The sequence below is a fragment of the Chromatiales bacterium genome (genome assembly GCA_014762505.1).
GTDB lineage: Bacteria > Pseudomonadota > Gammaproteobacteria > SpSt-1174 > SpSt-1174 > SpSt-1174.
The window spans coordinates 1-55,574 of record JABURS010000038.1 but is presented as its reverse complement, the minus strand read 5'-3'; the positions used below and the strand labels follow the sequence as shown (position 1 = coordinate 55,574).

The 55,574-nt window shown below is 65.6% G+C and carries 57 protein-coding genes, 2 tRNA genes and 1 pseudogene (1 of these 60 running past the window's edge); 16 read left to right on the top strand and 44 right to left on the bottom strand.

The features are described 5' to 3' along the window. The 3 genes from HUJ28_09065 to HUJ28_09055 form a co-directional block, all read right to left on the bottom strand. Positions 1 to 1,201 carry the 5' portion of a sigma-54-dependent Fis family transcriptional regulator gene (locus HUJ28_09065; GenBank protein MBD3619610.1) on the bottom strand. It extends 119 nt beyond the left edge of the window, so the window shows 1,201 of its 1,320 coding nt (coding positions 1–1,201); its start codon is at positions 1,199 to 1,201; its stop codon lies beyond the left edge, outside the window. A 4-nt stretch (positions 1,202 to 1,205) separates the two neighbouring features. After that, positions 1,206 to 2,393, bottom strand: a complete 1,188-nt coding sequence (locus HUJ28_09060) for a PAS domain-containing protein (GenBank protein MBD3619609.1) — start codon at positions 2,391 to 2,393, stop codon at positions 1,206 to 1,208. 169 nt (positions 2,394 to 2,562) lie between these two features. Beyond that, the gene (locus tag HUJ28_09055; GenBank protein MBD3619608.1) at positions 2,563 to 3,972 is read right to left on the bottom strand and encodes a sigma-54-dependent Fis family transcriptional regulator; all 1,410 of its coding nucleotides are present in this window, start codon (positions 3,970 to 3,972) and stop codon (positions 2,563 to 2,565) included. A 754-nt stretch (positions 3,973 to 4,726) separates the two neighbouring features. Between HUJ28_09055 and HUJ28_09050 the strand changes: the two genes are divergently transcribed. After that, on the top strand, positions 4,727 to 4,960 hold the full coding sequence (locus HUJ28_09050) for a type II toxin-antitoxin system ParD family antitoxin (protein MBD3619607.1): 234 nt from the start codon (positions 4,727 to 4,729) through the stop codon (positions 4,958 to 4,960). Positions 4,961 to 4,973: 13 nt separating this feature from the next. Further along, positions 4,974 to 5,305, top strand: a pseudogene (locus tag HUJ28_09045) (type II toxin-antitoxin system RelE/ParE family toxin). 236 nt (positions 5,306 to 5,541) lie between these two features. Here the strand turns inward: HUJ28_09045 and HUJ28_09040 are convergent. The 19 genes from HUJ28_09040 to HUJ28_08950 form a co-directional block, all read right to left on the bottom strand. After that, complete coding sequence (locus tag HUJ28_09040) at positions 5,542 to 6,084, bottom strand: PilZ domain-containing protein (protein MBD3619606.1); 543 nt, start codon at positions 6,082 to 6,084, stop codon at positions 5,542 to 5,544. Positions 6,085 to 6,261: 177 nt separating this feature from the next. Continuing rightward, the gene (locus tag HUJ28_09035; GenBank protein ID MBD3619605.1) at positions 6,262 to 6,573 is read right to left on the bottom strand and encodes a flagellar protein FliT; all 312 of its coding nucleotides are present in this window, start codon (positions 6,571 to 6,573) and stop codon (positions 6,262 to 6,264) included. Positions 6,574 to 6,587: 14 nt separating this feature from the next. After that, positions 6,588 to 6,998 carry a flagellar export chaperone FliS gene (gene fliS, locus HUJ28_09030; GenBank protein ID MBD3619604.1) on the bottom strand — a complete coding sequence of 137 codons (411 nt, stop codon included), beginning with the start codon at positions 6,996 to 6,998 and terminating at the stop codon, positions 6,588 to 6,590. 60 nt (positions 6,999 to 7,058) lie between these two features. Beyond that, positions 7,059 to 8,402 carry a flagellar filament capping protein FliD gene (gene fliD / locus HUJ28_09025; protein ID MBD3619603.1) on the bottom strand — a complete coding sequence of 448 codons (1,344 nt, stop codon included), beginning with the start codon at positions 8,400 to 8,402 and terminating at the stop codon, positions 7,059 to 7,061. 68 nt (positions 8,403 to 8,470) lie between these two features. Beyond that, positions 8,471 to 8,860: a flagellar protein FlaG gene (locus HUJ28_09020; GenBank protein ID MBD3619602.1), complete on the bottom strand. Its 390-nt coding sequence runs from the start codon at positions 8,858 to 8,860 to the stop codon at positions 8,471 to 8,473. A gap of 111 nt (positions 8,861 to 8,971) precedes the next feature. Next, positions 8,972 to 10,330, bottom strand: coding sequence for a flagellin (locus HUJ28_09015; protein MBD3619601.1), 1,359 nt, complete (start codon positions 10,328 to 10,330; stop codon positions 8,972 to 8,974). A 1,179-nt stretch (positions 10,331 to 11,509) separates the two neighbouring features. Next, on the bottom strand, positions 11,510 to 12,721 hold the full coding sequence (gene flgL / locus HUJ28_09010) for a flagellar hook-associated protein FlgL (GenBank protein ID MBD3619600.1): 1,212 nt from the start codon (positions 12,719 to 12,721) through the stop codon (positions 11,510 to 11,512). Between the two features lie 2 nt (positions 12,722 to 12,723). Continuing rightward, the gene (gene flgK, locus HUJ28_09005; protein MBD3619599.1) at positions 12,724 to 14,625 is read right to left on the bottom strand and encodes a flagellar hook-associated protein FlgK; all 1,902 of its coding nucleotides are present in this window, start codon (positions 14,623 to 14,625) and stop codon (positions 12,724 to 12,726) included. 67 nt (positions 14,626 to 14,692) lie between these two features. Next, positions 14,693 to 15,700, bottom strand: a complete 1,008-nt coding sequence (flgJ, locus tag HUJ28_09000; GenBank protein MBD3619598.1) for a flagellar assembly peptidoglycan hydrolase FlgJ — start codon at positions 15,698 to 15,700, stop codon at positions 14,693 to 14,695. Then, a complete protein-coding gene (locus HUJ28_08995; GenBank protein ID MBD3619597.1) occupies positions 15,700 to 16,806 on the bottom strand; it encodes a flagellar basal body P-ring protein FlgI in 1,107 nt (368 codons plus the stop codon). The genes flgJ and HUJ28_08995 overlap by 1 nt, the downstream gene beginning before the upstream one ends. A gap of 13 nt (positions 16,807 to 16,819) precedes the next feature. Further along, positions 16,820 to 17,494: a flagellar basal body L-ring protein FlgH gene (gene flgH / locus HUJ28_08990; GenBank protein ID MBD3619596.1), complete on the bottom strand. Its 675-nt coding sequence runs from the start codon at positions 17,492 to 17,494 to the stop codon at positions 16,820 to 16,822. Between the two features lie 35 nt (positions 17,495 to 17,529). Continuing rightward, positions 17,530 to 18,315 carry a flagellar basal-body rod protein FlgG gene (gene flgG / locus HUJ28_08985; protein MBD3619595.1) on the bottom strand — a complete coding sequence of 262 codons (786 nt, stop codon included), beginning with the start codon at positions 18,313 to 18,315 and terminating at the stop codon, positions 17,530 to 17,532. Between the two features lie 23 nt (positions 18,316 to 18,338). Then, positions 18,339 to 19,079 carry a flagellar basal-body rod protein FlgF gene (gene flgF, locus HUJ28_08980; GenBank protein MBD3619594.1) on the bottom strand — a complete coding sequence of 247 codons (741 nt, stop codon included), beginning with the start codon at positions 19,077 to 19,079 and terminating at the stop codon, positions 18,339 to 18,341. An 18-nt stretch (positions 19,080 to 19,097) separates the two neighbouring features. Beyond that, the gene (gene flgE / locus HUJ28_08975) at positions 19,098 to 20,351 is read right to left on the bottom strand and encodes a flagellar hook protein FlgE (protein MBD3619593.1); all 1,254 of its coding nucleotides are present in this window, start codon (positions 20,349 to 20,351) and stop codon (positions 19,098 to 19,100) included. 17 nt (positions 20,352 to 20,368) lie between these two features. Further along, positions 20,369 to 21,040, bottom strand: coding sequence for a flagellar hook assembly protein FlgD (locus HUJ28_08970; protein MBD3619592.1), 672 nt, complete (start codon positions 21,038 to 21,040; stop codon positions 20,369 to 20,371). Positions 21,041 to 21,049: 9 nt separating this feature from the next. Beyond that, positions 21,050 to 21,466, bottom strand: a complete 417-nt coding sequence (gene flgC / locus HUJ28_08965) for a flagellar basal body rod protein FlgC (GenBank protein MBD3619591.1) — start codon at positions 21,464 to 21,466, stop codon at positions 21,050 to 21,052. 3 nt (positions 21,467 to 21,469) lie between these two features. Next, a complete protein-coding gene (gene flgB / locus HUJ28_08960) occupies positions 21,470 to 21,865 on the bottom strand; it encodes a flagellar basal body rod protein FlgB (protein ID MBD3619590.1) in 396 nt (131 codons plus the stop codon). A 276-nt stretch (positions 21,866 to 22,141) separates the two neighbouring features. Next, on the bottom strand, positions 22,142 to 22,993 hold the full coding sequence (locus tag HUJ28_08955) for a protein-glutamate O-methyltransferase CheR (protein ID MBD3619589.1): 852 nt from the start codon (positions 22,991 to 22,993) through the stop codon (positions 22,142 to 22,144). 72 nt (positions 22,994 to 23,065) lie between these two features. Then, positions 23,066 to 23,998 (bottom strand): chemotaxis protein CheV, encoded by a 933-nt coding sequence (locus tag HUJ28_08950; GenBank protein MBD3619588.1) that lies wholly within the window; start codon positions 23,996 to 23,998, stop codon positions 23,066 to 23,068. A 165-nt stretch (positions 23,999 to 24,163) separates the two neighbouring features. On the opposite strand from HUJ28_08950, the gene flgA reads away from it, so the two are divergent. The 5 genes from flgA (at position 24,164) to HUJ28_08925 (ending at position 28,134) form a co-directional block, all read left to right on the top strand. Next, positions 24,164 to 25,000, top strand: a complete 837-nt coding sequence (gene flgA / locus HUJ28_08945) for a flagellar basal body P-ring formation protein FlgA (protein ID MBD3619587.1) — start codon at positions 24,164 to 24,166, stop codon at positions 24,998 to 25,000. Between the two features lie 112 nt (positions 25,001 to 25,112). Continuing rightward, a complete protein-coding gene (gene flgM / locus HUJ28_08940; protein ID MBD3619586.1) occupies positions 25,113 to 25,424 on the top strand; it encodes a flagellar biosynthesis anti-sigma factor FlgM in 312 nt (103 codons plus the stop codon). Positions 25,425 to 25,434: 10 nt separating this feature from the next. Then, on the top strand, positions 25,435 to 25,929 hold the full coding sequence (locus HUJ28_08935; protein MBD3619585.1) for a flagellar protein FlgN: 495 nt from the start codon (positions 25,435 to 25,437) through the stop codon (positions 25,927 to 25,929). Positions 25,930 to 26,015: 86 nt separating this feature from the next. After that, positions 26,016 to 26,762, top strand: a complete 747-nt coding sequence (locus HUJ28_08930; GenBank protein MBD3619584.1) for a flagellar brake protein — start codon at positions 26,016 to 26,018, stop codon at positions 26,760 to 26,762. Positions 26,763 to 26,901: 139 nt separating this feature from the next. Further along, positions 26,902 to 28,134: an HDOD domain-containing protein gene (locus tag HUJ28_08925; protein MBD3619583.1), complete on the top strand. Its 1,233-nt coding sequence runs from the start codon at positions 26,902 to 26,904 to the stop codon at positions 28,132 to 28,134. A 235-nt stretch (positions 28,135 to 28,369) separates the two neighbouring features. Here HUJ28_08925 and HUJ28_08920 read toward each other — a convergent pair whose 3' ends face one another. Beyond that, positions 28,370 to 28,642 carry a hypothetical protein gene (locus tag HUJ28_08920; GenBank protein ID MBD3619582.1) on the bottom strand — a complete coding sequence of 91 codons (273 nt, stop codon included), beginning with the start codon at positions 28,640 to 28,642 and terminating at the stop codon, positions 28,370 to 28,372. Between the two features lie 143 nt (positions 28,643 to 28,785). On the opposite strand from HUJ28_08920, the gene gltA reads away from it, so the two are divergent. Continuing rightward, a complete protein-coding gene (gene gltA / locus HUJ28_08915) occupies positions 28,786 to 30,087 on the top strand; it encodes a citrate (Si)-synthase (protein MBD3619581.1) in 1,302 nt (433 codons plus the stop codon). A 53-nt stretch (positions 30,088 to 30,140) separates the two neighbouring features. Here gltA and HUJ28_08910 read toward each other — a convergent pair whose 3' ends face one another. Genes HUJ28_08910 through HUJ28_08900 form a run of 3 tightly spaced genes read right to left on the bottom strand, consistent with a single transcriptional unit; the run spans position 30,141 to position 33,201 of the window. Then, positions 30,141 to 30,686: a mismatch-specific DNA-glycosylase gene (locus tag HUJ28_08910; GenBank protein MBD3619580.1), complete on the bottom strand. Its 546-nt coding sequence runs from the start codon at positions 30,684 to 30,686 to the stop codon at positions 30,141 to 30,143. Continuing rightward, the gene (locus HUJ28_08905; GenBank protein ID MBD3619579.1) at positions 30,683 to 31,771 is read right to left on the bottom strand and encodes a PA0069 family radical SAM protein; all 1,089 of its coding nucleotides are present in this window, start codon (positions 31,769 to 31,771) and stop codon (positions 30,683 to 30,685) included. Before HUJ28_08905 ends, HUJ28_08910 begins: the two co-directional genes overlap by 4 nt. Next, positions 31,771 to 33,201, bottom strand: coding sequence for an HDOD domain-containing protein (locus HUJ28_08900; GenBank protein MBD3619578.1), 1,431 nt, complete (start codon positions 33,199 to 33,201; stop codon positions 31,771 to 31,773). Before HUJ28_08900 ends, HUJ28_08905 begins: the two co-directional genes overlap by 1 nt. 221 nt (positions 33,202 to 33,422) lie before the next feature. On the opposite strand from HUJ28_08900, the gene motA reads away from it, so the two are divergent. Together motA and motB are read left to right on the top strand one after the other, a co-directional pair. Next, on the top strand, positions 33,423 to 34,280 hold the full coding sequence (gene motA / locus HUJ28_08895) for a flagellar motor stator protein MotA (protein ID MBD3619577.1): 858 nt from the start codon (positions 33,423 to 33,425) through the stop codon (positions 34,278 to 34,280). 19 nt (positions 34,281 to 34,299) lie between these two features. Then, on the top strand, positions 34,300 to 35,157 hold the full coding sequence (gene motB, locus HUJ28_08890) for a flagellar motor protein MotB (GenBank protein ID MBD3619576.1): 858 nt from the start codon (positions 34,300 to 34,302) through the stop codon (positions 35,155 to 35,157). A gap of 312 nt (positions 35,158 to 35,469) precedes the next feature. On the opposite strand, the gene HUJ28_08885 is transcribed toward motB, so the two are convergent. Next, entirely contained in the window at positions 35,470 to 36,555 is a 1,086-nt protein-coding gene (locus HUJ28_08885; protein MBD3619575.1) for an FHA domain-containing protein, read from the bottom strand. A 26-nt stretch (positions 36,556 to 36,581) separates the two neighbouring features. Beyond that, positions 36,582 to 36,878 (bottom strand): hypothetical protein, encoded by a 297-nt coding sequence (locus HUJ28_08880; protein MBD3619574.1) that lies wholly within the window; start codon positions 36,876 to 36,878, stop codon positions 36,582 to 36,584. A 230-nt stretch (positions 36,879 to 37,108) separates the two neighbouring features. Here HUJ28_08880 and HUJ28_08875 point away from each other — a divergent pair, with 230 nt between their 5' ends. From HUJ28_08875 to HUJ28_08865, 3 genes are all read left to right on the top strand, one after another. Then, positions 37,109 to 37,795, top strand: coding sequence for a response regulator transcription factor (locus tag HUJ28_08875; protein ID MBD3619573.1), 687 nt, complete (start codon positions 37,109 to 37,111; stop codon positions 37,793 to 37,795). 123 nt (positions 37,796 to 37,918) lie between these two features. Then, on the top strand, positions 37,919 to 38,308 hold the full coding sequence (locus tag HUJ28_08870) for a response regulator (protein MBD3619572.1): 390 nt from the start codon (positions 37,919 to 37,921) through the stop codon (positions 38,306 to 38,308). Beyond that, entirely contained in the window at positions 38,301 to 38,633 is a 333-nt protein-coding gene (locus HUJ28_08865) for an Hpt domain-containing protein (protein ID MBD3619571.1), read from the top strand. Before HUJ28_08870 ends, HUJ28_08865 begins: the two co-directional genes overlap by 8 nt. A gap of 162 nt (positions 38,634 to 38,795) precedes the next feature. Here the strand turns inward: HUJ28_08865 and HUJ28_08860 are convergent, their stop codons facing one another. The 3 genes from HUJ28_08860 to HUJ28_08850 all read right to left on the bottom strand — a co-directional run bounded on the left by HUJ28_08860 (position 38,796) and on the right by HUJ28_08850 (position 41,971). Then, the gene (locus HUJ28_08860) at positions 38,796 to 39,482 is read right to left on the bottom strand and encodes an OmpA family protein (protein MBD3619570.1); all 687 of its coding nucleotides are present in this window, start codon (positions 39,480 to 39,482) and stop codon (positions 38,796 to 38,798) included. Positions 39,483 to 39,575: 93 nt separating this feature from the next. Beyond that, positions 39,576 to 40,496 (bottom strand): alpha-E domain-containing protein, encoded by a 921-nt coding sequence (locus HUJ28_08855; protein ID MBD3619569.1) that lies wholly within the window; start codon positions 40,494 to 40,496, stop codon positions 39,576 to 39,578. 2 nt (positions 40,497 to 40,498) lie between these two features. Next, the gene (locus HUJ28_08850; GenBank protein MBD3619568.1) at positions 40,499 to 41,971 is read right to left on the bottom strand and encodes a circularly permuted type 2 ATP-grasp protein; all 1,473 of its coding nucleotides are present in this window, start codon (positions 41,969 to 41,971) and stop codon (positions 40,499 to 40,501) included. Positions 41,972 to 42,081: 110 nt separating this feature from the next. Between HUJ28_08850 and HUJ28_08845 the strand changes: the two genes are divergently transcribed. Further along, positions 42,082 to 42,822 carry a proteasome-type protease gene (locus HUJ28_08845; GenBank protein ID MBD3619567.1) on the top strand — a complete coding sequence of 247 codons (741 nt, stop codon included), beginning with the start codon at positions 42,082 to 42,084 and terminating at the stop codon, positions 42,820 to 42,822. A 263-nt stretch (positions 42,823 to 43,085) separates the two neighbouring features. Here HUJ28_08845 and HUJ28_08840 read toward each other — a convergent pair whose 3' ends face one another. From HUJ28_08840 to HUJ28_08780, 13 genes are all read right to left on the bottom strand, one after another. Next, the gene (locus tag HUJ28_08840) at positions 43,086 to 44,159 is read right to left on the bottom strand and encodes a putative zinc-binding peptidase (protein ID MBD3619566.1); all 1,074 of its coding nucleotides are present in this window, start codon (positions 44,157 to 44,159) and stop codon (positions 43,086 to 43,088) included. Between the two features lie 84 nt (positions 44,160 to 44,243). After that, a complete protein-coding gene (locus tag HUJ28_08835; protein ID MBD3619565.1) occupies positions 44,244 to 44,606 on the bottom strand; it encodes a DMT family protein in 363 nt (120 codons plus the stop codon). A 141-nt stretch (positions 44,607 to 44,747) separates the two neighbouring features. After that, positions 44,748 to 45,305 carry a TMEM165/GDT1 family protein gene (locus tag HUJ28_08830; GenBank protein ID MBD3619564.1) on the bottom strand — a complete coding sequence of 186 codons (558 nt, stop codon included), beginning with the start codon at positions 45,303 to 45,305 and terminating at the stop codon, positions 44,748 to 44,750. A 687-nt stretch (positions 45,306 to 45,992) separates the two neighbouring features. Next, positions 45,993 to 46,069: transfer RNA gene (locus tag HUJ28_08825), tRNA-Arg, on the bottom strand. A gap of 555 nt (positions 46,070 to 46,624) precedes the next feature. Next, positions 46,625 to 46,714, bottom strand: a tRNA-Ser gene (locus HUJ28_08820). 143 nt (positions 46,715 to 46,857) lie between these two features. Beyond that, complete coding sequence (gene csrA, locus HUJ28_08815; GenBank protein MBD3619563.1) at positions 46,858 to 47,055, bottom strand: carbon storage regulator CsrA; 198 nt, start codon at positions 47,053 to 47,055, stop codon at positions 46,858 to 46,860. Positions 47,056 to 47,339: 284 nt separating this feature from the next. After that, positions 47,340 to 48,575, bottom strand: a complete 1,236-nt coding sequence (locus HUJ28_08810) for an aspartate kinase (GenBank protein MBD3619562.1) — start codon at positions 48,573 to 48,575, stop codon at positions 47,340 to 47,342. A 123-nt stretch (positions 48,576 to 48,698) separates the two neighbouring features. Then, positions 48,699 to 51,320, bottom strand: coding sequence for an alanine--tRNA ligase (gene alaS, locus HUJ28_08805; GenBank protein ID MBD3619561.1), 2,622 nt, complete (start codon positions 51,318 to 51,320; stop codon positions 48,699 to 48,701). 69 nt (positions 51,321 to 51,389) lie between these two features. Beyond that, positions 51,390 to 51,845 (bottom strand): regulatory protein RecX, encoded by a 456-nt coding sequence (locus HUJ28_08800; protein ID MBD3619560.1) that lies wholly within the window; start codon positions 51,843 to 51,845, stop codon positions 51,390 to 51,392. Further along, entirely contained in the window at positions 51,829 to 52,866 is a 1,038-nt protein-coding gene (gene recA, locus HUJ28_08795) for a recombinase RecA (protein ID MBD3619559.1), read from the bottom strand. Before recA ends, HUJ28_08800 begins: the two co-directional genes overlap by 17 nt. Positions 52,867 to 52,979: 113 nt before the next feature. Beyond that, the gene (gene thpR, locus HUJ28_08790) at positions 52,980 to 53,522 is read right to left on the bottom strand and encodes an RNA 2',3'-cyclic phosphodiesterase (protein ID MBD3619558.1); all 543 of its coding nucleotides are present in this window, start codon (positions 53,520 to 53,522) and stop codon (positions 52,980 to 52,982) included. Continuing rightward, positions 53,506 to 53,985, bottom strand: a complete 480-nt coding sequence (locus tag HUJ28_08785; GenBank protein MBD3619557.1) for a nicotinamide-nucleotide amidohydrolase family protein — start codon at positions 53,983 to 53,985, stop codon at positions 53,506 to 53,508. Before HUJ28_08785 ends, thpR begins: the two co-directional genes overlap by 17 nt. Positions 53,986 to 54,008: 23 nt before the next feature. After that, positions 54,009 to 54,326, bottom strand: a complete 318-nt coding sequence (locus HUJ28_08780) for a PilZ domain-containing protein (protein MBD3619556.1) — start codon at positions 54,324 to 54,326, stop codon at positions 54,009 to 54,011. Between the two features lie 142 nt (positions 54,327 to 54,468). On the opposite strand from HUJ28_08780, the gene HUJ28_08775 reads away from it, so the two are divergent. Both HUJ28_08775 and pcm read left to right on the top strand, forming a co-directional pair. Next, entirely contained in the window at positions 54,469 to 55,077 is a 609-nt protein-coding gene (locus tag HUJ28_08775; protein ID MBD3619555.1) for a phosphoribosyltransferase, read from the top strand. Then, a partial coding sequence (gene pcm / locus HUJ28_08770; GenBank protein MBD3619554.1) for a protein-L-isoaspartate O-methyltransferase occupies positions 55,059 to 55,574 on the top strand: 516 nt, incomplete at its 3' end. The genes HUJ28_08775 and pcm, both read left to right, overlap by 19 nt.

Here is a 55,574-nt window from a genome sequence, read left to right as displayed (position 1 = left end):
CCTCGATGATCACCTGGCTCTCGCGGTTCTTCAGGCTGGAATCCAGCGAGGACTCGATGCGCGGCGCCTGGTCGTGACTGGCCCCGGCCACCGGCACGTAGCGGATGTCGGCCGCCTCGATCTGCGGGCCGGCCGCGAGGATCACGGCACGCTGGATCACGTTGTCGAGCTCGCGCACGTTGCCCGGCCAGCGGTGCTCCAGCAGGCGCTGTTCGGCACCGGCCGAGAGCGTGAAGCGCTGGCCGTGACGGCCGACGAAGGCGCGCGCCAGCGGCAGCACGTCGGCCAGGCGCTCGCGCAGCGGCGGTAGCTGCAGCGGGAAGACCGTGAGGCGATAGAACAGGTCCTCGCGGAAGCGGCCGGCGGCCACCTCCTCCTGCAGGTTGCGGTTGGAGGTGGCGATCACGCGCACGTCCAGCGGCACCGGCTGGCGGCCGCCCAGGCGCTCCACCTCCCGCTCCTGCAGCACCCGCAGCAGCTTGGCCTGCAGACCGAGGTCCATCTCGGAGATCTCGTCCAGCAGCAGGGTGCCGCCATTGGCCTGCTCGAACTTGCCGCGGCGCGCCTCGTGGGCGCCGGTATAGGCCCCCTTCTCGTGGCCGAAGAGCATGGCCTCGAGCATGTTCTCGGGAATGGCCGCGCAGTTGATGGCCACGAAGGGACCGCCGGCACGCGCCGAGTGGTCGTGGATGTACTGGGCGAAGACCTCCTTGCCGGTACCGGACTCGCCCGTGATCATCACCGTCGCCTCCGAGGCGGCCACGCGTTCGGCCAGGGCCACGAGCTCCAGGCTGCGCGGGTCTTCCGCCACCAGGCGGGGCGCACTGGCCGCCGCGGCCGCCGGCAGGTAGCGCTCCGCCATCTCCACCAGCACGCGGCCCTCGAAGGGCTTCACCAGGTAGTCGGTCGCCCCGTCGCGGATGGCCTGCACCGCCTTCTCGATGGTGCCGTAGGCCGTCATCAGCACCACCGGCAGGTCGGGGCGCAGGTGGCGCACCCGCCGCAGCAGCTCGAAGCCGTCCATCGCCCCCAGCTGCACGTCGCTGAACAGCATGCCCACCGACGCCTCGCGCAGCGCCGCCAGGGCCGCCTCGGCATCGCCCACGGCCGTGACCGGGTAACCGGCCAGCGTCAGGGTGTCGGAGAGCGCCTCTCTCAGGGCGTCATCGTCTTCCACGATCAGGATTGTGGATCGCGACATGGAATCACCTCGTTGCGGATTGTTGTTGTCTGGCCGAGGGCTGGGTGCCGCTCGGCAGGAGGGTGTGGCGCCGGGCCAGCGGCAGGCGCAGGCCCACGCAGGCCCCGCCCCGTGCCCGGTTCTCGGCAAAGGCCACGCCGCCGTGGCCCTCGGCCACCGCACGCACCACGGCCAGGCCCAGGCCCGTGCCGTCGCGGCGGGTGGAGTAAAACGGTTCGAAGATGCGCTCGGCATCGGCCAGCCCCGGCCCCTCGTCCAGGGCAGCGAGGCACAGGGTCTCGCCCTCCGCCCTCGCCTCGAAGACCAGCCCCGCCCGCTCGCCGGCCACCTGCAGGGCGTTCATGCCGAGGTTGGTGAGCGCGCCGATCAGCGCCTCGCGGTTGACCTCGAGGGGGGTATCCAGGGCATCGCCGGCCAGCACCGGACTGAGGCCGGCCGGCAGCAGCGGGGCCAGGTTGGCCAGCGCGGCCTCGATGAGCTCGCGCGCCGTGGCCGGGGCCAGGTCCTGTGCATCCCCGCGGGCGAACAGCAGCATGTCGTTCACCAGGCGGTCGAGGTGACGCAGTCGTCCGGACAGGCGCTCGCCCAGGTGCTGGCGTCGTGCGGTGTCCAGCGGCGCAGCGAGCTGTTCGGCATAGAGCAGCGAGGCCGCCAGCGGTGTGCGCACCTGGTGGGCCAGGCCCGCCACCATCTCGCCCATGGCGGCGAGCCGCTGCTTGCGGTCGAGTTCGGTCTGGATGCGGCGGGAATCGGTGACGTCCGAGAGCAGCACCACGCGCTCGTCGGCGTCGCCCAGAAGGCTCAGGGAGAGGTTGAGGCGGCGGCCGTCGGCCAGTACCCGGTCGCCCCCCATCGCCGTGGCGACGAAGGCGCGGCGCTGCACCGCCGCCCAGGATTCGTCAAGCAGGGGTTCGCCCAGCAGGGCCACGGCGCCCGGATTGGCATCGATGATGCGATCCGCGGCATCCAGCACCAGCACACCGCCCGGCAGCGCGGCCATCAGGCGTTCCAGACGCCGGGCCAGGGCTTCGCGGGCCTGCAGCTCCAGCAGCCGCTCGCTGCGTGCGTCGGCCAGGGCCTCGCTCAGCTCGGCCACGCGCCGCTCCAGCGCCGCGTAGCTGGACGCGAGCTGGCTCGAAAGCGAGTTGAAGGCCGCGAAGGCCTCGGCGAGTTGTGCGTGATCCGGTTGCAACAGTATCTGCCTCGTCGGGTTTTTGTCGTCCCCGGCGGCCGGTCTTGGCCTGCCGGGGGCAGGTTCTTGCCCCTGGGGATACTGGAGCAAGAACCGTGCCCAACTTTCAAATACTGTTAAAACAAGGGGTTAGCTATTTGGACAGGGGTGACGGGCAGTCAAATTTCCGTCAGTTGGCCTCGGCCATCTCGTCCGGGCGGGAGATGTCGTACTTGCGCATCTTCTCCACCAGGGTGGTGCGACGCATGCCCAGGAGTTTGGCGGCGCGCGCCACCACGCCATCGGCCTCGTCCAGGGCCTGGCGGATCAGTCCCATCTCCAGCTCGCCGAGGTGTTCCTTGAGGTCGATGCCGCCGGGCGGCAGGCGCGCACCGCTCATGGCCGGCATGGCCGAGGGGCGGGCCGCCGGCGCCGGCACCTCCTCGCCCACCGCCTTGAGCAGGCGGGCCGGCAGGTCGGCCACATCCACCTGGCCGTGGGGATGCAGGATCGCCAGGCGCTCCAGCAGGTTGGCCAGCTCACGCACGTTGCCGGGCCAGGGATAGCGGGCCAGCGTGCCGATCGCCCCATGGGTGAGGTGCACGTCACCGCGGCCGTCGGCCGCCATGCGGTGGCAGAGGTCCTCGATCAGGAACGGCAGGTCCTCGGCCCGCTCGCGCAGCGGCGGCATCTCGATGGGAAAGACATTGAGGCGATAGTAGAGGTCCTCGCGGAACTGGCCCTCGCCGATCATGGCCTCCAGGTCGCGGTGCGTGGCGGCGACGATGCGCACGTTGGTCTTCATGCTCTTGTTGCTGCCCACGCGCTCGAAGGTGCGTTCCTGCAGCACACGCAGGATCTTCACCTGCATCATCAGCGGCATGTCGCCGATCTCGTCCAGGAACAGCGTGCCCCCCTCGGCCAGCTCGAAGCGGCCCTGGCGGGCGCTGATGGCGCCGGTGAAGGCCCCCTTCTCGTGGCCGAAGAGCTCGCTCTCCAGCAGGTCCGGGGGGATGGCGCCGCAGTTCACGGCGACGAAGGGCTTGTCGCGGCGATCGGAGTGATAGTGGATGTTGCGCGCCACCACCTCCTTGCCGGTGCCGGTCTCGCCCTGCACCAGCACCGTGGCGTCGGTACGCGCCACGCGCTCGATGAAGGAGCGCACACCGTCGATGGCCGGGCTCACGCCCACCAGCACGCGGAACAGCTCGGGGTCGCGCCCCGCCTGCAGGCGCTCGCGCATCACCCGCGCCTGCTGCAGGCACTGGGTGAGATCGGCGTAACGAAAGGGGTATTCCGGGGTGCAGCAGATGCGGCGGTCCTGCATTTCGACGGGCAGCTGGCCGACCTGTTCCTTGACGGTACACAGTGGCAGGTCCGCGCCCCAGCGCGACAACGCCTGCACCGTCTGCTGCAGGTCCTCTTCGGCACCACAATCGCCGACGAAGGCCATGAGGTAGTCGTCCGGGTCGGCCGCCCCGCCCTGCCAGCCGTCGGCCCTGGTCACCACCGCCTCGCAGTGGACGAACTCCAGCACGGCACGCAGGGCCAGGGCCCGCTCGGTATCGTTGTCGATCACCAGCACACGGGAAGCTTGCAATGAATTCACGCCAAATCCTCACTCCCGGGTCTTTGTTCTGCTCCCCTCTACCGGGGGATGCCCATGCCAGACTCGGCAAGCTCCCTTGCCTGTGTGTGTTTCGTCATTTCCGACGGGATATCTGGCGGCCGGGACGCCGGGTTGGCGCCAGAAATCCGGCTCGTTCGTGTTCTTCAAGGCCTAGGCTAGGGAGGCGTCACGTTTTTGACAACCGTTACATGATGAACTTCACAATTTTTCACAATAAGCGGTTTATTGATGTATGCGGCATGCGTGTTAGTGAGGCGTAGGACACCTGGCGTGGTGAAAGTCGATGCGCCACAGAGGGCACAGAGAACACAGAGAAAGACGGGGGCTTCGTAGCGCTGCAAGGCGCGATCAAGGGATGGCACCCAGGCCCGACATGGGCATCGCGGCTAGCATCCAGAGGGCACAGAGCAGGTCTGGGGCTCGTAGGCCGAGCCCTCTCGGCGATGACGTCCAGCCGGATGCCCCTCATCGGCCAGAGGGCTGGCCTCCTTCATGGGCCAGAGGCGATAAGAAGATGGTTTGGCCACAGAGCACACAGAGGGCACAGAGTTGAATCCCTCTCACGATCACCTCTGTGTTCTCTGTACCCTCTGTGGTGGAAAAACATAGGGCGGCCCATGGCCGCCGCAAGTGAGAAACCGGGCGTTGCGCGCCTTCCCTGCCTCCCAGTCATGGCAATCTTTGCCATATCCTGCCAATATTCATCCCCAGGAGGTCGTAAACCATGGCAACCATGAATATCTCGCTGCCCGATGCGATGAAAAACTGGGTCGAGCGGCAGGCGAAGTCCGGGCGTTACAGCAACGCCAGCGACTATGTCCGCGACCTGATCCGGCGCGACCAGGATCAGGCAGCGAAGATTGCACAGATGCAGGCCCTGATCACCGAAGGGCTCCAGAGCGGCCCCGGTGATCGTTCCATGGATGCACTCAAACAGGCCGCCCGCGAACTGATCTGAGGAATGCCCAGGGATGGGATACCAGCTAAGCCGAAAGGCGGAAGACGACATCCTGGAGATTTTCATCAGGGCGCGCGCCGCTTCGGTCTGCGCCAGGCCGAGGCCTACCATGATGCACTCGCCGAGTGTTTCACTTTCCTCGCCGAAAACCCCTATGCCGCCAGAGAGCGCCAGGAAATCACCCCTCCCGTACGCGTTTACCCATTTGGCGCACACCTGGTGATCTACATCGTCGATGAAACCAGGTCACCCTTCATCATCCGCGTTCGACATGCGCACGAAGACTGGATGGACGAAAAACGAACCCCACCGCCCGCACAGGCACCGGGCACGACGCGGGGATGAGCCACAGAGGGCACAGAGCCGGTCTGGCGCCCGTAGGAGCCGAGCCCTCTCGGCGATGACGCCCAGCCGGATATGCCCCCATCGGCCAGGGGGCTGGCCTCCTACATGGTCGAGAGGCGATTAAGGAGATGGTTTGGCCACAGAGCACACAGAGGGCACAGAGTTAAACCCCTCCCCCGATCACCTCTGTGAGCTATGTGCCCTCTGTGGCGCATAGACTTTCGGCCTGGCGCCTATCACCTCCCCTCACGCCGTCGCGCTATCTCGCGGCGGTGCTGGCGGAAGATGTGTTTTTCGATGAGGTCGGCCAGGGTGTCGGGCAGGTCGCGGAAGGCGACGAGGAGGTTGTCGGGGCCCGGGCTGTGGGGCAGCACCTCGCCGTAGAGGCGCAGGGGCCGGGGCAGGCTGTCGTGCAGGTAGAGTTCCAGCGCCAGCAAGCTGCCGGATGGCGGCGGTGCGGTGTCCAGCTCGCAGGCCAGGCCGTGGGCGTTGAAGCGCAGGGCGTGGAATGGGGGGAGCTCCAGCTCCCGGCCCAGCAGCTCGCCCACCAGTTCCATGAGCAACCCGAGCTTCAGGTCCAGCCGCTGCAGCTCCGGGTGCAGCCCCTCCTCGTCCTCGCCCCGTTCCGGCGACTCCTCCAGCGCCAGCAGGCCGCGCAAGACCCGCTCGTTCTGCCGCGCCAGGGCCTCGCGTTCGGCCACCGGCGGCAAGGCATCGATCACCTGCAGGCCGAGGCGCAGGGAGGCGGAGAGCAGCAGGCCGTTATCGAGCGGAGTCATCAGGGTCGCAGGTTAAAAGTCGCAAGTCACAAATCACAAGTCTATACGCCACAGAGGGCACAGAGGGCACAGAGAAAGACGGGGGTTCGTAGGAGCGCTGCGAGGCGCGATCATGGGGTGGCAGCCAGGCCTCGCATGGGCATCGCGCCTTGCACCCAGAGGGCATAAACGGCGCGCCTACGAACCGCCGTAGCGCCCGTAGGCGTCCATTGCCCGTCGGCCGCGCATGATTTCCCGGGTGGCGTCGCCCTGGGTGTCGAGGGCCTGGCGGGTCTGGTCTTCGAGCTGGCGGTTGAGGGCGAGGAGTTCCTCCGCCAGGGCCTGTTCGGCAGGGCCGAGGATCTCGGGGGCGGCCAGGGCCTCGCGGATCAGGGGATCGCGCTCGGCCTGCAGGCGGGTGAGGGTGTCCCACTCCCCCGCCCCGGCGGCCGCGAGCATGTCGCGGGTCTGGGCCAGGGCCCGGGTGAGCTGGTCGGCGGGGGTGGGCAAACCGGCGGTACGACCTAGCGGCGCGGCTCGCGCTGGTCGGCCGGGATGGCCTCCCAGGCGCTCTTGATCTCTCCGAGCAGCGAGGACACCTCGTTGAGAATGGCCACGTCGCTGTGCAGGTTGGCCTCCACCAGGCGGCGGCCCATGTACTCGTAGAGGTTGTCGAGGTTGGCCGCCAGCTCGCCGCCCACCTCGAGATCGAGGCTGCCGCGCAGCTCGCCGATGATGTTCAGCGCCTTGGTGATGTTCCGTGCCTTGGCCGCGATGTCGTTTTCGGCGATGCAGGCCTTGGCCGTGGCGAGGCGGTCGAGACCGCCCTGGAACAGCAGCTGCACCAGCTGGTACGGCGAGGCCTCGGGCACGCTGCCGTGCACGTTCACCTGGCGGTACTGGTTGAGGGCATTGCTGCGGGTGCTGTAGTTCATGTTGCGTCCTCTCGCCGTTCTGTCAGAACCGCCACCCGTTGAACGGAGGGCGGATTAGCGTTACTTCCTGCTCTGCCCCGGTACCGGAATATTGGCCAGCTGCGAGGTGAGATAGGTGCTGGTCTGGTTGAGCTGTGCGACCAGGGTGTCCAGCGCGGTGAACTGCTTCACGTAGCGCGCCTCGATCTGCTGCAGGCGGTAATCCAGCTGCACGCGCTGCTCGCCGATGTCGTCGATGCGCGCCTGGATACCGTCGGTGCGGGCGTTCAGCAGGCCTTCGTCACCCAGGTAGGAACCCACCTGCTCCTCGAGCCCGGTGGCGAAGTTGTTGACCAGGTCCACCACGCCGGCAAAGTCCTCGTCCAGCGCCGTGCCCAGCGCCGTGGAATCGAACTTCAGCTTGCCGTCGGCGCCGGTGGTGATACCCAGCTCCACCAGGTTGTCGAAGGCCTGGCTAGTGGACTCCACCCGGCCGATCAGGGCACCGGAGAGCCGCGACTGCAGGCCGCGTGCCGTGCTGTCGCCCACCAGGATGGCCGCCTGGCCGGTATCTGCATTGTAGTTCGTGAGCTTGCCCAGCTGATCGGAGAGTTCGTTGTAGGCCTTCACGAACTTGTCCACCGCCGAACTCACCGCGCCCTTGTTGAGGCTCACGGTCACCGCGGCCGCAGTGCCGTCGGTCTTGTCCTTGAGCGTGAGGGTCACGCCCGGGATCACGTCGGAAACGGTGTTGGTGGCGCTGGTCACGGCCAGGCCGTTGACGGAGAGCTGGGCATCCTTTGCCGCGGTGGCCACGGTAAAGCCGCCGGTCATGCCGGCATCGGTAAAGCCCGACACCGAGGCACTGACGGCGTTGTCCAGCCCGGTCTCGGTGGAGGTCAGCATCAGCCGGTAGCTGCTGCCGTCGTTCACGATCACCGCGTTCACGCCGATGTCCGCGTCGTTGATCGCGTCGCGGATGGATTCGAAGGAGGTGTTGGCGTCGGTGAAATCGAGCGTTTCCGAACGCCCGTCACCGAAATCCAGCGTCAGGCTGCCGGCCCCGGCCACATCGGCCGGATCGGCAAAGCCGCCACTGGCCAGCGAGGCGGCCTCGGCCAGCTCGGTGATCTGCACGCTGTAGGTCCCGGTCGGCGCGGTGTCATCCGCCTTCACCGACAGGGCCTGGGTGTTGCTCGACGAGGCGGTACGGCCCGTACCCACCTCGCCCAGCGCTGTAAGGGCATCCTGAAGACCGGACAGGCCGCTCCTCAGGCTACCGTAGGCGGAAAGCTGCGCCTGCAGCTTCGCTTCCTGGCGATCCAGCCGGTTCACGACCGGGTCACGCTCCGCGGCCAGCAACCCCTGTACCAGCGAGTTGAGATCCAGCCCGGAACCTACGCCCAGTGATGCAATTCCCGCCATAACCTTATGCAACCCATGTGAATGACTGGTTTGCCTTTGCAGGCTTCATGCCAAATATCTGGCCAGACTCAGGCCTCGACCTTGAAGCCCATGCTGCTGAGCGATTCCGTCTGGCTGAGGGTGCGGGCCAGGGCCAGCGCCTCTTCCGACGGAATCTGGCGAATCACCTCCTGGGTCTGCGAATCCAGCACCCGGATGATGCTCCGGCCACTGTCCTCGTCGACCTGAAACTGGAGGTCGCGCCCCACCGACTGAACATAGTCGTTGAGATCGCTCACCGCCTGCGAGACCTGCTCGGCGGAAACGCCTTGCCCCTCGCGCGGCGACGGATTGCCGCCCGTTGCCTGCGTGCCGGGCAACGACGAAACCTCGCGTGCCGCCGGGCGGTTGCCCGAGGCCTGCGAGGCAGTCGAACCCGTCATGCCAACGGTAATCTGCTGTGTGATGACTTCCTTCATGATGCTCACCTCTGGTGAGACCCGGCGCGAGGCGATCCCGGGTTGCCCCGGGATCGTTCCGCTCCGCTGTCTCGCAGCTTACATCACTAACCTACCAGGTTAGATCCGCCGTTACTGCAGCAGGGCCAGCACGTTCTGCGGCTGGGCATTGGCCTGCGACAGCACCGAGATGCCCGCCTGCTGGACGATCTGCGCACGGGTCAGCTCCGCCGTCTCGGCCGCGAAGTCCGCATCCTGGATACGGCTGCGGGCAGCGGACAGGTTCTCCGAAGCAACCGACAGGTTGGCGATGGTGGACTCGAAGCGGATCTGCACCGCACCCAGCTCGGCACGCAGGCCGGTGACCTGCTGCAGGGCGAAGTCCAGGGTCAGCAGTGCATCGTTGGCATTGGTACCCGTGAGAACATCCACCTGGTTCAGGGTGTTATCGGTCTGCGTAGCCGCACCAAAGAGGGTCCCTGCAACATCAGTGAGACCACCGTTGGCTGCAGTAAACGCACCATCTGCTACCGCACCGGCCAGGACGACACCGGCCTGATAAGTTTCACTTGTGGCTACACCACCCAACTGACCAGTACCTGTGTTGTCGATGACAATATCACTGCCATCGTTATTGCTGAGAGCGATACCAGCGCCTTCTGCTCTCGCAGTAACACCAGTCTGGTTGGTAACTGCGTTAATTGCATCAACCGTTGCAGTTATATCAAGACTATCTACGTTGACCTGAACACTATTTATAGAAACAACACCAGTTGTAGTAACTGCAAGCTCACCAGTATCAACTGAGGTAGCCTTCAATGCCTGGACACCGGTATCCGCCTGAACGGCATTTACGGCATTGACGACATCATTCGTAGTGGTCGCGGAAGAAAGATCAATGGTGATCCCGTTCAGAGAAAAATCATTGGTTGCAGCAGCAATAGCGGTACTCGTAAATGAACCACTCGTCGAGATACGCGCACCCAACTGAGAACCGCGTGCATCCACACCATCAACCTGAATAGTCTGGTTCTGATTGGCACCGACCTGGAAGGTCAGGTTGCTCAGCGAACCATCGAGCACATTCTGCCCGTTGAACTGGGTGGAGTTGGCCACACGGTTAACATCAGCGATGAGCTGGCTGACTTCGTTGTTCAGTGCCTGACGATCCGAGGACGAGTTGGTGTCGTTGATCGACTGCACCGCCAGTTCACGGATACGCTGCAGGTTGCCACCGATGGTGGACAGTGCGCCCTCACCCGTCTGGGCGAAGGAGATGCCGTCGTTGGCGTTACGAATGGCCTGGTTCAGGCCACGGATCTGGGTGGTGAAACGCTCGGCAATGGCGAGGCCGGCGGCGTCGTCCTTCGCGCTGTTGATGCGCAGACCGGAGGACAGACGTTCCAGCGAGGTCGCCAGGGCGCCCTGCGAGTTGTTCAGATTACGCTGAGCGGTCAGCGAGAGAATATTGGTGTTGATGACCTGTGCCATGATGGTACTCCTCGTAAAGTTTCCTACCGCCAAACAAAGACGGTGAACCGTTCATGCCTGGCGGCAGGTTTCTACCGCCTTCGAGGAGTTTATCGGCGGGGTTTGGGGGATCTTTAGGGGTTTGTTGAAAAAATTTTCGCGGGGCGGATAAATCGCAGGTTGTTGATTATCCGTGAATTTCCTTCATAGGGCGGGCCATGCCCGCCGGCCCGGGGAAGGCTTGATTCAGCCACAGAGGGCACAGAGTACACAGAGGAGATCGGGAAGACGTTATCGCCGAGGGGGCTCGGCTCCCACAATGCCGGTGTTTGGCATGGAAATGTAGGAGGCCAGCCCCCTGGCCGATGGGGGATGCAGCCGGCATGGGTGTTATCGCCGAGGGGGCTCGGCTCCTACGGTGCCGGGCCTGCTCTGTGTCCTCTGTGGCGCATTGGACCTTCCTGCCTGCCACCGGCACGGCGGCCGTGGGCCGCCCTATGAACCGCTACACTCGTTCGCGTAGGAGCGGCGAAAGCCGCGATGCCCATGCTTGGCTTGTCTGCCATCCTTGATCGCGCCTTGCAGCGCTCCTACGAACCACCGTTTTCCTCTGTGGCCTCTGTGGCCTCTGTGGCGCATTGGACAGTCCTGCCTGCCACCGGCACGGCGGCCGTGGGCCGCCCTATGGACCGCTGCGCTCGTTCGCGTAGGAGCGGCGAAAGCCGCGATGCCCATGCTTGGCTTGTCTGCCATCCTTGATCGCGCCTTGCAGCGCTCCTACGAACCACCGTTTTCCTCTGTGGCCTCTGTGGCCTCTGTGGCGCATTGGACAGTCCTGCCTGCCACCGGCACGGCGGCCGTGGGCCGCCCTATGGACCGCTGCGCTCGTTCGCGTAGGAGCGGCGAAAGCCGCGATGCCCATGCCTGGCTTGTTTGCCATCCTTGATCGCGCCTTGCAGCGCTCCTACGAACCACCGTTTTTCTCTGTGGCCTCTGTGGCGCATGGGTCTTCCCCTAACCACCGGCACGGCGGCCGCGGGCCGCCCTATGAACCGCTGCACTCGTTCGCGTAGGAGCGGTGCGAGCCGCGACAAGGGTGGCACGTTGTCATGCATGGGCATCGCGCCTTGCAGCGCTCCTACGAACCTCCGTTTTTCTCTGTGGCCTCTGTGTCCTCTGTGGCGCAGAGACTTTTCCGGGTTAACGGATGAAATTGAACAGCGACAGCCCCTGGATCTTCACGAAGGACTGCTGGGCGGCCTGCAGGGTGACGAGCTGCTGCTGGAAGCGGCTGATGGCCTCGGCGTAGTCGAGGTCTTCGACGCCGGAGAGGGTCTTCTGCAGGCTGAGGATCTGGTTTTCGTTGATGTCGGTCTGGGCGTCGACGGCGTTGAGGCGCGAGCCGATGGTGGAACGCACGTCGATGAGGTTGCCCAGGGCCTGGTCGATGTCGCCCAGCGCGCGGTTCATGGCGTTGTGGAACTCGGCCAGATCGGCGCTGTTCCCGCGCGTGGTCTCCAGGTCGGCGATCAGGGTCTGGTAGGTGGTGAAGATGTCCTGGCGCTGGCTGGGCGTGACGCTGAAGCTGTCGCCGTCGGCGGGCGTGCCCTCGATGCTGAGCTGGATGCCCGGGATGCCGAGATCGGCGCCTTCGACGAACGGCACATTGCTGACCACGGCCCCGCTGACCACACCGGTGATGCTGTATTCGAGCCCCGTCGGTGTCTCGGTAAAGCTGATGGTGTAGTCGTCCGGCACATAGGTGCCGGGGTCGGTCAACGAGCCCCCGCTGATGATGCCGGTACCGGCGTTGGCCGGGTCGTCCTGCGTGCGGAAGACGCCGTTGCCGTTCTGGATGTCGCGGAACACGCGCGTGCCGGAATCGCTGATGGGGATCTGGCGCACCGCGCTCACCTGCAGCATGCGCTGGCCGTCGTCGCCGTAGTAGTTCGCCCCGCCGGCGCCATCGAGTGCGAAGGGCTCGGTCTGGGACCTGAAGCCGGCGAAGATGTATTCGCCATTGGCATCGCGGGTATTGGCCAGCTCGAGCATGGCGTCCAGCGCCTGGCGTACCTCGGAGGCGAGCGACTTGCGCGACTCGCTGGTCTGCGAGTCGTTGTTGGCCTGCACGATGAGTTCGCGTACCCGCTGCAGGTTGCCCACCGCGGAGGTCAGGGTGTTCTCCTCCTGGGCCAGGCGCGAGCGCACCAGTTCGGCATTGCGCTCGTACTGCTGGGTGGTGGCAATCGCGGTGCGCAGTTCCAGCGCCTGGGTGGCGCCGGTGGGGTCATCCGAGGGCTGCACGATGCGCTTGCCGCTGGAGAGCTGCTGCTGCGTCTGGGTGATCGCGCCCTGCTGGTCGAGGACGCCATTGGTGGCCAGACGGAAGATTTCATTGGTGGATACGCGCATGGCTATCGACCTACCGCAGTGATGAGCGTCTGGAAGTTCTGATTGGCGATGCTGATGATCTGTGCGGCCGCCTGGTAGGCCTGCTGGAAACGCAGCAGGTTGGCGGCCTCCTCGTCGAGGTTCACGCCCGAGACGGCCTCGCGCCGTGACTGGGCCTGGTCCAGCAGGCCCTTCTGGGCGTTGCTGGCGATCTCGGCGCTGCGCGTCCGGGTGCCGACGTCACTCACCAGTTCGTTATAGGCCTCGCCGAAGGAGGCCGAGGGCGTTCCGGTGGCATTGGCCCCCAGGGTGTTGGTGTTCTGCAGCGCCACCAGGGCCAGGGCGTTGCGGTTGTCGCCCACCCCGCCGGTGTTGTCGGTGAAGCTAAAGACGTCGCCGTCCTGCGGCGTGCCGGTGATTCTCACCCGCCAGCCGTTGATGTCGATGTTGCCGCCGCTGGTATAGGGATAGGTGTTGGTGCCATCCGAGAATTCACCGGTGCCCGCGTCATAGGTCAGCGTGACGGCGGTGCGCAGGTTCGGGTCCGTGGCGTCCAGGATCTCGAAGCCATCGATCGTGGCGCTGCCGGTATTGCCGATGTCGGCCTGCCCCTGCACCGGGTAGGCGGCGGCGATGTCTCGCACGTTGGTCAGCAGGGTGTCGAGCTGGCGGGCGCCGGCACGGGTCGGGCGGATGACGTACACATCCCCCGCGGCGGGTGCACCGCCCACCTCCATCGCCAGGCCGTCGACCAGGAACGGATCGGCGGCCGTGCCGGTGCCGGTCATGGCCACGGGCTGGCCGTCGCTCTGGCGCGTGAGGTTCCAGTTGGCGCCATCGAAACGCAGCTCGTAGTCATCCGTGGTCAGCCGGCTGACGTCGGCGATGGTCACGTTCAGCGTCGAGCCATTACCGGTATCCGGCAGCACGGTGGCAGTGGGAACGGTGAAGAAGGCCTGGCCGAGGTCGCCGTCCAGGTCCATGCCCTTCTGGTGCTGCTCGTTGAACACGCTGGCCAGGCCGATGGCCACGCGGCCGATGGCATTCTCGGTCGGGTCGAGCACGCTGTCGCGGTACTCGAGCAGGCCACCCAGGCGGCCGCCGCTGATGAAGTCGGTGATGTCGATGGTGGCGCCGCCGGAGGCCACGCCGATGTCGAGCTGGTTGATGTCCGGGCCGAGCGGGCCGGCGCCGAGCTGGCGCGCCTCGGCATTGACCACCAGGGCCTGGCCGTTGCCGATGAAGACATTGAGCGCGCCGTTGTCCTGCTCGAAGGTCTGCACCGAAACCAGTTTGGCGAGCTGCGTGACCAGTGCGTCGCGCTTGTCCAGCAGGTCGTTCGGCGGCTGACCGCCACCGGCGGCATAGGCATCGCCGATGGTGCGGTTCACGTCGGCGATGGACGCGGCAATGCCGTTGATCTCGTCCACCGTGGTGCGGATCTGATTGTTGGCGCGGCTGCGCAACTGCTCCAGCTGGTCGTAGAGGTAGTTGAAGCGGTTGGCGAGCGTCTCGCCCTCGGTGAGCACGAGCTGGCGCGCGGCCGTGGAGGTCGGATCGTCGGCGAGTTCGTGCAGGGTGCCGAAGAAGTTCTGCAGCCCGGTGGACAGGCCGGTATCCGGATCGGCCAGCAGGCTGTCGACCTGGCTGGCCATGCTGTAAAGCATCTGCTGCTGTTCGTAGGCCGAATGTCCCTGTACCAGGTTCTGCTGCACGAACTGGTCGAACATGCGGCGCACGGTGCTGGAATCCACGCCCGTGCCGATGAAGCCGTTGCCGGCGGCATTGCCCGGCCGGTTGATCAGCTCCACGCGCTGCCGGCTGTAGCTGTCGGTGTTGACGTTGCTGATGTTGTGGCCGGTGGTGGCCAGCGCGCGCTGGAAGGCGCTGAGCGCAGACGTGCCGATGCCGAAGAGGTCAGCCATGGCTGTCCTCCTCCTGCCGGATGCCTGTCATCATGGGTTGCGATCGCATGCGTAAACCCTCACTGGATCAGGTTAGCGGCGGCTGGCCCGCAGACTTGAGCGGGGTATCCGTCACGGCCGCCACGCGGGCGGCGAACTCGGGGCGCTCGAGGATGCCGAGGATCTTCTCGGCATAGCGCGGATCGGTGGCATAGCCGGCGCGGGCCAGCCCCTCCACGTAGCCGCGGGCATCGGTGGCGCGGCTCAGGGCCTCGCCGTAGCGCGGGTTGTCCTGGATGAAGCGGGCATAGTCGTCGAAGGCCTCTCCCAGGCTGCCGTAGCTGCGGAACTCGGCACGCTGACGCTCGGCCACGCCGTCAACGTATTCCAGGGTGGAGACGCCCACCCGTTCGCCAGCCCAGCGACCGTCGGCCTTGATACCGAACAGGTTGAAGCTGGCCGCACCATCGGCATGGCGGATCTGGTGCCGGCCCCAGCCGGATTCCAGTGCCGCCTGGGCCACCAGCACCTCGGGTGCCACGCCCAGGGCCTGGGCCGCACGCTGCGCATGTGGCCAGACGTCGGCCACGAACTGCTGCGCATCCTGCGGCTGCCAGTCGGCCGTGACCGCCGGGGACACCGGGGCGGCCGACGGCGTGGCCGCGGCCGGCTGCCCGGCGCCGAGCACGGCCAGGCGCTGGGCGAAGCCCGGCATGGCCGTGCGCGCCGGTACGGCCCGGGCGTCGGCCATCGGCGCGCCCGGTGCATTGCCAGCCCCGGCGGCCTCGCCGCCCAGCTGGCGGTAGATCACGTCGGCCAGGCCGATACCGCCGCCCTGGGCGAGCCTGAGCCCGATCTGCTTGTCGTACATCTCCTGGTAGAGCTGCACCTGGTCGTTGTCGAGCAGCTTGTCCTCGCCGCCGATGCTGCCGGCCGCCTCGCGCATGGACTGCAGCATCATCTGCAGAAACAGCGCCTCGAACTGGCGTGCCGTTTCGCGCAGGGCCTCCGGGCTGCGCTCGCGCGCACCGGCCTTGAGCGCGGCCAGGCCGCCAAGGTCGGTGTAGTTCTGCGCTGCCTGGAAGTCCGCGACCACTAGATCACCACCAGCTCCGCGCGCAGGGCACCGGCCTGCTTGAGGGCCTCGAGGATGGCCGCGAGGTCGCCCGGTGCGGCCCCCACCTGGTTCACGGCGCGCACGATCTCATCCAGGGTGACACCCGGCTGGAACAGGAACATGCGGTTGTCTTCCTCGGCGATCTCCACCTGCGACTGCGGCACCACCGCCGTCTCGCCGCCGGCGAGCGGACCGGGCTGACTGACACCGAGGCTCTCGGAGATGGTGACGGTGAGGCTGCCGTGGGAGATGGCCGCCGGCATCACGCGCACGTTGCTGCCGATGACCACGGTGCCGGTACGCGAGTTGACGATGACGCGCGCGGGCGCATCGCCCGGCTGCAGTTCGAGGTTCTCCAGCATGGAGACATAGGAGACGCGCTGCGAACTGTCCTGCGGTGCGAGCACCCGCACCGAGGCGCCGTCCAGGGCCTGGGCCGTGCCCTGCCCCATGGTCTCGTTGATGGCATCCACCAGGCGGTGCGCGGTGGTGAAGTCCGGCTGATGCAGGTTGAGCACCAGGCTGTCGCCCTGGCTGAAGGCGCTGGGCACGGCGCGCTCCACCGTGGCGCCATTGGGGATGCGGCCTGCGCTCTTGATGTTGACCGAGATGCTGGAACCGTCGGCGCCTTCCGCGCCGAAGCCGCTCACCACCAGGTTGCCCTGGGCCACGGCATAGACCTGCCCGTCGGCCCCCTTGAGCGGTGTGAGCACCAGGGTGCCGCCACGCAGGCTCTTGGCATTGGCGATGGAGGAGACGGTGATGTCGATGGTCTGGCCCGGCTTGACGAAGGGCGGCAGGTCGGCCGTGACCATCACCGCGGCGACGTTCTTGAGCTGCGGGTTGCTGCCCGGCGGCAGCGTAATACCGAGCTGCTGCAGCATGTTCTGCAGGCTCTGCGTGGTGAACGGCGCCTGGGTGGTCTGGTCGCCGGTACCGTCGAGGCCGACCACCAGGCCGTAACCGACCAGCTGGTTGCTGCGTACCCCGGCCACGCTGGCCAGGTCCTTGATGCGTTCGGCCTGGGCGGCGCCAGCGCCGATCAGCAGCAGGCAGAGCGTGATGATGCGTAGCGTTGCGTTCATGTCGGGTTCCGCCTCAGAAGGGCCAGATGGGGCTGTTGAAGAAGCGCGACAGCCAGCCCTGCGCGTTGGCATCGGCGAGTGCGCCCTTGCCGCGATAGGCGATGTTGGCATTGCCGAGCTTGGTGGAGATCACGCTGTTGTCGTTCTGGATGTCCTGCGGACGCACCACGCCCGTGACCTTGATCTGTTCCTCGCCCTGGTTGATGCCGATCCACTTCTCGCCTTCGACGACCAGGTTGCCGTTGGGCAGCACGTCCACCACGACCACGGTGATGGCGCCGTCGAGCTGGTTGCGCTGGCTGCTGCCGCCCTCGCCGTCGAAGCTGCGCGAGCCCTCGATGTCGGCGCTGAGGATGGCCCGGCCATTGCGCGTGATCGGCTCGCCGAAGATGCTCGGCGCGGCCATGCCCACCGAGGAATCCTTGGAGGTGGAGGTGCTGGCCGACTTGCTTGCCTGGGTGCGTTCCACCAGCACCACGGTGAGGATGTCGCCCACGTTGCGGGCGCGCGCATCCTCGTAGAGGAACATGGACTGCCGGGCCTGATAGATGGAACCGTTCGCCTCCGGCGCCGGCTGTTCGGCCACCTGCGGACGCGACAGCTTGGGCTCGTCCATGCGCGCGTTCATGGTGGAGCAGCCGCTGGCCAGCAGGGCCAGGGGCAGCAGGAGTAGGGCGAAGGGTTTCATCGTTATGGCCTCAGTGCATGCCTGGATGGTCAGGCCTAGATGGTCTGGTTGATGAACTGCAGCATCTGGTCGGCGGTGGAGATGGCCTTGGAATTCATCTCGTAGGCGCGCTGCGTCTCGATCATGTTCACCAGTTCTTCCACCACGTTCACGTTCGAGGTCTCCAGCATGCCCTGATTCACCGCACCCAGACCGTTTATGTTGGGGTTGCCGGTCTGCGGGGCGCCACTGGCAGCGGTTTCCAGGAACAGGTTGTTGCCGATGGGCTGCAGGCCGGAGGGGTTGATGAAGTCGCTGATCTGCACCTGGCCGATCTGGGCCGGCGCGTTGTCGCCGGCGATCTGCACGGTGACGATGCCGTCCTCGCCGATGGTGATGGTCTGCGCACCCTGCGGCACGTTGATGGCCGGCTCCAGCTGGTAGCCGTTGGAGGTGACCATCTGGCCATCGGCATTCAGCTGGAAGGAACCATCGCGCGTGTAGGCGATGTTGCCGTCGGGCATCAGGATCTGGAAGAAACCGCGCCCGGAGATGGCCAGGTCCAGCGAGTTGCCGGTCTGGGTGAGGTTGCCCTGGGTATGCAGCTTCTCGGTGGCGACGGTGCGCACGCCGGTGCCCAGCGCAAGCCCGGTGGGCAGCTGGGTGTCCTGCGTGTTCTGCGCGCCGACCTGGCGGATGTTCTGGTAGATCAGGTCCTGGAATACCGCGCGGTCGCGCTTGAAGCCGGTGGTATTCACGTTGGCCAGGTTGTTGGAGATGGTGTTCATGCGCGTCTGCTGCGCATCAAGACCGGTCTTGGCTACCCACATCGAAGGATTCATGTCGTTATCTCCCCTGCCTCGTCCTAGCCGAAGCGGATCAGTTGCGAGGCCGACTCGTCGATCTGTTCGGCCGTCTTCATCATCTTCACCTGCAGCTCGTACTGGCGGGCGAGCTGGATCATGTCCACCATCGCGTCCACGCCGTTCACGTTGCTGCCCTCGATCGCACCACCCACCAGCTGCACCTGGGCATCCGGCGGGAAGGGCTGACCATCGGCCATGCGCAGCAGGCCGTCTTCACCCTTTTGCAGTTCTTCCAGCGGCGGATTCACCAGCTTGATGCGATCCACCACCGCCAGCGCATTGCTGGGCTGACCGAGACCGCGTACGCTGATCGTGCCATCGGCGCCGATGGTAAGCGTCTCGTACTCGGGAATGGCGATCGGACCGCCCTCGCCCAGCACCGGATGGCCGGCTCCGTTGGTGAGGATGCCGGCGCTGCTCACGCGCAGGTCGCCGGCACGGGTGTAGGCCTCGGTGCCATCCGGGGCCTGCACGGCGATGAAGCCGTCACCCTGAATGGCCACATCGAGATCGCGCCCCGTCTGCTGGATCGGTCCGGGCGTGAAGTCCACGCCCTGCCCCTGCTCCAGCGCGTAGGCGCGACTCTCGAACACCGGACCGCGCACCTGCAGGGACATGAAGCTCTCCAGGTCCTTGCGAAAACCCGTGGTGCTGATGTTGGCGAGGTTATGCGCGTTGACGCCCTGCGCCAGCATCGTCTCCCGAGCGCCGGACATCGCGACATAGAGCATGCGATCCATGGTGGGCTACCTCGTGACCTAGCGGATGTTGATGATGGTCTGCGTGACCGTATCGGCCGTGCTGATCACCTGCGCGTTCGCCTGGTAGTTGCGCTGCGCGGTGATGAGCTTGACCAGCTGCTGGGCGATGTCGACGTTGGAGGTCTCCAGGCCACCCGACTGGATCAGACCGAAACTGGCCGAGCCGGCCTCGCCGAGCTGCGGTGCACCGGCGGCGAAGGTCTCGCCCCAGGAATTGTCACCCAGCTGCTGCAGTCCCTGCGGGTTGGAGAAGTTGGCCAGCGCCACCTTGCCCAGGGCCTCGGCCTGGCCATTGGTGAAGCGCGCGAAGACCACGCCCTCTTCATCGATATCGATGCTGCTCAGGCGGCCGGTGGTGTAGCCGTCCTGCACCAGCGCGCTGACGTTGTAGCCCGCGCCATACTGGGTGCTGTTGCCGAGATCCAGTTCGAGATCCAGCGGATCGGCGCCGGTGATACCGGCCAGGTTAACTGCATCGAAATCGATCAGGCCGCCGGTATTGATGCTGCCATCGGCATTGAAGGTCACCGCACTTTCCTGGTTACCACCGATCGGCAGATCGGTCGTCACACCACCCGGCGAGTTGAGCTGGGCACGCACGTCCCAGGTGTTGGCGGCCGTCTTCTGGAAGTACATGTTGACGGTATGCGAGATGCCCAGCGAGTCGTACACCGTCACCGAGGTGGAGTAGTTGAAGGTGTTCGGGTCGGCGGGATCGATATCGGCCCCGGCCGCACCCGTGGCGGCATCGTCCGCCTGCAGGTTCAGCGTGGCATTAATGGCCGTGCTCGCCGCCGGCTGGCCGGCATTGGTGGAAAGCTGCAGATCGCTCAGCGTACCGGTATTGAACACGCTGCCCGACGGGTCCAGCGCCTCGTACACCTGCAGGCGACGGTTCTGCGCATCCACCAGGTAGCCGGAACGGTCCACCTGCAGGGCGCCGTTGCGGCTGTAGTTGTTCACGCCGTTGTTGTTGTAGACGAAGAAGCCCTGGCCGTTGACAGCGATGTCCAGGCCGTTGCCGGTGGGGTCGACGTTACCCTGCGTGAACTGCTGGGTGACGGCCGCCAGGCGCGTGCCACCGCCGATGGCCGTGTTGCTGATACCGCCGAAGGAGACGGCGAAGACATCGGCGAACTCGGCACGCGACTCCTTGAAGCCGACGGTGCTGGCGTTGGCGATGTTGTTGCCCGTGACCTTGAGGTCAGAGGATGCGGCGCTCAGGCCACTCAGTGCGATTTGAAACGGCATATCTCAACCCTCCGCGATTAACCGATCTTTCGCACATCGGCGAAAGCGACATTACCCAGTCCGGTGACGTCCAGCGACAGTCCGCCGGCCCGGCTATCCATCAACACACTCTCCACCCGCGCGGCCACCATCACATCAGAGGCCTCGGTCTTGCCGGCCGAGTTCACCTCGGCGCGCAGCGTGTATTCACCGGCAGGCATCACCTCGCCCCGGTTGTTGCGACCATCCCAGGTGAATTCGGCAAAGCCGGCACCCTGCGGACCCAGCGTCATGCGGCGAACTTCCTGGCCCGCCTGGTCGTAGATGCCGACCACCACGTCGGTGGCCGGATAGGGCACGTCCACCGCACCGCTGATCGTGCCATCGGCATTCGTCGGCGCCGACTGCACCGGCACCAGCACCTCGCGATCCAGCAGCGAGGCCGCCTGCAGCGCCTGGTTGGAGGCCAGCGAACCCGACAGCGAGCTGAAGGACTTCTGCAGGTCCTCGATCCCGGACACGGTGCCGAACTGGGCGAGCTGGCCGAGGAAGTCACCGCTTTCCATCGGCTTGAAGGGGTCCTGGTTGGCGAGCTGCACGGTCATGAGGTTGAGAAAATCCTCCTGTCCCAGGCGATCCTTCTTGCCGCCGTCCAAGCGGTTGGCATAACCGAGTTCGGTGTAGAGCTGGCTGTTGTCGATGCTGGTCATGAGGACTCCTTACTGCTGGCCGAGACGCAGGGTGCTCAGCATCAACCGCTTCACGGTATTGAGCACGTCCACGTTGGTCTGGTAATTGCGCGAGGCGGACATCATGTCGGCCATCTGCTCCACCACGTTCACGTTGGAGCGATAGATGTAGCCCTCGGCATTCGCCTGCGGATGACTGGGCGCGTATTCCTGCATGGGCTCGGCCTGACTCTCGCGAATCCCGGTGACGCGTACCGGTACCTTGCCCGTGTTCTGACCCATGCTGTCGAGCACGGCCTGGAATACCGGCTGCTTGGCCCTGTAGGCGCCCTCGGGCGTGGGGCTGACCACATCGACGTTGGCCATGTTGCTGGCCACCGTGTTGAGGCGCACCGACTGGGCGCTCATGGCCGAGCCGGAGATATCGAAGATGGAAAACGATGCCATGGATTACTCTCCCCGCAGTACGCTGCGCAGGCCGTTGATCTTGCTGTTGAGGAAGCTCATGGTCGCCTCGTAACGCGCGGCGTTCTCGGCAAAGGCGGCATTCTCGAGCTGCGGGTCGACGGTGTTGCCGTCCAGGGAGGGCTGCGTGGGCACGCGGTACTTGACCTCGGCCCCGAGCACGCCATCGGCCACCGGCATGTGCAAGGCATGCGTGGTACGCAGGTTCACACCCTGCGACGCCTGTGCCTCGCTCAGTGCAGCGCGAAAATCGATGTCGCGGGCCTTGTAACCGGGGGTGTCGGCGTTGGCGAGGTTCGATGCCATCAGTTCCATGCGCTGCGAACGCAGCTTGAGTGCGTCGTCGTGGATACCGAAATGGTTGTCGATGCTCAGTCGCATGTCGTTCTCTCCTCCGACCGGAAACGTCGGGCTCGACTGGGCAGCAGCAAGAGCCGTGCCAGAGGATGACATGCGAGAAAAAACAGGGGGTTAGACAGAGTCCGCCATGTGGGCGGCAAGCAAAGCGGCAAAAATCCGCCGCCTGGCGGCAAGGCAGGTGTCAGACAAACTAGCGGCCGTGATGGGAAAAACTTTAGGGAGCGAGTCGCAAGTTACAAGTCGCAAGTCGTTTGTGGCGGACGTTGCCCGCCATTTTGTTGAACTTGCGGCTTGCGACTATTTTTTCCGGTACATCACGCCTGGATTGCAGCGCACCATCTCGAAGGAGGAGGACAGGCCGGCCATGGACTCGGAGGCGCCGAGGAAGAGGATGCCGCCGGGATTGAGACATTGCCCCAGGCGTTCGACGATGTCGCGCTTGAGGTCGACTGAGAAGTAGATGAGCACGTTGCGGCAGAAGATGATGTCGAACTTCCCCATGGCGGAATAGCTCTGCAGCAGGTTGAGTGCGCGGAAGCTCACCCGCTGGCGGATCTCGGGACGCACCTCGAACCGGCCTTCGGGGGTGGCGGTGAAGTAACGCTGCTTGCGCTCCGGCGACAGCCCGCGCGCGATGGAGAGGACATCGTAACGAGCGGTGGCCGCCTCGCGCAGCACCGCTGGCGAGATGTCGGTGCCGACGATCTGCACCGGGGCCTTGAGACGACCGGGCTGGGCCTGCAGGTATTCCTGGGTGGCGATGCTCAGAGAATACGGCTCCTGACCGGTGGAACAGGCCGCGCACCAGATCTTCACGCTGGAACCGTTCTTCGCCGCCAGCTCGGGCAGGAGCTGGTTCCGGTAGATCTCGAAGGGGAAGCCGTCACGAAACCAGAAAGTCTCGTTGGTGGTCATGGCCTCGATCACCCGGTCCTGCAGGGCGGAGGCACGGCCGGTACGCAGCTGCGCCAGCAGCTCGCTCACCGAACTCACGCCGAACTCCTCCAGCAGGCCGATCAGCCGACTGGTGACGAGGTAGTGCTTGTTTTCACCAAGCACGATGCCGCAGGTCTTCTGCAGGAATTCCTGGAAGATCCTGTACTCTTCTGGCGACAGCGTTCTGTCGGCTACCACGGCAACTCCTGGCATGGGAACGGACACCGGACGGCTTCCCCGACTGACAACACCGGGAAATTCATGCGTGGATTGAAACCGGACGACTCACTCGGCCGCCTCTTCCGCCTGGACGTGGTCCAGGACGGTCTGCGCCATCTCGTCGGCCTTGAACTTGGACAGCCAGTAGTTGGCCCCCACCTTTTCCACCATGGAGGTATTGAACACGCCGCTGAGCGAGGAATGCAACATCACCGGCAGGTCCTTGAGCTTCGGGTCGCGCCGGATCTCCGTGGTCAGCGTGTAGCCGTCCATCTCCGGCATCTCGATATCGGACACCAGCATGTCGATCTCGTCGCGCACGTCCCCGGCCTCTGCCCAGCGTCGCAGCTGCTCCAGGGCCTCGCGCCCGTTGCGCACCAGCACGCATTCGATCTCCACCTGTTCGAGCGCGCGCCGAACCTGGTTGATCGCCACCGTGGAATCATCCGCCACCAGCACGCGGCGCCTGGCGCGCCCGCCGTGGCGCACCTGCTCGCGCACGGAGTCGGAGACCTCCATCTTCATGCCGATGACCTCGGCCACCACCTTCTCCACGTCGACGATCTCCACCAGCTCATCGTCCACGCGGGTGACGGCCGTCATGTAGCCCTTGTGCTCCATGCCCTTGGGCGGCGGCTTGATCTCTTCCCAGTTCATGTTGACGATGCGGTCCACACCATCCACGAGGAAGCCCTGCACGCTGCGGTTGAACTCGGTGAGAATGACGAAGTGCTCGCGGGGATTCTCGATCGGCCGCATGCGCAGGGCCTGGGCAAGATCGATCACCGGCAGCGTCTGCCCGCGGATGTTGGCCATGCCGCGCACCACCGCGCTGGCATTCGGATGCCGGGTCAATGCAGGACAGGGAATGACCTCGCGCACCTTGAATACGTTGATGCCGAAGCGCTGCCGGCCGCCCAGCCTGAAGAGCAACAGCTCCATCCGGTTCTGGCCCACCAGCTGGGTACGCTGGTTCACGCCATCGAGTACGCCTGCCATGTCATCGCTCCTGGATCGTTTGGTTGTTCTGTGTTGCCCTGTATCGGCTGCCACCACACAAGCTTGAATCGGCACGCAACTTGCAAGTCCAGATGCAAAACCAGTACGGGGGATTCGATCCATGAACAGTCATTTTATACACGGAATTCACGACAGCGTCGCCTGATGATGCAGAAAACCTCCAGAAAATCCGCGAGCTTGCACGCCTGTGCGGAAAATCATCGCCGGCGGCAGACAGGCGTCAAGATTTCCGCGACGGTCGCCGCGCGCGATGACCGGGTACGGAGGAAAGCGTCAAGTTCCCGTCGCCTGGCCGGTGCCCTGGCCCTGCTCGCCCTGCTGATGCCGGCCGCACCACTGCCGGCCTCGGCCCTGCAGGACCACGCCAGCATTCGCGAGGCGGCCCGCGACCACGCGGCGGCCTATCTGGAACAACAGGGCTACCGCTACGAGATCGAATCCATCCCGCTGGACCCGCGCCTGCGCCTGGCGGCCTGCGATGTGCCGCTGGAGGCCTATCTGCCGGCCGGCGGGCGCATCGGCGGCACCAGCACCATCGGCGTCCGCTGCACCGGCAGCACGCCCTGGAACCTCTTCGCCCAGGTCACGGCCCGCATCTACGCGGACGTGGCCGTGGCCGCCCGGCCATTGGCCCGCGGCGAATCACTCGGCCAGGCGGACGTGCGCCTGGAGGAACGCGACATCACGCGCCTGCCCGGCGGCTTTCTCACCTCGCTGGACGAGGTGCTGGGCATGGACGTACGCCGCCCCCTGGCCACCGGCCATGTGATCGATCGCGGTTCCGTACAGGCCCCCAACCTGATCCGCCGCGGCCAGGTGGTCACACTGGTGGCCGGCGGCGGGGGGGTGGAGATCCGTGCCAGCGGCAAGGCCCTGTCGGACGGCGCCGCCGGCGAGCGCATCCGGGTGCGTAACCTGCGTTCCGAGCGGGTGGTGGAAGGCGTGGTGAGTGCCGACGGCACGGTGCGGATGAACCCTTGAGGCGACAGCATGTACCGACCGACGAAGACGGGACACATTTTTACTAAAGATTTCACCGGCGCGGCCGATACACTGCCCTGTGAGGACCGCGTAATCGAGGAGGCCGAATACCATGTCCATTAAAATCAATGACTTGAACAATAGCCAGCCGCCGAGAATCGGCGACGGCAACCGCACCCAGGGACCGGCAGGCCAGGCGCCCGGCAAGGCCGAGGGCGAGACCCGCCAGCCCGCCGCCGGTGACCGCGTCACCCTGACCCAGACCGCCCAGCAGCTGCGCGAGCTCGAGGCCGAGGTCCGCAAGCAGCCGGTGGTCGACAACAACCGCGTGGAGGCCCTGCGCGCCGCCATCGCCAACGGCGAGTACCAGATCGACGCCACCCGCATCGCCGACCAGCTGATGCGTATCGAGGACGAGCTCTAAGGGCAACCGCATGGCCTCCCACTCCTCACCACGCGACACCCTCACCGCCCTGCTCTCGGCGCAGACCGCCCTGGCCGAACGCCTGCATGCCCTGCTGACACGGGAATACGACCTCCTCACCCATGTGACCACCGAGGCCCCTGACGACCTCGGCCGGCTGCTCGCCGACAAGCAGGTGCTGCTGGCCGAACTCGCCGAGGCCGACCGGCAGCTGCGCGAGACGCTGGCGGCGCAGCACCTGACGGCCGACAGCGCGGGCCTCGATGCCCTGCTGGCCCGGCTGGACGGCAGCGGCGGGCTGGCACGCAGCTGGCAACGGCTTGCCGCGCTGCTGCATGAATGCGAGACTCAGAACCTGACCAACGGTGGACTGGTCGAGCTGAGTCAGCGCCAGGTGCAGTTCGCACTCGACGTGCTGCGCGGGGAGACCACCGGCACGTCGACCTATGGCGCCGACGGCCACACGCGAAGCATCGGCCGCAGCCGCAGCATCGCCGAGGCCTGACGTCGCCGGACCGACCACCGGCACACACCATAACAACGATAACGGGAGCGTCGGCCCTGACGCATCCCCCGGGAACGGACAACACCATGGATCAGAAAGACCCGTCCGGCGTCTGGCTGACCTTGCAGCAGAACACCGACGTCGTCGAAGAACGACTGCGCATCGTCAATCTCGTCAAGCAACTCATCGAACACCGCGCCCTGGTCACCATCGGCCTGCCCGGCCACGACGCCACCTACAACAGCGCCGTGCTCGCCATCGACACCGACCGCGACCTCATCACCCTGGACGAACTCACCCCGCGTGAAGGGCACGAGCTGCTGCGCCAGACCGGCCATTGCAGCGTGTTCGGGCGGGTAAAAGGCGTGGGCATCTACTTCGAGGTCGACATCCGCGAGTTCGGCGAGGAACGCGGCATCGCCTGGTATCGCGCTCCAATGCCCTCGCTGATCTTTCACGGCCAGAAGCGCAACCACTACCGGATTCACGTCGGGCTCGGCACGCAGGCGCCGCTCAAGGTCGGCGACCAGGACAACCCCGCCCTGGCTGCCGGCCAGATGCGCGATCTTTCCATTGGCGGCGTGGGCGCATCCTTCCCCCTGAACGCCCCCATCGAGCAGGGCATGCAGTTGCCGCATTGCACGGTGGACCTGCCGGGCGTGGGCGTGATCGATTGCCAGCTGGAGGTGCGCTTCATCAAGCGCGACGAGGAACGGCGCGAACTCGTGGCCGGCCTGCAGTTCATCGAACTGCACCCACAGCATGAGCGCGCCGTGCAACGCTGCGTGTACATGCTCGAGCGTGACGAGATGCGTCGGCGCACTGCCCGCTGATCGCATCAATCGCGCCGAAAAACCCCGTCTTGCTGTGAAAATCGGCCCACGCGTAGTATAAACGACCTGCGGGTACCACCCGGCACGAGCAAGCAGGGTCCGGCCCGGAATAACAACCACAACCAGCGCACCCGATACCATGACCGAACAACTGGCCAGCAGCGTCTTTCCGCAGCTCATCCCGATCAAGGAACTGAGCGAAGCCAACCGTTCCGCCCTTGCCGCCAACGCCAGCGTGCAGGAACTGTCACCAGGTGCGCGCCTGTCGGCACGCGACGAGGCCGCGCACATGCTCTACCTGCTCGAGGGCAAGCTCGGTATGGCCTCGCAGGGACAGATCGCCGGCACGGTCGAGGGCGGCACACCGCGGGCCAACCTGCCCCTCTTCTCCGATCGCGGACAGCATGACTTCGCCATTGCCGAGACGACGGGCAGACTGCTGCGGGTGGACAAGGCACTGTTCAGCAAGCTGCTCAACGACGAGAACCTGTCCGGCTACGAGGTCGAGGCCGAGGTCGAGGTCAGCGAGACCGAGAGCGCGGTGTTCGCCGAGATCTATGCCGCCTACCAGGCCGAAAAACTGGAACTGCCGGCCATGCCGGAAGTGGCCCTGCGCCTGCGCGAGGCCGCCAGCGACCCGGATACCGGCATCCCGGAGATCGCCAGGATCATCCAGATGGACGCCGCCGTGGCGGGGGCCGTCCTGCATGCGGCCAACAGCCCGCTGTTTCGCGGCAGCAGCGAGATCAATACGGTGAAGGACGCGCTGGTGCGTCTTGGCCTGAAGACCACCCAGAGCCTGGCCACCACCATCGCCATGCGCCAGAGCTTCCAGGTGAAATCGCCGGCCATCAAGAAACGCATGCACCAGCTCTGGGAGCAGAGCGTGCACGTCTCGGCGCTGAGCTACATCATCGCCCGCCGCGTCGGCAAGCCCTTCGACCCGGAACGCGCCCTGCTGGCCGGCCTGCTCCATGCCATCGGCGGTGTACCCATCCTGCAGTACGTGGAGAAATCCGGCCTCGACCCGACCCCGGACGAACTCGATGCCGTCATCGGGAAGCTCTGCGCACCGATCGGCGTGCTGGTGATGAAATTCTGGAACTTCGACCCGGAGATCACCAGCGTGGTCGATGCCGCCGGCAACTGGCGCCGCGACACCGGCGAGGCAGCCGACTATACCGACATCGTGCTCGCCGCCCGTCGCTACAGCCTGGTCGGCACCCCGATGGAACCCCAGCTACCGGCGCTCAACGACATGCCCGTCTTCGCCAAGCTCGGCCTGGGCGACGCCAACGACGAAGGGCGCATCGAGGTACTGCAGGAGGCCGAGGGCGAGATCAACGGCATCAAGGCCATGCTCAACGCCTGAGCCCGGCCGGATGCGGTACCAGAGGGTCTTTGCGCCACAAAGCGGGCACACAGTCCACATGAGAGAAGGAGACTCGTAGGAGCGCCGCAAGGCGCGAACAGGGACGACAGCTTCGCCTGGTAGGGCAATCGCGCCTTGCGGCGCTCCTACAGGCCCATTGACACAGCTGCACACCGAACGATGCGCCGCGCCTACTCTATGGGCGCTCTGACCTCTGTGGCGATTGAACCCGGCTTCACGCCAGCCACCCCGTCTCCTCGTCTCTCCCCGTCGTCCGCGTATCGGCCTCGTGATAGTGCTCGATGGCCCGCACCAGTCGCGCATGATCCTGTTCGCCCTGGCCGCGCAGGTAGTGTTCAGCGGCCACCAGCACGTCTTCCAGGTAGCGCTGGCGGTAATGCAGATTGAGCAGCGCCCTGGCGATGTGCTGCGGGTCCTGCCCCTGCTCGCGCATGCGGGCGGCCTCCGCCAGGGCCTGCTTCAGCTCGTCGTCGGTCGGCTTTGACATCCACCCTCCATCGTCATTCTCGGACCGCCCGTGACCGGGCGTTTCATGGTCTACTCTGGTAGCATATACCACTTTCCACCGGCATCCGGCAGCGCCGGGATGACCGTCGTCAACCAGACTTGAATAAGCAGAGGTGTCTAGCGATGGGCAAGGACACAGTGACGGTGACCGACAACGCCACCGGCAAGCAGATCGAGCTCCCGGTGCTGCGGGGTAACATGGGTGCCCCGGCCATCGACGTACGCGGGCTGTCCCGCGAACTCGGGTATTACACCTATGATCCGGGCTTCATGTCCACGGCCAGCTGCCGCAGCGCCATCACCTTCATCGATGGCGAGCAGGGCGTGCTGATGTACCGCGGCTACCCGATCGAGGAGCTCGCCGAAAAGAGCAGCTATCTCGAGACCTGCTACCTGCTGCTCTACGGCCACATGCCGACGAAGTCGGAGCTCGACGAGTTCGACACCATCATCACCGAGCACACTATGGTGCAGGAAGCCGTACGCCGCTTCTACGACGGCTTCCGCCACGATGCCCACCCGATGGCCATCATGGTGGGCGTGGTCGGCGCGCTGTCGGCCTTCTACGCCGACTCCAGCGACGTGCACAACCCGCGCGTGCGCGAGATCGCGGCCCATCGCCTGATTGCCAAGATGCCGACCATCGCGGCCTGGAGCTACAAGTACTCGCTGGGCCAGCCCTTCATGTACCCGGACAACGCGCTGAGCTACACCGAGAACTTCCTGCGCATGATGTTCGCGGTGCCCACCGAGGACTTCAAACCGGACCCGCTCTTCACCAGGGCGATGGACCTGATCCTGATCCTGCATGCCGATCACGAACAGAATGCCTCGACCTCCACCGTGCGCCTGTCCGGCAGCTCCGAGGCAAATCCCTTCGCCGCGGTCTCCGCCGGCATCGCCTCGCTGTGGGGACCGCTGCATGGCGGGGCCAACGAGGCCGTGATCCGCATGCTGGAGGAGATCGTGGAATCCGGCGGCAAGGTCGAGGACTACGTGGCCCGCGCGAAGGACAAGGACGATCCCTTCCGCCTGATGGGCTTCGGGCATCGCATCTACAAGAACTACGACCCGCGCGCGAAGATCATTCGCAAGATGTGTCACGAGCTGCTGGCCCATCTCGGCACTGAGAATCAGCCACTGTTCGAGATCGCGCTGGAGCTGGAGCGGATCGCCGTGGAGGACGAGTACTTCCAGGAGCGCAAGCTCTACCCGAACGTCGATTTCTATTCCGGCATCATCCTGCGTGCCATGGGCATCCCGCTGAACATGTTCACCGTGATCTTCGCCCTGGCCCGCACCGTGGGCTGGATCTCGCACTGGAACGAGATGATGGAGGACCCGGAATCACGCATCGGCCGTCCGCGTCAGCTCTACACGGGCGAGGCCGCGCGCGAGTATGTGCCCATCGACCAGCGCGGCTGAGCCGGCCGGCTACCGCCCTCGGACACGCCCGCCTCGCGCGGGCGTGTTCGTTTTCATGCAGTGCCTGTCAGTGTCTCGCGCAAACGCGCCAGTTCACGATAGGCCTGGGTGATGACCGCCAGCGAGAACTGCGCGTTGGCCGGACTCGGGTTGGGACTCACGAACACCCGCGCCTCGCCGATACGCACCCCCTGCTCCCCCCAGTCACCGGCCGCCTCCGCATACCCGGCATGCACCAGGAACTGTCGCCAGGCCACCTTGCCATGGAACCAGACGATACGCGGCGCACAGCCCAGCAGCTTCTCGTTCAGGCGCGGCGCCTCGGCACGAAAATCGGCCGCGCGCAGGGCCGAGCCGCTGCGGGTCGGACGCTTGACCACATCGGTAAAACCGATACGGTCGCGCGCGAACAGGGTCTCCATGGCCGCGACACCAGGTTCAAGGGGTGCAGCGGGCAGACCGGAGGCATTCAGGGCGCGCCAGAAGCGGTTCTGGGGCGTGGCGAAGTAAAAGCCGGCCCGGGCCGCATTCACGGACGGATTGAGGCCTACCGAGACGATGTCGAGCCCTGGCGCCAGGTAGTCCGGCAGGGTCTTCATGATTCGAACAGCCCGAGCTGGTCGCCGCTTTGGGGCGGCGGCGCGAAGCGCGTGCAGTCGAGCCGGCGGATGCGCTGACTGCGGTTGAGTCCCAGGCGCCTGGTGGCCACCGCAAAGCGCTGGGCCACCAGGTCGGCCAGGGGCCCCTCGCCACGCATGCGACTGCCGAAGCGCGGGTCGTTCGCCCGCCCGCCGCGCAGGTCGCGCAGCAGGCTCATCACGTGGCCGGCGCGCAGCGGCACCTGGGCCTCCAGCCACTCCGGAAACAGTTCACGCAGCTCATGCGGCAGGCGCAGCATCACGTAGCCCGCCTCCCCCGCCCCGGCCTCTGCCGCCGCCGCCAGGATGGCCTCGATCTCGTGATCCGTGAGCCCGGGGATGATCGGGGCGACCAGCACCCCCACCGGCACACCCGCCCCGGCCAGCCGGGCGATCGTCTGCAGGCGCCGTACCGGCGAGGCGGCGCGCGGCTCCATGCGCCGGGCGAGATCTGTATCCAGGGTGGTGATGGAGATCATCACCTCGGCCAGCCCATCGGCGGCCATGGGCGCCAGCAGGTCCAGATCGCGTTCGATCAGCGCCGACTTGGTGATGAGGGAAACCGGCTGGCCGAAGTCGCGCATCACCGTGAGCAGCTGCCGGGTGATCTGCAGGCGCCGCTCCACCGGCTGGTAGGCATCGGTATTCACGCCCAGGGCAATGGGTTCACAGCGATAGCCGGGACGGCGCAACTCACTTGCCAGCAGCTCGGCCGCCCGGGGCTTGTAGAACAGCCGGCTCTCGAAATCGAGACCGGCGGAAAGACCGAGGTAGGTATGGCTGGGTCGGGCGAAGCAGTAGCTGCAGCCATGCTCGCAGCCCCGGTAGGGGTTGATCGACTGGCGAAAGGGGATATCCGGGGAGTCGTTGTGCGTGATCACGCTGCGCGCCCGATCCTCGATCAGCTCCGTGCGCAGGGGGGCGAGGTCTTCCTCCGCCCCGTCCCAGCCATCGGCGAAGGGCACGTGTTCCAGCGACTCGAAGCGCCCGTCGCGGTTGCTCTGCGCCCCACGCCCCTTCAGACCGGATCCCGTCCTCTTCGCCATCAGTCGGCGAATGGCCGCCTGTCGGCCGGCAGCAGCTGCTCCAGGCGACGGGCCAGCATGGCCACCAGGCGTTTGAAGGTGTCGAAGCTGCGCGCATCCAGCCGGCAGGCCGGGTTGCGACGGTCGGCATACAGCAGGCCGTAGGGTTCGCCATCGACAAACACCGACATGGCCATGAAGGAGGGCCCGTCGAGCAGCGCGCGCAATGTGGCAGGTACATGACCCCAGTATTTGCGGGCATTGTCCTCGTTGACCCAGACCGCCGAGGGCTTCTGCATCAGCGCACTGAAGAGGTTGGCCGGCTCCGGGGAGAACCGCAGGTGGTTGAAGTCGGGTTCATAATCCGTGCCGACCAGGGCCTCGGGGGCCAGGGTGCCATCGGCGAGCCGGCGGGCAAAGAACAGGCGGTTGAGTCCCAGGGCATCGCGCATCAGGTCCAGGGCCTGTGCCAGATAGCCGCCGGCTTCGCCTTCCCCGCGAGACAGGGTGGCCACGGCCGTGGCCAGACGATCGCCACGGGGGGCGAGACAAAAGGCCGCCGGCGCCTCGTGCGCGGTGCCAACGGCAGGTGGCTCGTCTCCCAGGAGCGCCAGCGGACGGATGCCGTAGTGGCCGGCGCGCTGGTTGAAACGCTCCAGCACCCGGTTGCTGCGCTCGACAAACGCCTCCCAGGGCAGGTCGAGGTACTGCCGGGCCATGTCCAGCAGGGCCCGGCAATGCGTCGCCTGCCAGCCGTGGGTGGCCTGGTAGGCGACCTGGGCGGCCAGCATCACACCCAGGGTGCGTGATTCCTGAGCATAGCGGGAGGACAGGCTCTCCACTGCAAGCTGCGGCAGGCCGTACGCCCTGGCCAGCGCGTGACCGAAACACTCGATACTGCCGCCAAACACCACATACTCGGCCTCCTCCGGCGTGGCGCCCGGGGTTTGACGCAGCGCCTCGAGCTGCATCATCTGCCCGGGAGACTGAAGCCAGAGGGTGATCCCGCCGATATGAGAGAAGAGGCCGGCCAGCGCCACCTCCTGGGGGGCGATATCGTGCCGGTGGCGAGCCCAGTCCTCGCAGATGAGCGAGGCCAGCCAGGAACGGGCGTAGAGCCGCCGCAGCTGGGTCTGGACATGGGTGTCCAGTGGCGCCGCGATGGTCGGCAGCTCGCGGGCCATGCCGGTCACGCGCTCCAGGCCGAGCAGCATCACGGTCTTGTCCAGGTCGACCACGTCCTCGTGGAAATGGCGCTGGCGATGTGCATTCGCCGTCTGCAGCAGCTTGAGGGCCATCCCGGGATCGAGCAGCAGCTCCTGGCCGATCTCGCGCATCGCCATGTCGTCCCGGGCGCGCAGGGCCTCGATGTGGGCAAGCGTCTCGGGCAGGATGGGAAGCTCGGTACGCAGGGCGTCTTCTACACGAGACTGCAGATCTTCTTCGGACATGGACTGGCGCTCGATACTCGCAAAAACTGAAGGTGCTGCTGGGTTATTATGAACGAATCTCGCACGTTTGATGCAACTTTACCGCTACACGGGAATGCCCGGTCTGCCAATCGCGGGTATCCGTTGCCCGTGAATCTTGGGTATCATGGCCCCCTGATCCGGCGACCGCCCTGCCGCGAGACGCTGGAACGACAGACCGCAACAACACGGAGAACCTGTTCGTGAACCTGATTCTTGGCGCCATTGTCGTCATGGTGTCCGTCCTCGGCGGCTTCATGGCTCACGGAGGAAAACTGCTGGCCATCTGGCAGCCCTTCGAAATCGTCATTATCTGCGGTGCCGCACTGGGTGCCTTCATCATCTCCAATTCGATGAAAGTGGTGATGCAGGTCATAAAGGGCATTCCCTCGCTGCTGGGTGGCTCCGTCTACAAGAAACAGGACTACATGGACCTGCTGGGCCTGATGTACGACCTCTTCAGCAAGGCGCGCAAGGAGGGCCTGATGGGGATCGAATCCGACATCGAGGAACCGGAGGAAAGCGCGGTCTTCCAGAAGTACCCCCGCATCCTAAAGAACCACCATGCCGTGGAATTCATCTCCGACTACATGCGCCTGGTGGTCAGCGGCAGCATGAACTCCTTCGAGCTCGACAACCTCATGGATGTCGAACTCGAGATCCATCACCACGAAGTTGCCGAGCCCGGACATGCCGTGCAGCGTGTCGCCGATGCCCTGCCCGCCTTCGGTATCGTGGCTGCTGTGCTCGGTATCGTGAACACCATGGAATCCATCGGCGGGCCCATCGAGCAGATCGGGGGCAAGGTGGCGGCGGCCCTGGTGGGCACCTTCCTCGGGATCCTGCTGGCCTACGGCTTCGTCGGCCCCATGAGCACGGCCCTGGAACGCCGCGCCGAGGAAGAGACCCGGTTCCTCACCTGCCTCAAGGCCTGCATCCTCGCCAACGTGCAGGGCTACAGCCCGCAGGTAGCCGTCGAGTTCGGTCGCAAGACCATGGCTTCCGGCCTGCGCCCGAGCTTCCAGGAGCTCGAGGAGCATCTCAAGGGCCAGCGGGGCTGATCAGTCTCAGGCGGAAGCGATGGAGGACAAGAAACAACCAATCGTCGTCAAGAAGGTCGTCAAGAAGGGCGGCCACCACGGCGGCGCGTGGAAGATCGCCTTCGCCGACTTCGCCACCGCCATGATGGCCTTCTTCCTGCTGCTGTGGATCCTGGGCTTCACCGACGAGACGCAGAAGGCCGCCATCTCCGAGTACTTCGAGAATCCGTCGCCCACCTTTGGTGCCAGCCCCAGGCCTTCGCCGAATGCCATCGACGGGCCGGGCGGCGCCAGCACCAGCATGATCGACCACGGTGGTTCCATGGAGCTTTACAGCGAACCGCCCTCCCCGGAGAGCATGGACGAGGAGACCATCGAGAAGCTGGCCGAGCAGGCCGAGGAGCGCAGGCTGGAAGAATTGCTGGCCGAGCTTGAGGCCGCCATCGAGAAGAGCCAGGCGCTACAGCCCTTCAAGGACCAGTTGTTGCTGGACATCACCCCCGAAGGTCTGCGCATCCAGATCGTCGACAAGGAAAACCGTTCCATGTTCGCCGTGGGCAGCGCCCGCCTGCAGCCCTATACCCGCGAGATCCTCCACGACATCGCCCAGGTGATCAACGACGTACCCAACCACATCAGCATCACCGGCCATACCGATGCCCGCCCCTACCCCGGCGAGAACTACGGCAACTGGGAACTCTCGGCCGACCGCGCCAACGCCGCCCGTCGCGAACTGGTCGCCGGCGGCCTGCAGCAGGACAAGGTCGGACGCGTGGTCGGCCTGGCCTCTTCCGTCCTGTTCGACAAGGCAGACCCCTACAACCCCATCAACCGGCGCATCAGCATCATCGTGATGAACAAGCGCACGGAAGAAGCGATCCAGCACGAAGGGCGGTGATAAAGTTACAAGCCGCAAACCTTCGTAGGTGCGCTGTTTATGCCCTCTGGGTGCAAGGCGCGATAGGAAAAGTACGGAGATCGCAGCTTGCGCAGCTCCTACGCGAAACACCGGCACCCGTAGGAGCGCCCGCAAGGCGCGATCGGGGAAGGCACGTCACCCAAGCATGGGTATCGCAGCTTGCGCAGCTCCTACGCGAAACATCGGCACCCGTAGGAGCGCCGCAAGGCACGATCGGGGTTAGCACTGCGACCAGACATGGGCATCGCAGCTCGCACCCAGAGGGCATAAACGCAGCTCCTACGCGACTTGTCAGACCGAATAGTGGATCAGGTGCTCGCTATCCGCGCCGATGGGCGCACCGAGGCTGATGATGCCGCTGCCGACGAGCACGATCTCGTCACGGCGCAGATGGACGTTTTCCCGCTCGGGGGTAGTGACATAGGTGCCGTTGCGGCTCTCGTCGATGAGTACGAAGTCCCCCATCCGCCACTCGATGCGGGCATGACGCCGGGACACATGGCTGGCATTCACCACCAGGTCGCAGTTGTCACCCCTACCAAGCACAAGACCATCCGCCTGGTCGTCGGTACGGATGGTCTTGTCACCCAGACGCAGTTGCAGGACATAATGCCGTTTGAAGAGTGACCGGATACGCGCCGAGAGTGCGCCCACCGGCCCACCCAGCTCGTCACGCTTGCGTTTCTGGTCCTCCTCGATGCGACGCCGTAAGCGGTCTCGCACCTCGGCCGGGACCTCCAGCTTCAGAAACCGGTTGGGCTTGCGCAGGATGTAGCGCCCAAGTTCGTCGAAAAAGGCCTCATCGATCTGTTCCGGGCGGATGCGATGGCGGGACTCGCCCATCTCTTCGTAGTTCTGGATCAGCAGCAGAATCGATTCGTTGCCGATGTCGGCCTCGAAGCGCAAGCGCACCGGTACGTGACCCGCGATATTGATCCAGACCCGGTGACCGATGCTGTTCTCTTCCAGTACCTGCGCATGATCCACCTTGAGTCCCTGCGCGCGTAACTGCGTGAGCCAGTTGTCGACCTGTCCGGGAATGCTCAGCTCGAAACGGTAATGGCGCCTGCTCTCCAGCAGACAGGAGAAGCTGACGCGCTGTGTACTCTGCGCGTCACCGTCACGCGAGACCCGGTAACCGCCCTGCAGCAGGCCCTCCAGTACGCCGACATCACGGATTCGAAAATCCACCGGCACCTTGGGTTGCACGACCTCCAGCTGCTGCACCAGCTCTGCGAGATAGGCATGCAGGCGCGCCAGGGTCGGCGAGAGCACGTCGCGCGCCTGCGCCAGGCGCTCGGCCTGCTGCTCGGCGGCGCGCGCCTCCTCGGCCTTGAGCTGCTCGGCCCGCTGCTTGAGTTCGTCCAGTACGCCCATGTAATCGTCTGTGCCCGCTGTTGCGGCTAGTCCTTTTCCCGGTCTTTCCAGGAAACGTCGATATTGCTGACGCGACGGTCAGGAATGTGGCGACGATCCCGGGTCACCAGGACGCCGTGGCTGTCGGTAAATGGCAGGGCTGGCATGGGTTGCCAGCCTCGCCGGTCTTCGCCGCTGCGCCGGTCCTTCAGCAGGGGGAACTCGCCGGTACCCTGGGAGGCCTGCATTTGCTCGAGGGCGCGCCGGATCGACGCCCGGATCTCGGTGGTCGACTGCCGCGTATCGGTATCATTGATGACGGTCTTGTCCCGGCGCTTGCTCATTAAGTTCTTCTCGGGGGGATGGTCGTCTTTTTCCAGTATAGCCCCGACGCGCGGCCACTGGCCGCGTCCCTCCCTGAACCCGCGCCGGAAGCCCTGTGCTTTCTTCCGGGAATACAGAATGTTACGCTGTTTTCAGGCCAGCGCCAACGCCAGGGAACACCACCTGCACGGCCCCGGCCATCCCGCAGGCAGCGTAGATTACCCCGGGCGCAACCAGCAAGGAGGAGTGCGTGCGTATTGCGATTCTGGAGGACGATAAGGACCAGTCGGACCTGATCTCGCTCTGGCTCGAAGAGGCCGGACACAGCAGCCAGGCCTTCGCCAACGGCGCCGCCTTCCGGCAGCACACACAGGAGACGGACTTCGACCTCTTCATCCTGGACTGGGAGCTGCCGGACACCAGCGGGATCGAGATCCTCGACTGGGTGAGGCGACAGATGGGATGGCCCACCCCGGTGCTCTTCGTGACCGTGCGTGACGAGGAGGAAGACATCGTGCAGGCCCTGGAGACCGGGGCCGACGACTACATGAGCAAGCCCCTGAAACACAAGGAACTGGTGGCGCGCATCAACGCCCTGGGCCGGCGGCTGGAGGCCGGCACCTCCCATCACGACGTGCTCACCTATGGCGACTACAGCATCGACTTCAGCCATCGCCGGATCACCCGGCTTGGCCAGGAGATCCGGGTGACAGGCACGGAATTCGAGCTGGCCGCCTTCCTCTTTCGCAACACCAACCACGTGCTTTCCCGTACCGATATCCTGGAAAACGTCTGGCAGCGTGGCCCGGAATTCAACACCCGCACCGTCGACACCCACATCAGCCGCATACGCAAGAAACTGCAGCTCGAACCGGACAACGGCTGGCGCCTGACCTCGGTATACCGCTACGGCTACCGCCTGGAGCAGCTCGCCTGAGCCATGGCGGAGGCCCGGAAACGCTTACATTGTTTTACATTTGCCGCTCCGGGGCGATGGTATAGTGCGGAAAACGTCATACGGCGTCGTTCAGGCGCCCTGCACGCCCTGATCGAGGTTCTCATGCACACCGATTTCCAGCGCATCCTCTACGTGGAGGACGAGCCCGACATCCAGACGATCGGCCGCATCGCCCTGGAGACGGTCGGCGGGTTTACCGTGGAGATCTGCGGCTCCGGGGCCGAGGCGCTCGACCGGGTCGACCAGTTCGACCCCGACCTCATCCTGCTCGACGTGATGATGCCCGACATGGACGGCCCCGCCACCCTGACGGCCCTGCGCAACCAGACCGGCGCCACCGATACCCCGGTGGTGTTCATCACGGCCAAGGTGCAGACCAGCGAAGTGGAGACCTACAAGGCCATGGGGGCCGTGGACGTGATCGCCAAACCCTTCGACCCCATGACCCTGGCCGGCACCATCCGCACGATCTGGACGAGGCTGCATGGCTGACGGGGGGGACGCACTGCAGCAGCGCCTGGCCGCCCTGCATGCCGACTACCTGGCCCGTCTTCCCGGGCGGCTCGCCGAACTGGACGGCCTGCTCGATGCACTGCGCAGCGGGCACCGCGACAGCCTCGAACCGCTGCAGCGCCAGCTGCACAACCTCACCGGCTCCGCCGGCAGCTACGGACTGGACGAGATCAGCCGCCTCGCCCGCGAGGCCGAGCAAATGGCCGCCCGCCTTGGCGAGCAGACCACCCTCGACGACGCCGATCTGGATGCGCTGACACAGCGGATTCGGCTGCTGGGGGAGGGGGTGAAGGCTGAAGGGTGAGGCGGGCATGGCCCGCCCTATGGCGTCAGGCGGTGGTGGCGGCATCACGTATAGATTCGGCTTGCCACAGAAGATCACAGAGCAGGAATCGCCTTGTACTCCCCTCTGTGACCTCTGTGGCGATCAGACTTTTCGCCTGTCGTCTATCGCCTCACGCCCCCCTCACTCGCTGATCGCCAGCTCCACGCGCCGGTTCTGCGCGCGACCGGTGGCGGTCTCATTGCTGGCCACCGGCTGATCCGGGCCGTAGCCACGGGCCGTGAGCCGCGAGGCGTTGATCCCCTTGTTGATGAGATACATGCGGACCGCATCGGCGCGCTGCTGGGACAGGCTGATGTTGTAGTCGCGGTTGCCGCTGGAGTCGGTGTGGCCCTGCACCTCGACCTTGAGCTCCGGGTAACGGCGCAGCGTGGTGACCACGTCATCCAGGGTCTGCACCGAGGTCGGATCCAGCACGGCGCTGTTGGTGGCAAAGGTGACGCCTTCCAGGCTGATGCGTTCCTGCAGCTCACAGCCCCTGGCATCCACACGCACCCCCGCCGGGGTACCCGGGCAGGCGTCCGCACTGTCGATCACGCCATCGCCGTCGGAATCGCGCGGCGCCGCCGGACGGGGTGCCGGCGCCGGTGCCGGCTCGGCAACCTCAGCACCATCGCACTCCGGCAGGGCCTGGCCCGCCGTCCAGGTGCCGGTGCGCCAGCATTCACCCGGCGTGTTATGCCAGAGATCGCCGTCACTGTCGTACCAATAGGCGCTGGAGGCCATGACAGCCGGGCCCGGCGCCAGCAGGGCCGTGGCGAAGCTGGCGGTGATGGCTGCCTGCAGAATGCGTTTCCTGTTTGTTTTCATTGTTCGTTGCTCCAGGGTACGGACGTGAGGATAGCAGGGGAGTGTAGTGCATCAGGACCAGCCTGTGACTGTCCTGGATCATGTGCCGGGGTATCAGAAATAACTGGCGGCGATGCTGTTGTGTACCCGTGCCAGGCCGGCCTGGAGTTCGTCGATGAACTCATGCAGGTGCTCCTGCCTGAGGCCGTCGGGTTTTGTACGCAACACCTTGCGGCGCAGGCTGCCGATGGCCTTGAGCGGCTTTTCGTTCAGCGGCAGGTGCGAGAGACAGGACTCGACCTCCCCGGTGGCGTGGGCCACGGAGCGCGGGAAGACCGCTTCCTGGAACAGGAACCGCAGCACATCGGGGCGGCGCACCCGGATGCGGGTGGTGCGGCGGTACATCTGGTAGCCGGTCAGCGACTTCAGCACGCCGACCCACTGGATATTCTCGAAGGGCGTGAGGTCCTCATGGGTCTCGGACAGCAGGGTGGCCGAGCGCACGTCGACGATACGCGTGGTCATGTCGGCACGCTCGAGGTTGCGCCCCATGCGCAGGAAATCGTAGCCCTCGTCGTGGTTCATGGTGCCGGCCAGCAGGCCGGTGATGGTCTGTGCGCCGAGGATGATGTGCCGGAGATACTCGAAGCGCCCACTGCGCGACAGCACGCGATTCGCCTGGCCGCGGGCATGCAGGTAGAGCTCGTTGATCTGCTCCCAGGCCTCGCGCGGGATGATGTCGCGTATGGTGCGTGCATTCTCGCGGGCCTGGTTGAGCGAACTCAGGATCGAGCCGGGATTGTTCTGGTTGGTCACCATGAAACGCACCACGCTGCGCTCGTCCGGCTCGTGGTAATGCTCGGCAAAGAGTTCACGGCTCCCCGAGATGTCCAGCAGCGGCTCCCAGCCCAGGCGTACATGACGCGGCAGGTCCAGCAGCAGGTTGCCATTCACGTTCACCAGGCGCGCGGTATTCTCGGCCCGCTCGATGTAACGGGCCATCCAGTAGATGTTCTCGGCAACGCGGGAGAGCATGGTCATGCGCTGCCCTCCCCGTCCACGATCCAGGTGTCCTTGCTCCCCCCGCCCTGGGAGGAGTTGACCACGGTGGAGCCCTTGCGCAGGGCGACGCGCGTCAGCCCGCCGGTGGTCACGGAGATGTCGCGGTCGCTCTTCAGGCCTCTGCTCAGAATGAAGGGTCGCAGGTCCAGGTGTCGCGGCTCGACCCGGTTGCCGACCAGCGTCGGCGCGGTGGAGAGCGTGAGCATGGGCTGGGCGATGTAGTTGCGCGGATCGCGGCGGATCAGGCGGACGAAGGTCTCGCGTTCCTTTTGCGTGGCCTGGGGCCCGATCAGCATGCCGTAGCCGCCGGACTCGTTGGCCGGCTTCACCACCAGCTTGTCGAGGTTGTCGAGCACGTAATCGCGGTCGGCCTTGTCGACACACTTGTAGGTCGGCACGTTCGGCAGCAGCGGCTTCTCTCCCAGGTAGTATTCGATGATCTCCGGCACGAAGGCATACACCACCTTGTCGTCCGCCACCCCCGCGCCCGGGGCATTGGCCAGGGCGACGTTGCCGGCCTTCCAGGCCCGCATCAGGCCCGGCACGCCTAGCATCGAGTCCGGGTTGAAGGCCTCCGGATCCAGGAACAGGTCGTCGATGCGGCGATAGATCACGTCCACCCGGGAAAGGCCCTCGATGGTACGCATGTAGACGCAATCGTCCCTGCCCACCACGAGGTCCGTGCCCTCCACCAGCTCGGCCCCCATCTGCTGGGCGAGATAGGCGTGCTCGAAATAGGCGGAGTTGTACACCCCGGGCGTGAGCACCACGATCTCCGGCTGGTCGATCTCGCGCGGTGCGAGCGAGGCCAGCATGTCGTAGAGCTGGGAGGGGTAATCATCCACCGGACGTATACTGTACTGGCCGAACAGCTCGGGGAAGACGCGCTTCATCACCTGCCGGTTCTCGAGCATGTAGGACACCCCCGAGGGCACCCGCAGATTGTCTTCCAGCACGTAGAACTGCCCGTCCTTGTCACGCACCAGATCCGAGCCGCAGATATGGGCCCAGACCCCGTTCGGTGGGTCGATACCCATGCACTGTGGGCGGAAATTCTTGGAGTCTTTCAGCAGCTCGGCGGGGAAGACGCCGTCCTTGACCACCTGCTGATCGTGGTAGAGATCGTCGATGAAGAGATTCAGCGCACGGACGCGTTGCTTGAGACCCGCCTCGACCCGGTCCCACTCGGCCTTGGCGATGATGCGGGGTATGATGTCGAACGGCCAGGCCCGGTCGATGGTGCCCTCCTCCTCCGTGTAGACGGTGAAGGTAATGCCCATGACATGGATGGCCAGCTCGGCGGCGGCCTTGTATTCCTCGATGTCCTGATCGGACAGGCCGCGCAGATAATCGGCCAGCGCCTTCGACTCCGGACGCGGCCGCCCCGCGGCGCGGATCAGCTCGTCGTAGATGCCCCTGACCTTGTAGCTACCCCAACGAATCGTCATGGATCGTGCTACCATCCCCTCGCGTATGGGTGTGCATTCACCATACGCCGATCCCAACCGTTTTGCATCCCGGCCGTCGTCCGGACAGCCGCTTACCGGGCAAGAAAACCATGACGTACTGCCTCGCCATCAAGGTCAACAAGGGCCTGGTGTTCGCCTCCGACTCACGCACCAACGCGGGCGTCGACTATGTCAGCACCTACAGCAAGATGTTCGGCTTCAACTGGCCCGGCGACCGCGTCTGCACCATTCTCTCGGCCGGCAATCTCGCCACCACCCAGGCGGTGATCAACCTGATCAACCGCGACCTGGAACAGGAAGACGCCGCCTTCAACCTGTGCAAGGCCGACTACATGCACGAGATCGCGCACTACGTCGGCAAGCTGAGCCAGGAAGAGCAGCGCCAGCATGCCCCGGCCAGTGAAAAGGCCCGCGTCAGCCTGGAGGCGAGCTTCATCGTCGGTGGCCAGATCGCCGGACGCGACCCGGAGATCTATCTCGTCTACCCGCAGGGCAACTACGTCAGTGCCTCGCCCGAGACCCCCTACCTGCAGATCGGCGAAAACAAGTACGGCAAACCGATCCTGGATCGCATCATCACCCCCGACACCAGCCTGGAAGACGCCGCCCGCTGCGCCCTGGTCTCGGAAGACTCCACCATGCGTTCCAATGTCACCGTCGGCCCGCCCTTCGAACTGGCGATCTACGCCACCGACAGCCTCGACGAGCCACGCTACATGAACCTGAAACTCGCCTCGCCCTTCTACAAGTCCCTGCAAAAGAGCTGGAACGACGGCCTGCAGCGCGCCTTCAAACGCCTGCCGAAGTTCGACTGGGAGAAGGACCGGTAGGGACGCGTTATTGCCCCGGCCTCAATCATGGCCAGCACTGCAGGAGCGCCGCAAGGCGCGATCAGGAATGGCACGTCGGCCAAGCACGGGCATCGCAGCTTGCACCCAGAGGGCATAAACGCAGCGCCTACATCCGGACACCGGCACCCGTAGGAGCGCCCGCCAGGCGCGATCGGGATCGGCACTCTCGCTCCGGCTTCGGCATTGCACCTACGGATTAACCCAAGGCGTCGTAGGAGTGCCGCGAGGCGCGATCAACCGGGCTATGCGCGCAGTCCCGGTGACGCCCCACCCGCCGCCTTGACCAGCTCGTGGATGAAACGGATCTTGTCGGCGGCCAGGCCGGCCACCACGAAGGGATAGGCATCGGGCAGGCCCATGCTGCGGTTGAGCATGTTGAGCGCGAGGCTCAGGCGGCTCCAGTCGTCGAGCAGGATGTCGAAATCCACGGGACCACCCGTCCGAGGCGAGGCGTCGGCGAAATGGAAGCCGAGATCCTCTGCCGTCTCGATGGTGTCGACCATGTGCAGGTAATGCGCCCAGCTTTCCGCCCAGTCCTCCCAGGGATGCGCGCTGGCGTAAGCACTCACGTGGCGCGCCTCCCAGCCGGGTGACGGACCTTCGGCGTAATAGCGTTTCAAAGCCTGCTTGTAGTCTTCGCGCTCGTCACCGAACAGTTCGCGGAACGCCTCCCGCCGTGGCACGTCATTCAGCAGCAGCCGCCAGTAGTAATGCCCGCTCTCATGCCGGAAGTGTCCGAGCAGGGTCCGGTATTCCTCGTTCATCTGCTCGCGCATGGCCTCACGTGCACTCGGTTCGGCCTCGAGAATGTTGATGGTGATCGTGCCATCGACATGCCCGGTCAGTACCCGTTGCGCCTCGGTGATCGCGTTGCTGAACTCGGCATCGTGGGCGGCATCCTCCATGAAACGGAAGGCCAGCCCCTGCCGGGGATCCACCCGCTTGCCGCGCACATCCAGCCCCAGGTGGAACAACCCATACAACAGGCGTCGCTTGGCCTGCTCGGTGCGGAACCAGAGCACGTGATTGCGCGGCTCGGCGAGATTCGGGATCACCGCGTTGAGACGACAGGAGCGGCACAGGCGTTCAGAATCGTCCTGCGGCACCATCCAGTTACAGACATCGTGATCCAGGTGATTGCCGCAATGTCGATACCGGCCGCCTCCCGGCAGGGCGCGGTACACGCCACCGCCCACCGGTTCGAGCACACTCAGTGTGAGCGAGTCCGGCAGGAAGCCGGTCTCGCGGCCACAGGCCAAGCACTGGCTGTTCTCGAAGAACAGCGTATTGCCGCATTCGCAGCGAAAGGTTTTCAACGTACCTGTACCCCCTGCCGGACAGCATGGTTGTAGCGACTCCCGACAGTATCGTCCCTGCCCCATGCAATCAAGGCGAATACCTCAGGCCGGCAACACCTTTCCCCGGAACATGAAGAATACCGCACCCATCAGGCAGAGGGCGGCCCATAGATAATCCAGCTTCAGGGGCTCCTTCAGGTAGAAGAGCGCAAACGGCACGAACACCGACAGGGTGATCACTTCCTGCAGCATCTTCAGCTGGGCGACGCTGAGCACCTGATAGCCGATCCGGTTGGCCGGCACCTGGAACAGGTACTCGAACAGTGCCACGCCCCAGCTCACCAGCGCGGCGACGATCCACGGCTTGCCGCTGAGCTCCTTCAGGTGGGCATACCAGGCAAAGGTCATGAACACGTTGCTGCAGATCAGTAGCAACGCCGTGAGCACCACGGGATTGAGCTGCATGCGCGCCTCGACCGACCGAAGGGAAGGAGACCAGATCCTAGCGCCGGGACTGGCAAACAGCCAGGCCCTCCTGCCACCACCAGCCCCGCCAGGGTAGAGGTGAAAGCCTCCGTCCCGCCTGCCCTGGCCCCGGGTATCGCCTCATCCGCCCAGCAGGGTGAACAGCCCCAGCACCACGAAGACCAGGGCCGCGACACCATGCACAAGCTTCACCGGCACGCGACCGGCAATGCGTTCGCCCAGCAGCACGGCAGGAACGTTTGCGATCATCATCCCCAGCGTGGTCCCGACCACCACCCAGATCAATGTCTGGTACTGGGCCGCCAGCGCGATGGTGGCAATCTGGGTCTTGTCCCCCATCTCGGCCAGGAAGAAGGCAATGAGCGTGGCGCCGAACACGCCGAAACGCAGCAGCCTGTCCTCCTCGTCCTCCAGCTTGTCCGGTATCAGCATCCATATCCCCATGGCGAGAAAGGACAGGCCCAGCACCCAGCGCAGGATCTCGGGCGTGATCAGTGTCGTGAGCCAGACACCGACGCCGCCCGCCAGCGCATGGTTCGCCAGCGTGGCGACCAGGATACCGAGGATGATGGGGACCGGTCTGCGGAACTTGGCCGCCAGCACGAAGGACAGCAGCTGCGTCTTGTCGCCGATCTCGGCGAGCGCGACGATACCGGTGGAGATCAGAAAGGCTTCCATGGAAAACATACCCTGGCCGGATGCATACCGATGACCACACCACCCCTCCGGCCAACGCGGAGGCGGCATGGTCAAAGGTCTTGCCAGGTCGGAGACTGCCTGCACCATGGCCCGAAGACCAAGTCTGTTGATACAGGCCCCGCTTTGCGCGGGCGGCTACTCCCCAATGACGGGACGGATTGTAACGAACCACGATCAGGGCTGTCCAGCGTACGCCGTTGAGCGCGCAGCGACGCGAACGCATCGTCAGAGATCGCCCGGTTATTTCGTCACTCATCCCTGAACAGCGGCCAGGATTCAGAACGGGCGGGGCCACCTGGGCCAGCGGGAGTGTCTAACGTGGGTGGCTTCGAGACTGGATCCCTGCTTTCGCAGGGATGACGGAAAATCCATCACGCCGCCGTCTCTTTCGTCATTCCGGCGAAAGCCGGAATCCAGAACGGCGCACGATGATGCGGCCGCACATTCGAACCGCGCCGGGCACAAAAAAGCCCTCCACACGGGGAGGGCTTGGGATATGGCGCGCCCGGCACGATTATTCGCTGCGCTCACCCCGGCGGGACTGGCGTCGCTGGCGCTCCGCCATTCTCGCGGCTTCGCTCGCTCGTCGAACGTGGCTTTGTCCATGTCGCACGTTCGAACCGTACCGGACGCAAAAAGGCCCTCCAGTGGAGGGCCTTTCTTGTATGGCGCGCCCGGCACGATTCGAACGTGCGACCGCCTGGTTCGTAGCCAGGTACTCTATCCAGCTGAGCTACGGGCGCTTGAAGGTTGCGAATTATGAGGGGATCGGCCGGAGGCGTCAAGGGGGGCAGCCGTCGAATCGACATCCTGGCTGTCTATCGAGGGGCCCTTCTTGTTTATATGGCGGAGACGACTGCATGGAAGCAGGAGGTACGAGCCCATGGATGGGCGAAGGTAGAACAATGCAGGAGCAATTGTCGAGAGCAACGCAGGAGCAGTTGCCGAGAGAGGGATTGGGTCGCTGGCGCTCCCCGTCCCCCGGGCTACCGCCCGGGTGATCGAACCAGACTTTTTAATCTATCGAGGGTTCGAAGCCCTGGCTGTCCTGATAAACAGAAAAGGGGCCCCAAAAACCGGGGCCCCTTTTCTGTTTATATGGCGGAGACGACTGCATGGAAGCAGGAGGTAGAGCAACGCAGGAGCGGTTGCCGAGAGAGGGATGGGCTCCCGTTGGTCGCCGTCACCTCGCTTCGCTCGGCGGTCGAACCATCTTGTCTATCTATCGAGGGTTCGAATACCTGTGTCCTGATAAATAGAAAGGGGCCCCCAAAACCGGGGGCCCCTTTCTATTTATATGGCGGAGAGAGAGGGATTCGAACCCTCGATAGAGTTTCCCCTATACACCCTTAGCAGGGGTGCGCCTTCAGCCACTCGGCCATCTCTCCGGGTCTGAGGACTGGCGCTGTGCCAGTTTCAGCGAGGTGCAAGGATACCCGGGCGGGGTGGGAAAATCAAAGGGATGAAGGGGGAAATCGGGGTGTTCGGGCATGAAAAAGGGGTGTTGCCACCCCTTTTTCACTGCTGGCGCTTACTGGTTGCCGCCAGCGGCTCCGGGGGTGTCGTTTTCGCGCTGGATGCGCTCGTAGATCTCTTCCCGGTGTACCGAGACGTCCTTGGGGGCGTTGATGCCGATGCGCACCTGGTTGCCCTTGACGCCCAGCACGGTCACGGAGACCTCGTCACCGATCATGAGGGTTTCGCCAACACGACGAGTCAAAATAAGCATTGTCCTATCTCCTGCTTTGCTTCAATCACCTTGTGCCGGGCAAACGGCCGATCCATGTGCCTCGATCCGTTGCCTGGCTCGTTTCCGGGAGCTTTCCTTCCCGGCCCCTGGTAACCCGGCTCTGCGGGTATCTTCCCTTTGCTAGCAGTGGCGACCGCTCATGGGCGGGCCTTGGTTATTTATGCTTATTTTTGTTTCTTATAGTGTAAAAAATATCGGGCTGGATGTGAGCCAGCCCGATACAGGTTTTACAAACTTGCTACATTTGGCCATGCAGGGGCCATTCAGGCCTTGGCGGCCGGTTCCTTCTCCAGTTCGAAGGCGTCGTGCAGGGCGCGCACGGCCAGTTCCAGGTACTTTTCGTCGATCACCACGGAGATCTTGATCTCGGAAGTGGAGATCATGCGGATGTTGATCCCTTCCTTGCCCAGCACCTCGAACATCTTGCTGGCGATGCCGGCGTGCGAGCGCATGCCGACGCCCACCAGCGAGACCTTGACGATGCGGGTGTCACCCGACACCTCGCGCGCACCGATCTCGCCGGCGATCCCCCTGAGGGCCTCGAGCGATTTTTCGTAGTCGTTTCGGTGCACGGTGAAGGTGAAATCGGTCATGTCGTCGGCACCGACGTTCTGCACGATCATGTCGACTTCGACATTGAGGTCGGAGACCGCACTGAGGATCTTGTAGGCCACACCCGGCTGGTCCGGCACGCCGGAGACCGTGAGCTGGGCCTCGTCGCGGTTGAATGCGATACCCGAAATCAGCGCCTGTTCCATTGTCTCGTCCTCGAACGTAATCAGTGTGCCGGGGCCCGACTCTTCGAAACTGGAGAGTACGCGCAGCGGCACGTTGTACTTGCCCGCGAATTCCACCGAGCGTATCTGCAGCACCTTGGAACCGAGGCTGGCCATTTCCAGCATTTCCTCGAAGGTGATGCGGTCCAGGCGACGGGCCTTGGAGACCACCCGCGGGTCGGTGGTGTAGACGCCGTCGACGTCGGTGTAGATCTGGCACTCGTCGGCCTTGAGGGCGGCGGCCAGGGCCACGGCCGTGGTATCGGAGCCGCCGCGGCCGAGGGTGGTGATGTTGCCGTGCTCGTCCACACCCTGGAAGCCGGCGACCACCACGACGCGACCAGCATCGAGGTCACGCCGCATGCGGCTGTCGTCGATGTCGCGGATGCGCGCCTTGTTGTGGGCGCTGTCGGTGAGGATGTGTACCTGGGCGCCCGTGTAGGAGCGCGCCGGGCAGCCGGCCTTTTCCAGCGCCATGGCGAGCAGCGCGATGGTGACCTGCTCGCCGGTGGACAGCAGCACGTCGAGTTCGCGGCCGGCGGCACGCGGATCGATGCCGTGGGCCAGGTCGATCAGGCGATTGGTCTCGCCCGACATGGCGGAGACGACGACCACGATGTCGTCGCCCGCCTCGCGCGCCCTGACGATGCGCGCGGCGACGTTCTGGATGCGGTCGATGGTACCGACCGAGGTTCCGCCGTATTTATGAACGATGAGGGCCATAGGGGTCCGTGTCGAAAAGGGGGTAATTAAACACTAAACAAACAAACACTTAAAGGCCGCCGGCGATCATGGCGGCCGCGTGCGAGGGCTTGGGCGGGCGGGCAGACGGCATGTGCCGGGCGCTCAGCCCCCACGGCTCAGCTGGTCCTGCACCCAGGCAGGCACGGCCTTGAGCGCCCTGTCCAGGGCCGCCGGGTCCTTGCCGCCGGCCTGGGCCATGTCGGGACGGCCACCGCCCTTGCCGCCCACCTGCTGGGCGACGACGTTCACGAGATCGCCCGCCTTGATGCGGCCGGTCTCGTCCTTGGTCACGCCGGCCACCAGGCTCACGCGATCGCCGTCCACGGCGGCGAGCACGATGGCGGCATGCTGGAGCTTGTTCTTCAGCTGGTCTAGGGTGTCGCGCAGGGTCTTCACGTCGGCGCCCTCAAGCTTCGCAGCCAGCACCTTGATGCCGTCGATGTCCACGGCCTGGGCAGCGAGGTCCCCGCCGGCCTGCGAGGCGAGCTTGCCCTTGAGGCGCTCGAGTTCCTTTTCCAGGGTGCGGGCGCGCTCCACGAGCTGCTCGACCTTCTCGTCGGCATCGCTGCGGCTCCCCTTCACCAGGGCGGCCACGCGGTCCAGACGCTCGGCCTGCCCGTCGATCCAGCGCAGGGCGTTCTCGCCGGTCACCGCCTCGATGCGGCGCACGCCGGAGGCCACCCCCGACTCGCTCACGATCTTGAACAGCCCGATGTCGCCCACACGGTTCACATGCGTACCGCCGCAAAGCTCGGTGGAGAAGCCGATCTTGAGCACACGCACGCGCTCACCGTACTTCTCGCCGAACAGGGCAAGCGCCCCGGCCGCCAGGGCCTCGTCCATGGACATCTCGGCGGCAGAGGCATCCTGGTTGGCGCGGATCTCGGCGTTGACGATGCGCTCCACCTCGGCCAGCTGTTCGCGCGTGACCGGCTCGAAGTGCGAGAAATCGAAACGCAGGCGCTCGGGGGTGACCAGCGAGCCCTTCTGTTGCACGTGCTCGCCGAGCACCTGGCGCAGCGCGGCATGCATCAGGTGGGTGGCGGAATGATTGAGCTTGATGGCCTCGCGGCGCGCGCCGTCCACACGGGCGGTGACGGTCGCACCCTTGGCCACGCTGCCCTCGACCACGCGGCCGATGTGCAGCCAGGCCTTGCCCTGCTTCTGCGTGTCGGTGACCACGAAGCGCAGGCCGTCGGCTGAAAGCTCGCCGGTATCGCCCACCTGGCCGCCGGACTCGGCGTAGAAGGGGCTGCGGTCGAGCACCACGATGCCCTCCTCGCCCGCACCCAGGGCCTCGGCCGGCTGGCCGCCCTTGAGCAGGGCCACCACCCGGCCCGCATCCTCCAGGCGGTCGTAGCCGGTGAACTGCGTCTCGGCGTCCACCTGCGCAGCCTTGCTGTAGTCCTCGGCGAACTGGCTGGCGGCACGGGCACGGCTGCGCTGCGCCTCCATCTCGCGCTCGAAGCCCGCCATGTCGAGGTCGAGGCCACGCTCGCGCGCGATGTCGTTGGTCAGGTCCACCGGGAAGCCGTAGGTGTCGTACAGTCTGAACACCGTCTCACCCGGGATCACCTTGCCGGACATGCCGGCGATGTCGTCCTCGAGGATCTTCAGGCCCTGCTCCAGGGTCTCGTTGAAGCGCTCCTCTTCCTGCTTCAGCACGCGCTCGACCTGGGCCTGCGCCTTCGCCAGCTCCGGATAGGCCTCGCCCATCTGTTCGACCAGCGGCTGTACCAGCCGATGGAAGAACGGCTGGGTGAGCCCGAGCTGGTGGCCGTGACGCGCGGCGCGGCGAATGATGCGCCGCAGCACGTAGCCGCGGCCCTCGTTGGAGGGCAGCACGCCATCGGTGATGAGAAAGCTGCAGGAGCGGATGTGGTCGGCGATGACCTTGAGCGACGGCTTCTCCAGGTCCTTGACGCCGGCCAGCTCGGCGATGGCCCGGATCAGGTGCTGGAACAGGTCGATCTGGTAGTTGCTGTGCACGCCCTGCATCACGGCGGCCAGGCGTTCCAGGCCCATGCCGGTGTCGACCGAGGGCTTGGGCAGCGGGTTGAGGTTGCCGTCCTTGTCGCGATCGTACTGCATGAACACGAGGTTCCAGATCTCGATGTAGCGATCGCCGTCCTCTTCCGGTGTGCCGGGCGGGCCGCCGGCGACCGCGGGGCCGTGATCGTAGAAGATCTCGGTGCAGGGGCCGCAGGGGCCGGTGTCGCCCATCTGCCAGAAGTTGTCGGAGCTGCCGTCGGCCTTGTCGCCGATACGGGTGATGCGATCCAGCGGTACGCCGACCTCCTGCACCCAGATATCGTAGGCCTCGTCGTCGGTCGCGTAGACCGTCACCCACAGCTTCTCCGCCGGGATCCGGTAGACCTCGGTGAGCAGTTCCCAGGCGTAGTGGATGGCATCGCGCTTGAAGTAGTCGCCGAAGCTGAAGTTGCCCAGCATCTCGAAGAAGGTGTGGTGGCGCGCGGTGTAGCCGACGTTCTCCAGGTCGTTGTGCTTGCCGCCGGCGCGCACGCAGCGCTGCGAGCTCACCGCACGGCTATAGTCGCGGCTCTCGCGGCCGAGGAACACGTCCTTGAACTGGACCATGCCCGCGTTGGTGAACAGCAGGGTCGGGTCGTTGGCCGGCACCAGCGGGCTGGAGGGCACCACGGCATGGCCCTTGCCCTCGAAGAAGGCAAGAAACTGCGAGCGAAGTTCGGCACTACTGGTCATAAACACTCAGACACTCACGATTGCAATCAGTCTCACCAGCGGCCCCGGGCGATCCCCGGGCCGCTGCCATTATTCCTCCGACCCGCCCACGACGCGCCAGATCACATCACTGGGAAAGCCGCGCCCCTGCAGAAAACGCGCCTGGCGGGCGCGTTCGCTGTAACTCTCGGGGGATCGGCTTCCATACTTCTTGCGGTGCTCCTCGCGGGCGCGCGCCTCGACGAGTTCGCGGTCCTGTTCGAGGTAGCGTTCCACCAGTGCGGCGTCCACCCCCCGCTCCCGGAGCTCGGCGCGGATACGCAGCGGACCGAAGCCACGCGACTCGCGCGAATGGACATACGCCTCGGCGTAGCGTTCGTCGCTGAGCAGGCGCTCGGCCTCGAGCGCATCCAGCACGGCGACGATCTCCGCGTCCTCGAAGCCGCGCTGGGCGAGCTTGAAGTGCAGCTCGCGGCGCGCGTGTTCCCGACGGGCCAGCAGGTCGATGGCCGCGTCGCGGCAGCCGCGCTCAGGCCTCGGCTTCAGCCTCGTTCTCCTCGGCGGCGGGCGCGGCCTTCTGTGGCAGCAGCTTCTCGCGCAGCTGGCGCTCGATGTCCTGCGCCATTGCCGGGTTTTCCTTCAGGAAGTTGCGCACGTTGTCCTTGCCCTGGCCGATGCGGTCGCCGTTGTAGCTGTACCAGGCGCCTGCCTTGTCGACGATGCCTTCCTTCACGCCCAGCTCGATGATCTCGCCTTCGCGGGAGATACCCTCGCCGTAGAGGATCTCGAACTCGGCCTGCTTGAAGGGCGGGGCCATCTTGTTCTTGACCACCTTGACGCGGGTCTCGTTGCCGACCACCTCGTCGCCCTTCTTGATGGAGCCGATGCGGCGGATGTCCAGGCGCACCGAGGCATAGAACTTGAGCGCGTTGCCGCCGGTGGTGGTCTCGGGGCTGCCGAACATGACGCCGATCTTCATGCGGATCTGGTTGATGAAGATCACCAGCGTATTGGAACGCTTGATGTTGGCGGTGAGCTTGCGCAGGGCCTGCGACATCAGGCGGGCCTGCAGGCCGACATGGGAGTCGCCCATCTCGCCCTCGATCTCGGCCTTGGGCGTCAGCGCGGCCACGGAGTCGACCACCACCACGTCCACGGCGCCGGAGCGCACCAGCATGTCGGCGATCTCCAGGGCCTGCTCGCCGGTATCGGGCTGTGAGACCAGCAGGTCGTCCACATCCACGCCGAGTTTCTGGGCATAGCCCGGGTCGAGCGCGTGCTCGGCGTCGACGAAGGCGCAGGTGCCGCCCAGCTTCTGTGCCTCGGCGATCACCTGCAGGGTGAGGGTGGTCTTGCCCGAGGACTCCGGACCGTAGATCTCGACCACGCGGCCGCGCGGCAGGCCGCCGATGCCCAGCGCGATATCCAGGGCCAGGGAGCCGGTGGAGATGGCCTCCACGTTGCGCACGGCCTCGGCATCGCCCATGCGCATGACCGAACCCTTGCCGAACTGCCTCTCGATCTGGCCGAGCGCGGCGGCCAGCGCCTTCTTGCGGTTGTCGTCCACGGTCACCCCGTCCTCTGCGTCTGTGTGCGTTGTCTTCAGGAACCGGCGATTATCCCACAAAAAACCCCGAGGCGTAAAAAGCCCGCGGTCATTTCCCGGCTCGATGCAGGGCCTTAGCCCGTCAGCGGAAACCGCGCGATCACGGCATAGCGCACCCCGCCCGCCTCCGGCACGGATTCGACCAGGCAGAGGTCGGTCACCGGCCACTCGATGGGCTCGAAGGCCAGGGGTCGCGGCGCCCGCACCACCTTGCGGAACAGGGTGACGTGGGCGCGGAAGGGCCGGGCCTCCGGCACATAGCCGCAGGGGGCGAGCGCGGCATTGAGCGCGGCCACCAGCCCGGCCAGCGCCTCGGGCGTCTGGCGTGGGCCGGCCCAGAGCACCCGCGGACGGGGAAAGTACCCCAGCCGTTCGATACGAAAGCGCAGCGGCGACAGCCTGAGCGAACCGGCCTGACGGATCAGGCAGTCGCGCGTATCCGCATCGGTCTCGCCGACAAAGGCCAGGGTGAGGTGGATGTTCTCGACCCGCATGGGGCGCCCGCCCCGCACCGGCAGCGCGGCCTGCAGGCCGGCCAGGGCCTCGCGCGTGCGCCCGTCCGGCCACAGCGCGAAGAACAGGCGCTGTCGCGGGGATTGCTCAGGCGTCTCCGGCACGGGCCATCAATCCCCGCAGGGCCTCGGCGGCGGCCTGTGCGCGCACTGCCTCGCGGTCGCCGGCAAAGAGACAGTGCTTCGCCTCGGCCGCCGCGCCGCGCCGCGCCCAGGCCAGCCACACTGTCCCCACCGGCTTTTCCGCACTGCCGCCGGTGGGCCCGGCGATGCCCGAGATGGCGACGGCGAGGTCGCCCCTGCTGTGCGCCAGCGCACCCTCGGCCATGGCGCAGACCGTGGCCGCGCTCACCGCCCCGTATGCCGTCAGGGTCGCTTCCGGCACGCCCAGCATCTCCTGCTTGGCCGCGTTGCTGTAGGTCACGAAGCCGCGGTCGAACCAGGCCGAGCTGCCGCCGATGTCCGTGAGCAGCTTGGCCACCCAGCCACCGGTGCAGGACTCGGCGGTCACGACCACCCGCCCGGTGCGCTGCAGCACGGTGCCGGCGGCCTCGGCCAGGGACGCCAGTCCGGCAAGAGGGTCATGACCGCTCACGCATCGGGCTCCGGTGACGCGTGGACCTCCTCGATGCGGGAGGCGACCTGGAACCCACCGCGGTCGCGGGCCTCACAGCGGATCACCTTGATGCGCGCCTCGAAGGGCGGGCGTCCGGGCAGGGCCGCATCCACGCGCAGGTCCAGCAGCATGCCCGGGCGGAAGGCGTGCTCGGCGTTGAACAGGGCCCCGCCGCCGCTGAGGTTCAAGACCATGGTGCGAAAGGTCTCGCCCGAGGCCGGGTCGCTCAGGGTGGCCTCGCAGTTGAGGGTCATGCGCGGAAAACTGCGTTTTTCTTCGTAGTCGGGGATCATGCGCGCCTCCTTCATGGGATACCCCTAGTTAACAGAGCCCCCGCCCCCAGACAAGCCTCGCCGGCTGATCCGCGTCAATCCGGGGTCCGCCCCACTGTGCTACACAGGAAGAAACCCGCGAGGACACCCCATGCCGGCGACGATGCACTGCGAACTGGTCACCCTGCAGGCCGTGTACGACCTGAGCTACCAGCTCGCCTGCCAGGTGCGCGACTCCGGCTACCGGCCGGACCTGGTGGTGGCCATCGCCCGCGGCGGTTTCGCCCCCGCACGCTTCGTCTGCGACTTCCTCGGCATCCGCGACATGACCAGCATCAAGGTGCAGCACTACGGTGCCGGGGCGCAGAAGGAGGCCCGCGCCTGGGTGAAGTATCCCCTGGCCGCCGACATCGCGGGCCTGCGGGTGCTGGTGGTGGACGACGTCAACGACACCGGCGACACCCTGGTGATGGCGCGCGAGCACCTGCTCGAAGCGGCGCCCGCCGAGGTGCGCACGGCCGTCCTGCACGAAAAGGCCACCTCGCCGGTACACGCCGACTACCACGCCGCCGAGGTGCTGGAATGGCGCTGGATCATCTATCCCTGGGCCCGGGTGGAGGACATCGGCGGCTTCGTGCGCCGCATGCAGCCGCCGCCGGACGACAACGCGACCGTGCGGCGGCGGCTCGCCGAGGACTACGGGCTGACGCTGGATGCGGCGGAGACCGAGCGCATCCTCTCGCTCATGCAGGCATGGGAGGAGACCCAGTGAGCCCCGGCCCGGCGGAAACCACCACGGCCCTGGAGCGCCTGCTCGCCGAGATCGAGACCGAGATGCGCCTGACGGCCGACTACACGGGGCTGGACGGCCTCTCCGGGCGCACCCTCGAGGCACTGCGCCGGGTCCCGCGCGAGACCTTCGTGCCCGAGGAGGAGCGGCGGCTGGCCTATGGCAACCATCCCCTGCCCATCGGCCATGCCCAGACCATCTCCCAGCCCTATATCGTGGCGCTGATGACCGAACTCCTGTCGCTCACGCCCGAGGCGCGGGTGCTCGAGATCGGCACGGGCTCCGGCTACCAGACCGCCGTGCTCGCCGAACTGGCGGCCGAGGTCTACAGCGTGGAAGTGATCCGCGAGCTCGCCGCGTCCGCCCGCGAACGCCTCGCCGACATGGGCTACACCAACGTGCAGATACGCCATGCCGACGGCCACGCCGGCTGGCCCGAGGCCGCCCCCTTCGACGCCATCATCGTCACCGCCGCCGCC

Excerpts from the sequence above, each read along its gene's own strand:
- flgL (MBD3619600.1), bottom strand. The coding sequence starts at position 12,721 with ATGCGCGTATCCACCAATGAAATCTTCCGTCTGGCCACCAATGGCGTC.
- HUJ28_08925 (MBD3619583.1), top strand. The coding sequence starts at position 26,902 with ATGACCGAACAACTGGCCAGCAGCGTCTTTCCGCAGCTCATCCCGATC.
- HUJ28_08950 (MBD3619588.1), bottom strand. The coding sequence starts at position 23,998 with ATGGCAGGCGTACTCGATGGCGTGAACCAGCGTACCCAGCTGGTGGGC.
- HUJ28_08835 (MBD3619565.1), bottom strand. The coding sequence starts at position 44,606 with ATGCAGCTCAATCCCGTGGTGCTCACGGCGTTGCTACTGATCTGCAGC.
- HUJ28_08905 (MBD3619579.1), bottom strand. The coding sequence starts at position 31,771 with ATGGCGAAGAGGACGGGATCCGGTCTGAAGGGGCGTGGGGCGCAGAGC.
- HUJ28_08885 (MBD3619575.1), bottom strand. The coding sequence starts at position 36,555 with ATGGGCGTACTGGACGAACTCAAGCAGCGGGCCGAGCAGCTCAAGGCC.
- motB (MBD3619576.1), top strand. The coding sequence starts at position 34,300 with ATGGAGGACAAGAAACAACCAATCGTCGTCAAGAAGGTCGTCAAGAAG.
- flgK (MBD3619599.1), bottom strand. The coding sequence starts at position 14,625 with ATGGCTGACCTCTTCGGCATCGGCACGTCTGCGCTCAGCGCCTTCCAG.
- flgF (MBD3619594.1), bottom strand. The coding sequence starts at position 19,079 with ATGGATCGCATGCTCTATGTCGCGATGTCCGGCGCTCGGGAGACGATG.
- HUJ28_08830 (MBD3619564.1), bottom strand. The coding sequence starts at position 45,305 with ATGGAAGCCTTTCTGATCTCCACCGGTATCGTCGCGCTCGCCGAGATC.
- HUJ28_08775 (MBD3619555.1), top strand. The coding sequence starts at position 54,469 with ATGCACTGCGAACTGGTCACCCTGCAGGCCGTGTACGACCTGAGCTAC.
- fliS (MBD3619604.1), bottom strand. The coding sequence starts at position 6,998 with ATGAACTACAGCACCCGCAGCAATGCCCTCAACCAGTACCGCCAGGTG.
- HUJ28_08955 (MBD3619589.1), bottom strand. The coding sequence starts at position 22,993 with ATGCCAGGAGTTGCCGTGGTAGCCGACAGAACGCTGTCGCCAGAAGAG.
- alaS (MBD3619561.1), bottom strand. The coding sequence starts at position 51,320 with ATGACCAGTAGTGCCGAACTTCGCTCGCAGTTTCTTGCCTTCTTCGAG.
- HUJ28_08810 (MBD3619562.1), bottom strand. The coding sequence starts at position 48,575 with ATGGCCCTCATCGTTCATAAATACGGCGGAACCTCGGTCGGTACCATC.
- HUJ28_08910 (MBD3619580.1), bottom strand. The coding sequence starts at position 30,686 with ATGAAGACCCTGCCGGACTACCTGGCGCCAGGGCTCGACATCGTCTCG.
- flgA (MBD3619587.1), top strand. The coding sequence starts at position 24,164 with ATGATGCAGAAAACCTCCAGAAAATCCGCGAGCTTGCACGCCTGTGCG.
- HUJ28_08900 (MBD3619578.1), bottom strand. The coding sequence starts at position 33,201 with ATGTCCGAAGAAGATCTGCAGTCTCGTGTAGAAGACGCCCTGCGTACC.
- HUJ28_08860 (MBD3619570.1), bottom strand. The coding sequence starts at position 39,482 with ATGAAAACAAACAGGAAACGCATTCTGCAGGCAGCCATCACCGCCAGC.
- HUJ28_08935 (MBD3619585.1), top strand. The coding sequence starts at position 25,435 with ATGGCCTCCCACTCCTCACCACGCGACACCCTCACCGCCCTGCTCTCG.
- flgC (MBD3619591.1), bottom strand. The coding sequence starts at position 21,466 with ATGGCATCGTTTTCCATCTTCGATATCTCCGGCTCGGCCATGAGCGCC.
- HUJ28_08845 (MBD3619567.1), top strand. The coding sequence starts at position 42,082 with ATGACGTACTGCCTCGCCATCAAGGTCAACAAGGGCCTGGTGTTCGCC.
- fliD (MBD3619603.1), bottom strand. The coding sequence starts at position 8,402 with ATGGCGGGAATTGCATCACTGGGCGTAGGTTCCGGGCTGGATCTCAAC.
- HUJ28_08870 (MBD3619572.1), top strand. The coding sequence starts at position 37,919 with ATGCACACCGATTTCCAGCGCATCCTCTACGTGGAGGACGAGCCCGAC.
- flgM (MBD3619586.1), top strand. The coding sequence starts at position 25,113 with ATGTCCATTAAAATCAATGACTTGAACAATAGCCAGCCGCCGAGAATC.
- HUJ28_09020 (MBD3619602.1), bottom strand. The coding sequence starts at position 8,860 with ATGAAGGAAGTCATCACACAGCAGATTACCGTTGGCATGACGGGTTCG.
- flgG (MBD3619595.1), bottom strand. The coding sequence starts at position 18,315 with ATGAATCCTTCGATGTGGGTAGCCAAGACCGGTCTTGATGCGCAGCAG.
- HUJ28_08995 (MBD3619597.1), bottom strand. The coding sequence starts at position 16,806 with ATGAACGCAACGCTACGCATCATCACGCTCTGCCTGCTGCTGATCGGC.
- HUJ28_09050 (MBD3619607.1), top strand. The coding sequence starts at position 4,727 with ATGGCAACCATGAATATCTCGCTGCCCGATGCGATGAAAAACTGGGTC.
- HUJ28_08780 (MBD3619556.1), bottom strand. The coding sequence starts at position 54,326 with ATGATCCCCGACTACGAAGAAAAACGCAGTTTTCCGCGCATGACCCTC.
- HUJ28_09040 (MBD3619606.1), bottom strand. The coding sequence starts at position 6,084 with ATGACTCCGCTCGATAACGGCCTGCTGCTCTCCGCCTCCCTGCGCCTC.
- HUJ28_08850 (MBD3619568.1), bottom strand. The coding sequence starts at position 41,971 with ATGACGATTCGTTGGGGTAGCTACAAGGTCAGGGGCATCTACGACGAG.
- HUJ28_08880 (MBD3619574.1), bottom strand. The coding sequence starts at position 36,878 with ATGAGCAAGCGCCGGGACAAGACCGTCATCAATGATACCGATACGCGG.
- flgB (MBD3619590.1), bottom strand. The coding sequence starts at position 21,865 with ATGCGACTGAGCATCGACAACCATTTCGGTATCCACGACGACGCACTC.
- HUJ28_08920 (MBD3619582.1), bottom strand. The coding sequence starts at position 28,642 with ATGTCAAAGCCGACCGACGACGAGCTGAAGCAGGCCCTGGCGGAGGCC.
- gltA (MBD3619581.1), top strand. The coding sequence starts at position 28,786 with ATGGGCAAGGACACAGTGACGGTGACCGACAACGCCACCGGCAAGCAG.
- flgE (MBD3619593.1), bottom strand. The coding sequence starts at position 20,351 with ATGCCGTTTCAAATCGCACTGAGTGGCCTGAGCGCCGCATCCTCTGAC.
- HUJ28_08970 (MBD3619592.1), bottom strand. The coding sequence starts at position 21,040 with ATGACCAGCATCGACAACAGCCAGCTCTACACCGAACTCGGTTATGCC.
- csrA (MBD3619563.1), bottom strand. The coding sequence starts at position 47,055 with ATGCTTATTTTGACTCGTCGTGTTGGCGAAACCCTCATGATCGGTGAC.
- HUJ28_08930 (MBD3619584.1), top strand. The coding sequence starts at position 26,016 with ATGGATCAGAAAGACCCGTCCGGCGTCTGGCTGACCTTGCAGCAGAAC.
- flgH (MBD3619596.1), bottom strand. The coding sequence starts at position 17,494 with ATGAAACCCTTCGCCCTACTCCTGCTGCCCCTGGCCCTGCTGGCCAGC.
- HUJ28_09015 (MBD3619601.1), bottom strand. The coding sequence starts at position 10,330 with ATGGCACAGGTCATCAACACCAATATTCTCTCGCTGACCGCTCAGCGT.
- HUJ28_08855 (MBD3619569.1), bottom strand. The coding sequence starts at position 40,496 with ATGCTCTCCCGCGTTGCCGAGAACATCTACTGGATGGCCCGTTACATC.
- HUJ28_08865 (MBD3619571.1), top strand. The coding sequence starts at position 38,301 with ATGGCTGACGGGGGGGACGCACTGCAGCAGCGCCTGGCCGCCCTGCAT.